This window comes from Phocaeicola oris (genome assembly GCF_021295095.1).
Lineage (GTDB): Bacteria > Bacteroidota > Bacteroidia > Bacteroidales > Bacteroidaceae > Phocaeicola > Phocaeicola oris.
Map to the genome: position 1 here is coordinate 57672 of NZ_JAJLQX010000009.1, position 53670 is coordinate 111341.

Annotated in this window: 43 protein-coding genes, 3 tRNA genes and 2 pseudogenes (1 of these 48 cut by a window edge); 19 read left to right on the forward strand and 29 right to left on the reverse strand. The window is 39.6% G+C overall.

Annotation, left to right across the window (positions count from 1 at the left end; all coding sequences use genetic code 11):
* Positions 1-85 carry the beginning of an NAD(P)/FAD-dependent oxidoreductase gene (locus LO761_RS06190; protein WP_272817419.1) on the reverse strand. Its footprint begins 1286 nt before the window's first position, so only the first 85 of its 1371 coding nucleotides appear in the window; it begins with the start codon at positions 83-85; its stop codon lies off the left edge, out of view.
* A gap of 227 nt (positions 86-312) precedes the next feature.
* On the opposite strand from LO761_RS06190, the gene LO761_RS06195 reads away from it, so the two are divergent.
* The 7 genes and pseudogenes from LO761_RS06195 to tatC all read left to right on the forward strand — a co-directional run.
* Positions 313-1098 (forward strand): ThuA domain-containing protein, encoded by a 786-nt coding sequence (locus tag LO761_RS06195; protein ID WP_272817420.1) that lies wholly within the window; start codon positions 313-315, stop codon positions 1096-1098.
* A 417-nt stretch (positions 1099-1515) separates the two neighbouring features.
* Positions 1516-2994 (forward strand): rhamnulokinase, encoded by a 1479-nt coding sequence (locus LO761_RS06200; RefSeq protein WP_272817421.1) that lies wholly within the window; start codon positions 1516-1518, stop codon positions 2992-2994.
* A 34-nt stretch (positions 2995-3028) separates the two neighbouring features.
* A complete protein-coding gene (locus LO761_RS06205) occupies positions 3029-4282 on the forward strand; it encodes an L-rhamnose isomerase (protein ID WP_272817422.1) in 1254 nt (417 codons plus the stop codon).
* Positions 4283-4293: 11 nt separating this feature from the next.
* On the forward strand, positions 4294-5304 hold the full coding sequence (gene rhaT, locus LO761_RS06210; protein ID WP_272817423.1) for an L-rhamnose/proton symporter RhaT: 1011 nt from the start codon (positions 4294-4296) through the stop codon (positions 5302-5304).
* Between the two features lie 24 nt (positions 5305-5328).
* A complete protein-coding gene (rhaD, locus tag LO761_RS06215; RefSeq protein WP_272817424.1) occupies positions 5329-6138 on the forward strand; it encodes a rhamnulose-1-phosphate aldolase in 810 nt (269 codons plus the stop codon).
* Between the two features lie 511 nt (positions 6139-6649).
* Positions 6650-6871 (forward strand): Sec-independent protein translocase subunit TatA/TatB, encoded by a 222-nt coding sequence (locus tag LO761_RS06220; protein ID WP_272817457.1) that lies wholly within the window; start codon positions 6650-6652, stop codon positions 6869-6871.
* Positions 6872-6886: 15 nt separating this feature from the next.
* A pseudogene (gene tatC / locus LO761_RS06225) lies at positions 6887-7705 on the forward strand (twin-arginine translocase subunit TatC); the annotation flags it as partial.
* 362 nt (positions 7706-8067) lie between these two features.
* On the opposite strand, the gene LO761_RS06230 reads toward tatC, so the two are convergent.
* From LO761_RS06230 to LO761_RS06245, 4 genes are all read right to left on the reverse strand, one after another.
* Positions 8068-8140, reverse strand: a tRNA-Lys gene (locus LO761_RS06230).
* A gap of 86 nt (positions 8141-8226) precedes the next feature.
* The gene (locus LO761_RS06235; protein WP_272817425.1) at positions 8227-8898 is read right to left on the reverse strand and encodes an epoxyqueuosine reductase QueH; all 672 of its coding nucleotides are present in this window, start codon (positions 8896-8898) and stop codon (positions 8227-8229) included.
* Between the two features lie 3 nt (positions 8899-8901).
* The gene (locus LO761_RS06240; RefSeq protein WP_272817426.1) at positions 8902-10797 is read right to left on the reverse strand and encodes an SLC13 family permease; all 1896 of its coding nucleotides are present in this window, start codon (positions 10795-10797) and stop codon (positions 8902-8904) included.
* A gap of 24 nt (positions 10798-10821) precedes the next feature.
* On the reverse strand, positions 10822-12690 hold the full coding sequence (locus LO761_RS06245; RefSeq protein WP_272817427.1) for an SLC13 family permease: 1869 nt from the start codon (positions 12688-12690) through the stop codon (positions 10822-10824).
* 109 nt (positions 12691-12799) lie between these two features.
* On the opposite strand from LO761_RS06245, the gene menD reads away from it, so the two are divergent.
* The 7 genes from menD (at position 12800) to LO761_RS06280 (ending at position 18212) form a co-directional block, all read left to right on the forward strand.
* Entirely contained in the window at positions 12800-14482 is a 1683-nt protein-coding gene (gene menD / locus LO761_RS06250; RefSeq protein WP_272817428.1) for a 2-succinyl-5-enolpyruvyl-6-hydroxy-3-cyclohexene-1-carboxylic-acid synthase, read from the forward strand.
* 1 nt (position 14483) lies between these two features.
* Positions 14484-14876, forward strand: a complete 393-nt coding sequence (locus tag LO761_RS06255; protein WP_272817429.1) for a hypothetical protein — start codon at positions 14484-14486, stop codon at positions 14874-14876.
* A complete protein-coding gene (locus tag LO761_RS06260; RefSeq protein WP_407951546.1) occupies positions 14873-15412 on the forward strand; it encodes a peroxiredoxin family protein in 540 nt (179 codons plus the stop codon). Before LO761_RS06255 ends, LO761_RS06260 begins: the two co-directional genes overlap by 4 nt.
* Positions 15413-15690: 278 nt before the next feature.
* Positions 15691-16590, forward strand: a complete 900-nt coding sequence (locus LO761_RS06265; protein ID WP_272817430.1) for a serine O-acetyltransferase — start codon at positions 15691-15693, stop codon at positions 16588-16590.
* A gap of 6 nt (positions 16591-16596) precedes the next feature.
* Positions 16597-17853: a mechanosensitive ion channel family protein gene (locus tag LO761_RS06270; protein ID WP_272817431.1), complete on the forward strand. Its 1257-nt coding sequence runs from the start codon at positions 16597-16599 to the stop codon at positions 17851-17853.
* Positions 17854-18034: 181 nt separating this feature from the next.
* Positions 18035-18121 (forward strand) — tRNA-Ser (locus LO761_RS06275).
* Between the two features lie 19 nt (positions 18122-18140).
* A tRNA-Glu gene (locus tag LO761_RS06280) sits at positions 18141-18212 on the forward strand.
* Between the two features lie 47 nt (positions 18213-18259).
* Here LO761_RS06280 and LO761_RS06285 read toward each other — a convergent pair.
* From LO761_RS06285 to LO761_RS06310, 6 genes are all read right to left on the reverse strand, one after another.
* Positions 18260-18847, reverse strand: coding sequence for a LutC/YkgG family protein (locus tag LO761_RS06285; protein WP_272817459.1), 588 nt, complete (start codon positions 18845-18847; stop codon positions 18260-18262).
* Positions 18847-20202 carry a lactate utilization protein B gene (locus tag LO761_RS06290; RefSeq protein ID WP_272817432.1) on the reverse strand — a complete coding sequence of 452 codons (1356 nt, stop codon included), beginning with the start codon at positions 20200-20202 and terminating at the stop codon, positions 18847-18849. The genes LO761_RS06285 and LO761_RS06290 overlap by 1 nt, the downstream gene beginning before the upstream one ends.
* Positions 20199-20939: a (Fe-S)-binding protein gene (locus LO761_RS06295; RefSeq protein WP_272817433.1), complete on the reverse strand. Its 741-nt coding sequence runs from the start codon at positions 20937-20939 to the stop codon at positions 20199-20201. The genes LO761_RS06290 and LO761_RS06295 overlap by 4 nt, the downstream gene beginning before the upstream one ends.
* Positions 20940-21194: 255 nt before the next feature.
* Entirely contained in the window at positions 21195-21794 is a 600-nt protein-coding gene (locus LO761_RS06300; RefSeq protein WP_272817434.1) for a response regulator transcription factor, read from the reverse strand.
* Entirely contained in the window at positions 21791-22486 is a 696-nt protein-coding gene (locus LO761_RS06305; protein WP_272817460.1) for a hemerythrin domain-containing protein, read from the reverse strand. The genes LO761_RS06300 and LO761_RS06305 overlap by 4 nt, the downstream gene beginning before the upstream one ends.
* A 383-nt stretch (positions 22487-22869) precedes the next feature.
* Positions 22870-24252: a C1 family peptidase gene (locus LO761_RS06310; protein ID WP_272817435.1), complete on the reverse strand. Its 1383-nt coding sequence runs from the start codon at positions 24250-24252 to the stop codon at positions 22870-22872.
* 82 nt (positions 24253-24334) lie between these two features.
* On the opposite strand from LO761_RS06310, the gene LO761_RS06315 reads away from it, so the two are divergent.
* The gene (locus LO761_RS06315) at positions 24335-25033 is read left to right on the forward strand and encodes a DUF554 domain-containing protein (RefSeq protein ID WP_272817436.1); all 699 of its coding nucleotides are present in this window, start codon (positions 24335-24337) and stop codon (positions 25031-25033) included.
* Positions 25034-25102: 69 nt separating this feature from the next.
* On the opposite strand, the gene LO761_RS06320 is transcribed toward LO761_RS06315, so the two are convergent.
* Positions 25103-26551, reverse strand: coding sequence for a tryptophanase (locus tag LO761_RS06320; protein WP_272817437.1), 1449 nt, complete (start codon positions 26549-26551; stop codon positions 25103-25105).
* A gap of 224 nt (positions 26552-26775) precedes the next feature.
* On the opposite strand from LO761_RS06320, the gene LO761_RS06325 reads away from it, so the two are divergent.
* A complete protein-coding gene (locus LO761_RS06325; RefSeq protein ID WP_272817438.1) occupies positions 26776-27660 on the forward strand; it encodes a helix-turn-helix domain-containing protein in 885 nt (294 codons plus the stop codon).
* 19 nt (positions 27661-27679) lie between these two features.
* On the opposite strand, the gene LO761_RS06330 is transcribed toward LO761_RS06325, so the two are convergent.
* The 4 genes from LO761_RS06330 to LO761_RS12585 all read right to left on the reverse strand — a co-directional run bounded on the left by LO761_RS06330 (position 27680) and on the right by LO761_RS12585 (position 33689).
* Positions 27680-28432, reverse strand: coding sequence for an MBL fold metallo-hydrolase (locus LO761_RS06330; protein WP_272817439.1), 753 nt, complete (start codon positions 28430-28432; stop codon positions 27680-27682).
* A 340-nt stretch (positions 28433-28772) separates the two neighbouring features.
* Positions 28773-29759: an adenosylcobinamide-phosphate synthase CbiB gene (gene cbiB / locus LO761_RS06335; RefSeq protein ID WP_272817440.1), complete on the reverse strand. Its 987-nt coding sequence runs from the start codon at positions 29757-29759 to the stop codon at positions 28773-28775.
* The gene (locus tag LO761_RS06340; RefSeq protein ID WP_272817441.1) at positions 29756-30745 is read right to left on the reverse strand and encodes an aminotransferase class I/II-fold pyridoxal phosphate-dependent enzyme; all 990 of its coding nucleotides are present in this window, start codon (positions 30743-30745) and stop codon (positions 29756-29758) included. Before LO761_RS06340 ends, cbiB begins: the two co-directional genes overlap by 4 nt.
* Entirely contained in the window at positions 30738-33689 is a 2952-nt protein-coding gene (locus tag LO761_RS12585) for a cobyric acid synthase (protein WP_407951547.1), read from the reverse strand. The genes LO761_RS06340 and LO761_RS12585 overlap by 8 nt, the downstream gene beginning before the upstream one ends.
* A 142-nt stretch (positions 33690-33831) precedes the next feature.
* On the opposite strand from LO761_RS12585, the gene LO761_RS06355 reads away from it, so the two are divergent.
* A complete protein-coding gene (locus LO761_RS06355; protein WP_272817442.1) occupies positions 33832-34389 on the forward strand; it encodes a hypothetical protein in 558 nt (185 codons plus the stop codon).
* 80 nt (positions 34390-34469) lie between these two features.
* Here the strand turns inward: LO761_RS06355 and dapA are convergent, their stop codons facing one another.
* Together dapA and ligA are read right to left on the reverse strand one after the other, a co-directional pair.
* Positions 34470-35363: a 4-hydroxy-tetrahydrodipicolinate synthase gene (dapA, locus tag LO761_RS06360; RefSeq protein WP_272817443.1), complete on the reverse strand. Its 894-nt coding sequence runs from the start codon at positions 35361-35363 to the stop codon at positions 34470-34472.
* A gap of 98 nt (positions 35364-35461) precedes the next feature.
* Positions 35462-37486, reverse strand: a complete 2025-nt coding sequence (gene ligA / locus LO761_RS06365) for an NAD-dependent DNA ligase LigA (protein WP_272817462.1) — start codon at positions 37484-37486, stop codon at positions 35462-35464.
* Positions 37487-37587: 101 nt separating this feature from the next.
* On the opposite strand from ligA, the gene trmD reads away from it, so the two are divergent.
* Entirely contained in the window at positions 37588-38262 is a 675-nt protein-coding gene (gene trmD / locus LO761_RS06370; protein WP_272817444.1) for a tRNA (guanosine(37)-N1)-methyltransferase TrmD, read from the forward strand.
* A 397-nt stretch (positions 38263-38659) separates the two neighbouring features.
* Here trmD and LO761_RS06375 read toward each other — a convergent pair whose 3' ends face one another.
* From LO761_RS06375 to LO761_RS06395, 5 genes are all read right to left on the reverse strand, one after another.
* Positions 38660-39571 carry a dihydroorotate dehydrogenase gene (locus LO761_RS06375; RefSeq protein ID WP_272817445.1) on the reverse strand — a complete coding sequence of 304 codons (912 nt, stop codon included), beginning with the start codon at positions 39569-39571 and terminating at the stop codon, positions 38660-38662.
* Positions 39559-40338, reverse strand: coding sequence for a dihydroorotate dehydrogenase electron transfer subunit (locus tag LO761_RS06380; protein ID WP_272817446.1), 780 nt, complete (start codon positions 40336-40338; stop codon positions 39559-39561). Before LO761_RS06380 ends, LO761_RS06375 begins: the two co-directional genes overlap by 13 nt.
* Positions 40339-40446: 108 nt before the next feature.
* Positions 40447-40896 (reverse strand): helix-turn-helix domain-containing protein, encoded by a 450-nt coding sequence (locus LO761_RS06385; protein WP_272817447.1) that lies wholly within the window; start codon positions 40894-40896, stop codon positions 40447-40449.
* Positions 40897-42319: 1423 nt separating this feature from the next.
* Positions 42320-43336, reverse strand: a complete 1017-nt coding sequence (gene holA, locus LO761_RS06390) for a DNA polymerase III subunit delta (RefSeq protein WP_272817448.1) — start codon at positions 43334-43336, stop codon at positions 42320-42322.
* 11 nt (positions 43337-43347) lie between these two features.
* Positions 43348-44124: an AMP nucleosidase gene (locus LO761_RS06395; protein ID WP_272817449.1), complete on the reverse strand. Its 777-nt coding sequence runs from the start codon at positions 44122-44124 to the stop codon at positions 43348-43350.
* A gap of 99 nt (positions 44125-44223) precedes the next feature.
* Here LO761_RS06395 and LO761_RS06400 point away from each other — a divergent pair, with 99 nt between their 5' ends.
* Positions 44224-44673, forward strand: coding sequence for a type I restriction enzyme HsdR N-terminal domain-containing protein (locus LO761_RS06400; RefSeq protein WP_272817450.1), 450 nt, complete (start codon positions 44224-44226; stop codon positions 44671-44673).
* A gap of 43 nt (positions 44674-44716) precedes the next feature.
* Here LO761_RS06400 and LO761_RS06405 read toward each other — a convergent pair.
* The 6 genes and pseudogenes from LO761_RS06405 to LO761_RS06430 all read right to left on the reverse strand — a co-directional run.
* A pseudogene (locus tag LO761_RS06405) lies at positions 44717-45070 on the reverse strand (transposase); the annotation flags it as partial.
* A gap of 174 nt (positions 45071-45244) precedes the next feature.
* Positions 45245-46132 carry a zinc ribbon domain-containing protein gene (locus tag LO761_RS06410; RefSeq protein ID WP_272817451.1) on the reverse strand — a complete coding sequence of 296 codons (888 nt, stop codon included), beginning with the start codon at positions 46130-46132 and terminating at the stop codon, positions 45245-45247.
* Positions 46133-46134: 2 nt separating this feature from the next.
* Entirely contained in the window at positions 46135-47226 is a 1092-nt protein-coding gene (locus tag LO761_RS06415; protein WP_272817452.1) for a Nif3-like dinuclear metal center hexameric protein, read from the reverse strand.
* Between the two features lie 624 nt (positions 47227-47850).
* Positions 47851-48321, reverse strand: coding sequence for a hypothetical protein (locus LO761_RS06420; RefSeq protein ID WP_272817453.1), 471 nt, complete (start codon positions 48319-48321; stop codon positions 47851-47853).
* Between the two features lie 12 nt (positions 48322-48333).
* Positions 48334-50070, reverse strand: coding sequence for a RagB/SusD family nutrient uptake outer membrane protein (locus LO761_RS06425; RefSeq protein WP_272817454.1), 1737 nt, complete (start codon positions 50068-50070; stop codon positions 48334-48336).
* 18 nt (positions 50071-50088) lie between these two features.
* The gene (locus LO761_RS06430) at positions 50089-53385 is read right to left on the reverse strand and encodes a SusC/RagA family TonB-linked outer membrane protein (RefSeq protein ID WP_272817455.1); all 3297 of its coding nucleotides are present in this window, start codon (positions 53383-53385) and stop codon (positions 50089-50091) included.
* Between the last annotated feature and the right edge of the window lie 285 nt (positions 53386-53670).

Below are 53670 nucleotides of genomic sequence, written 5' to 3' on the forward strand. Positions count from 1 at the left end.
CAGCAGAAAGTATCTTAAGGAACTGACGACGGTCAATATCCTTTGAATTTATTAAGCGGAGAATCTCCGCGATATCATTTCTCATGAGTTATTATAACTATAGTAATTTATTTTGTTTGACAGCTACATATTCAATCGTTTACATAAGAACTCTTTTATTATGAACCTACATAAAACATTATATGAGCATCTTTTTTATAGTTCGCAAAAATAATCAATACTTTTGAATCCTAAAAATAATATTAAATTATAGATTGTTCAATAAGAAAATTACCTAACTTTAGCCAAATAATCAAATTGTTATACCTCTATATGAAAAGAAACATTTTAATCAGTCTTTTGATCTGCCTGTTTTTGGGAATGAACGTCTTTGCCCAAAGCATAAATCCGAACAACGATAGTTTAAAAGGCAAAAAAGTTTTGTATATATACGGCGGTTGGGAGGGGCATGAACCTGTTCAATGTAAAAATCTGCTTATCCCTTGGCTAAAATCGGAAGGTGCTGAAGTGATCCTATCGGATAGCTTGGGAATTTATACCAATGAACAGATAATGAATAGTATAGACTTGATTATCCAATCATGGACTATGGGGAGTCTTCGTGCTGAGGAAGAAGCCGGACTGACCAAAGCCGTTAAAAACGGAGTCGGACTTGCAGGATGGCATGGCGGATTATGCGATTCATTCCGTGGAAGCACCGAATATCAGTTTATGACCGGCGGACAATGGGTTCAACATCCGGGCGGCGTAATCGATTACGATGTAAATATACGCGACCATCAAGATACCGTTACCAAAGGGCTTAAAGACTTTCATATACATTCGGAACAATATTATGTATTGGTTGATCCAAATGTAAAAGTATTAGCTACAACCACATGCCGTGGAGATAAAATCAGTTGGATAGAGGGTTGCGTGATGCCTGTCGTTTGGAAAAAGAGCTATGGAAAAGGACGTATATTTTATTCTTCTTTGGCTCACGTAGCAAAAGATTTTGAAACACCGGAAGTTCTTGAAATCATGAAACGCGGTATCCGATGGGCAGCACAAAGCAAATATGAGAAAACCGAATCGTTAATTCACCCGATGTATAAGTAATTACTAAGACAATTAATAAAATAATAAGACTTATTATTTGCTTTACAAAGAAAACAAAGTTTACCACCATTCGTGAGAGACACTTTCCACCACTCGTGAGAGATGTTTGCCACCTATGGTGGTAAAGGTTTGTCACCACTTGTGACAAGCTTAGTTTATCAATTAAAATTCATACTTGACGGATATCTCTATCGTAAATGTTTCGAATAAATGTGCCGGATGTCAGATATCATTTCATGAATCTTCTCTCTTTAACACGAGACTTCCTGTTCAAGTGTTCTAAAGTAATAGAATGAAAAAATGTTTTAGAAAATGATATTATCTTCTTTCAATTACACAAAAATTAATTCATTTTAATCTTCCCAAAAAGAATAAAACATTAAATTTGTACGGATAAACTGAAATAACATTGAAATCATGAAAGACGCATACTTCTTTGCTGTCGACTTAGGCGCAACCAGTGGCAGAACAATTATCGGCCATCTATTTAATAATCAACTTGAATTAAAGCAACTCACGCGTTTTCCAAATAAGATTATTGAGATTAAAGGTCATTTTTACTGGGACATTTATGCCCTATACAATGAAATAATTAACGGACTGAAAATCGCGGCCGAACAAAATATTCCAATCCAATCTATCGGTATTGATACATGGGGAGTTGACTTCGTTTTCTTTGGAAAAGATGGTGATATACTTCGTGCGCCTTATTCTTATAGAGATAATCATACCGTAGGTGCTCCGGAAGAATTCTTTAAAATAACGCCTCGCGAAAAAGTCTACGGAGTCACAGGTATTCAAATAATGAACTTTAATTCTTTATATCAACTATATACATTACGTAAGAATCACTGCTCTGCTCTGAACGCAGCTGATAAAATCTTATTTATGCCGGATGCTCTTGGCTATTTGTTAACCGGAAAGATGGTAACGGAATATACCATTGCGTCTACATCACAAATGCTTGATCCAAGAACAAAGCAATTGAATAAAGAATTGATGGAAGCCGCCGGAGTTAAACCTGAACAGTTCGCTCCTATTACTTTTCCCGGAGAACAACTTGGGACTATCTCCGAAGAGATTCAAGCAATGACCGGACTTGGTCCCGTTCCTGTTATTGTGATTGCCGGACATGACACAGGATCTGCCGTTGCCTCAGTTCCCGCAGAAAATGAACGCTTCGCGTATTTAAGCTCAGGAACATGGAGCTTAATGGGAATCGAAACAAAAAATGCTATTATCAATAATGAAAGTTTTGAAAAGAATTTCACAAACGAAGGCGGAATTGAAGGTACTACCCGTTTCTTAAAAAACATTTGTGGCCTTTGGATCATTGAACGCTGCAAGAAAGAATTAAAAACATTACCTGCTTACTCGTATGACGAATTGAATAAAATAGCTATTAAAGCTCCTGCATTCCGTACATTATTTAATCCGGATTCTCCTTGTTTCGCAAATCCAAGCTCTATGACCGAATCCATTAAAAATTATTGCAAAGTTACTAATCAACCTATTCCAGAAACAGATGGAGAATGGGTTCGCTGTATATTTGAAAGCTTAGCCTTACGATACAGACAAGTATTTGCTGATCTGCAAAAAATGGCTCCGTTCACAATTGAAGTATTACACATCATCGGTGGTGGTTCTAAAAATGAATTACTTGATCAGTTCACATGTAACTCTTTGGGTATTCCTGTTGTCGCCGGTCCTACTGAAGGTACAGCAATTGGAAACATTATGATGCAAGCGAAAGCTTCAGGTTTGGTAAATACTATTGAGGAAATGCGCAAACTAATCAGAGCGTCTATAGAAACTGTCGAATACTTTCCAAAAGATAATGACATTTGGGAAGAAGGTTACAAGAAGTATCTCTCTGTTTATCGTACTGACATATAAAGAATTAATTAACTTAATAAATTTAATAAATATCATGAAAGAAGAACTCATAAAGAAAGCGTATGAAATAGCAAAAGAACGCTATGCCACGATTGGTGTTGATACTGATAAAGCTATCGAAATATTAGAAAAAACTCCTATCTCTCTGCATTGCTGGCAAGCTGACGATGTTGTTGGCTTTGAGCGTAATGAAGCACTCTCAGGTGGTATCCAAACAACAGGTAATTATCCGGGAAGAGCCCGCAACATAGATGAAGTTCGTCAAGATATCAAAGAAGTTAAATCTTTGTTAGCCGGTACGTTCCGTTTGAACTTACATGAGACCTATGGCGAATTTGATGGAAAATTCGTCGACCGTGACGAAGTTGAAGTTAAACACTTTCAGGGATGGATGGATTGGGCAAAAGATAATGGATTGAAATTAGATTTCAACTCAACAAGTTTCTCACACCCGAAAAGTGGTTATCTGACATTGTCTAATCCGGATAAAAGCATTCGTGATTTCTGGATTGAGCATACAAAACGTTGCCGACATATTGCAGACGCAATGGGTAAAGCCCAAAAAGATCCATGCATCATGAATATCTGGATCCACGATGGTTTGAAAGATCTGACTGTCGAGCGCAAACGCTATCGTGACATCTTAAAAGAATCTCTCGACGATATACTCTCGGAAAAACTTCCACACATGAAACCTTGCTTGGAAGCTAAGTTATTCGGTATCGGCATGGAAAGCTACACGGTTGGCTCGCATGACTTCTACGCAGGTTACTGCGCTAAGAACAATGTAATGTACACGCTGGATACCGGTCACTATGAACAAACCGAAAATGTGAGTGATATGGTCGCTTCGTTATTAGTATTCGTCCCTGAATTAATGCTTCATGTCAGTCGTCCTGTTCGTTGGGATTCAGACCATGTAACAATTATGAACGATCAGACTCTTGACCTATTTAAAGAATTAGTTCGTGCCAATGCTTTGAATCGTGCCCATATAGGTTTGGATTATTTCGACGCGTCTATCAACCGTATCGGTGCTTATATCATTGGAACTCGCGCGACTCAAAAGTGTTTGCTTTCCGCTTTATTGGAACCGTTAAAGACTTTGCGTAAATATGAGGATAAAGGACAGTGGTTTGAGCGTTTAGCTTTACTTGAAGAAGCTAAAACTCTCCCATTCGGTGCCGTATACGACTACTTCAACTTGAAGAATGACGTTCCTGTTGGTGAAGAATTTATTCCATCCATTGAGGAATATGAAAAGAATGTTACTTCCAAACGTGGTTAATCAGTTGACCGATGGAAATTATAATAGGATTAATCATCATTGCAATAGGAGCGTTCTGTCAGTCGAGCAGTTACGTTCCAATCAACAAAATAAAAAATTGGAGTTGGGAAAGCTACTGGATTGTTCAGGGCATCTTTGCCTGGTTAGTATTCCCCTTTTTAGGAGCATTATTAGCTGTACCTTCAGAACATTCTTTATTCGAAATATATGCCGCTAATCCAACAGCCACTCTTTGGGCTGTCTTCTTTGGCATTCTTTGGGGAGTAGGCGGGCTGACATTTGGTCTGTCTATGAGATACTTAGGCGTAGCTCTCGGACAATCAATCGCGCTTGGAACTTGTGCCGGATTAGGAACTATCCTCACACCGGTCTTTACCGGTAAGACCGGCGATTTAACAACTCCGGTCATAGTTGGTGTGGTGGTTACTTTAATCGGTATTGGGATTATTGGTTATGCAGGAAGCCTGAAGTCGGCAAAACTAAGTGACGAAGAAAAGAAAAAAGCTGTAAAAGACTTCAACTTTCCTAAAGGCATATTGGTTGCTCTTCTTGCCGGCTTCATGAGTGCTTGTTTCAGTATCGGCCTTGGTTTTGGTGAGCCATTGCATTTCGCAGAAAGTAAAGATATATTCAAAACATTGCCCGCAACATTCATGGTTACATTAGGAGGTTTCATTACCAATGCCATATACTGCTTTTACCAAAACTCAAAGAACCATACTTGGGATGATTACGGCAAGACATCTTTATATGTCAATAACCTTCTGTTCTGTGCATTAGCCGGCATTCTCTGGTACAGTCAATTCTTCGGCCTAAGCTTAGGTAAAGGATTTTTAGCTTCATCCGCCGTATTGATGACCTTCTCATGGTGTATACTGATGGCACTGAACGTAACATTTAGCAATGTTTGGGGAATTATTTTGAAAGAATGGAAAGGCTGTGATAAGAAGACTATTATTTGGTTAATCATTGGATTAATAATACTGATTATCTCGTCGTTCCTTCCACAATTATTAAAATAAGATAAGATACGTAATTGATTAACAATGGAATCTATTTTAAAAAACAGACCGACGCTCACTATAGAAATAAATAAAGTTGCCGAAGTCGCCGGTTATCTCTGGCAAAACGGATGGGCAGAAAGAAACGGAGGAAATATCACCGTTAACATTACAAATATAATGGATGACGCTATCAAAGCATTGCCGGCTATTAGTGAAGTAAAACCTATTGGCATTACATTGCAACATTTGAAAAATACTTATTTCTATTGTAAAGGAACAGGAAAACGCATGCGTGACCTGGCCCGCCAACCTATGGAAAACGGTTCTGTTATCAAAATACTTGACGACTGTGCTCACTATGTAATCATAGCTGATAATCCTGTTAATCCCACAAGTGAGTTACCTTCGCATTTGGCTGTTCATAACCATTTAATAGAAATAGGCTCACCGTATAAAGCTACGGTCCATACCCATCCTATTGAATTGGTGGCCATGAGTCATAACAAAAAGTTCTTGCAAAAAGACGTTCTGACTAATATACTTTGGAGCATGATTCCGGAAACCAAAGCTTTTTGTCCACTTGGATTAGGGATAGTTCCTTACGAGTTGCCCGGCTCTTCAAAGTTGGCTGAAGAAACATTAAAACAGTTGGAAGAATACGATGTGGTGCTTTGGGAAAAACATGGCGTATTCGCCAAAGGTTTGGATGTAATGGACGCTTTCGATCAGATTGATGTACTCTCAAAGAGTGCTAAAATTTATTTGGATGCCAAATGTATGGGATTTGAACCTGATGGAATGACTGAAGAACAAATGAAAGAAATGAGCATCGCGTTCCATTTGCCCAAATAAACAAAAACTTTTTTATATTAGAGGATGTGCCATTTTTTAGACACATCCTCTTCTTCTTATACCATAATATGACGTATCGATAATGGTGCTTGATACCACAGAATAAACCAAAATGGGAGCTCATAATATACAGTTGTCAATCCAATACGTATGAACATAGAAAGTGATACGGATGAGTTGTCAGGTTCATGCGGATGAGTTGTCTGGTTCATACGGATGAGTTGTCCGGTTCATGCGGATGAGTTGTCTGGTTCATACGGATGAGTTGTCCGGTTCATGCGGATGAGTTCACCAATTCATACGCATCGCTTTTCCCTATCTTCTGATGAATAAGCTATTTTAAACTAAACAATAAAATAACTTGAATGCATCACCCCACGGATAGATCTTATATTTCATCGAACTCTCGTTAATATATTCTAAATGTCATCCTTATTTTTTTAGCAAATTCTTTGCTAAATTAAAGTTTTTACTTAATTTTGGAGCCGATAAAAACAAATAAAGAATTATGTTGAATCAATTATTATTTTTAGGAAATTTAGGAGTTCAGGAAATTGTCCTGATTGCTTTCGTTATATTGCTTCTTTTTGGTGGTAAAAAAATCCCTGAACTGATGAAAGGTATCGGTAAAGGCGTAAGAAGCTTCAAAGATGGAGTAAACGGCATTGAAAAAGAAATCAATGATGCTGCAGACGACCAGATAAAGAAAGATCAGCAAGAAGATAAGAAATAATAGCATACTCACAACATGGCTGCAGTACAGAATCCTGATACGATGTCATTTTGGGAGCATTTGGATGTGTTACGGGGCATTCTTTTTAAAATTGCCGTTGTAACACTTATATTTGCTTGTATTGCATTCGTATTTAAGGAACCACTTTTCGATATCATCTTAGCACCTAAGAATGATGATTTCTTTATATATCAATTTCTAACGTCTTTAAGTTCACTTATATCTCCCGGAAACGACGGACATTTTGAAGTTCAGCTAATCAATACCGGCTTAGCCAAGCAGTTCCTTATTCACATGAAAGCTGCTTTATATGCAGGTTTTCTGGTAGCTGCGCCATATACTTTATATCAATTGTTTCGTTTTGTCTCACCTGCTCTTTATACAAACGAAAAGAAATACGCAGTGAAAGTATTAGGTGGTGGTGGCATCATGTTCTTTTTAGGCGTATTGCTGAGTTATTTCGTTATATTCCCTCTGACATTCAGATTTTTGGGTACTTACCAAGTAGATGAAAGTGTTGTTAATATGATTTCTCTGGAATCATATATGGATACGCTGATGATGCTTTGTGTCATGATGGGTATTGTATTTGAAATCCCTATCCTCTGCTGGCTGTTTGCTAAGTTCGGCTTCATAAATGCCGATTTTATGAAGAAATATCGTAAGCATGCTGTAGTTATCTTATTAATTATATCCGCAGTTATAACTCCTACTGCCGACATATTTACTTTGACTGTAGTTGCTTTCCCTATGTGGTTATTATATGAGATAAGTATTCTCATCGTTCAACAAACGAAAGCAGCAAAGAAAGCACAGGAAGAGGCTGAAGCTGAAGCTGAGCGTAGAGAGGACGAAGCCTATTTCGAACGTAGAAAAGCAGAAAAAGCTAAAGAGGCCGAAAATAAATCGAAAGCAGAAGAAGCTAAATCTGATGACACAGAATTAACAGCATCAGATAAAGAAAAAGCTGAAGAGCCAAAGACAAATAAATATCAACCTGAAGATTACAACAAGACTTATAATTACTATGATACAGATAATAATATAGAAAATGAAGAAAAGCGTGCTACCAAACTGAAAGCAAAAGCTAAGCAACGTGAAAATCTTCAGAGACATAAAAAGAGTCACAAGAAAAAAAGATAAAGACCATATAACAAAAAGGAAAAAGGAGGTGTCAAAAACATCTCCTTTTTTCGTACACCCTCAGGGACTCGAACCCTGGACACCCTGATTAAGAGTCAGGTGCTCTACCAACTGAGCTAAGGATGCATCGTTTTCACTTTTGCGGGTGCAAATTTAATCATATTATTTGATAGGGCAAGCCTTTTCCTCGTTTTTTCTTGAAAAGTTTAAATTCAATAATTGAAATGCAACTGCATCAACTCTTTTATCTCTTCAATACTTACTGAAGTACCTCTCTCCTTTTCCATTTTATTTTTTCTAAAGGCTATAACTTGAGCTAAATTATACTCACATCCACAATATTGCTGATTATAAAAATTCATATCTTTAATTATCACATTTCTTCTGTCACTCAAGCCTCCTTTACGCCAATTCTGTGCCCAAAAAATAACATCCGGATAAAAAGAAACGGCATAATTACCTGCCTCTGCCACCTGTTCTAACGACTTCCATCTGCTGGAAGCCAATGTAGTTGTCAATACCTTAAAACCATTCTCATGGGCATATTGGGCAGCACTCAGCAAACGGAACTTAAAACATTTCAAACAACGAGAACCTCGTTCAGGCTCCTGCTCCAATCCTTTCATCTGATCCTTCCATTCCGCATGATTATAATCAGCATCCACCACCTTAAGTCCAAAAGAATTCGCATAACGAATACACTCATCTTTTCGAATAATATACTCCTCCTCAGGATAGATATTCGGATTACAGAAATAAATAGTAGGACGCACTCCGTTCTGTCTCATCCATTCTATAACGGCCGACGAACATGGAGCACAGCAAGTATGTAAAAGTACCTCTTTTTCCCCAAAAGGAACCTCTATCTTAAACTTCTGCTTCATATATTAATTAAACTGGAATAGTAAAGGTAGTACAAATATCATTACTATGCCCATAATAATCTGTAAAGGCAAACCTACTTTTACATAATCCATAAAAGTATACTGACCGGCAGACATTACCAATGCGTTAGGTGGTGTAGAAAACGGAGAAGCAAAGCACATGCTGGCACCTAACGTTACAGCAAACAAATATGGAACAGGACTCACTCCCAGTGACAAAGCGCTTTGCAACGCAATAGGAGCCATCAGCACAGCTGTAGCTGTATTGCTGATAAACATGGTCATCAGAGAGGTTGTAAAATAAATTCCGGCCATCAACGCATACGGACCATAACTGCCAATACTACTCACCAGTGAACCGGATATCCACTCTGACGCACCGGTCTTTTCAAGTGCAAGCGACATGGGCATCATAGCGCCAATCAAAACAATGCTCTCCCAGTTAATTGTCTTATAAGCAGCTTCCACATTACGGAAGCAACCCGTAAGAATCATCAGAAGAGATGCAATGAGCACGGCAGTAACAGGAGCTACCGGAATAAAGTCAAACACCATCATTGCAATCATCAAAATCATAATAGCTGCTGCCACAGGAGCCTTATAATCGAATGTAACCTTCGAAGCCTCCTTTAACGGCTGACCTAAGACAACAAAATTTTCAGATTCTTGACTGAGCTTTCCTATATTTTGCCATGTTCCCTGCATCAGTAATACATCAGCACTACGCAACTTCTCGTTCACTATATTATCCTTAATATAATTCTTCTGACGCTGTATTCCCAATACACTCACATGATATTTCTCTCGGAAATCAAGTTCTTTCATAGAATGATTCAATAATCGGGAGTTCGGCATCAAAACTATCTCAGCCACACCTAAATCATAAAAAGCCATCTTATTGGTCGAATTATTATTCTTCTCTCCGTCATCCAATCGCTCTAACTTAAAATCAGAAACAAACTGATTTACATTTTCCTCATCGCCCGTCAGGAATAACAGATCATCATTTTCAAGCATTGTTTCTCCATAGACAAACATCTGTTCCACATTCTTAAAAAAACCATTCTGAACCTTATCTCCACGCCTTACCTCCAACACATTCAAATTATATTTTTTACGAATATCCAAATCGACTATTGTCTTTCCCTGCACGGTAGAGTCCGCATTCACCTTTACACGGTACATATTATTCGATACACCATACTCCTTCATCAACTGAGAAAGCGATTTATGCTTCTTAACGTTCCTCTCATTCTTATCTTCTTTTCCGGAAAGGAAAATCTTACTTAAAGGAAGCAGCACCACCGTACCCACTATGACACAAATGATACCTACCGGCAAAAATGTAAAAAACTCCAAATCAGTCAAGCCATGATAGTTAGGTAGCGTTTTCTGGATCTCTTCCATAGAGCCACTCAACGTCTGCTCTATAATCATGTTAGGAGGAGTACCGATAAGCGTCATCATTCCACCCATACTGCTGGCAAACGCCAGAGGCATAAGCAGACGCCCCTGATTTGAATTAGAATTCATAGCCATGCTCACCACAATAGGTAACATGAGGGCGACAGTTCCCGTATTACTCACAAAAGCGCCAATACTTGCTGTAGCAAGCATTACTAAGAGAAACAGACGAGTCTCGCTATTTCCCGCCAACTTCATCAGTTTCGAACCGATCATTTTTGCCAGACCTGTTTGAAAGATAGCACCGCCAACAATAAACAGGCCGACCATCATAATCACTACCGAATTAGAAAATCCCGAAAGGGCTTCCTCAGGAGTAAGAATTTGAAAAACAAGTAAGGCTACCAGCGCACAGAGCGCGACAATATCGGAACGTATCTTTCCGTTCACGAAGAAGATAGCCGCCAAAATCAAAATAATGATGGTTATCCACATATTATATTTGTTTAAAAATTACTTTCACTTAAAAGGGAAAAACATCGGTAAAATAAATACCATTATCACACCAATAATCAACTGCATCGGACCACCCACCTTTACATAATCCATGAACGAATACTGACCTGGAGTCATCACCAACGCATTGGCCGGAGTAGAAAACGGCGAAACAAAACACATACTGGCTCCGTATGTTACAGCAAATAGAAACGGCACCGGATTCAATCCCAACGATGTAGCACTGCTCAGCGCAATAGGAGCCATCAGAACAGACGTTGCCGTATTACTGATAAATAAAGTGATAAACGATGTGGTGAAATAAATTCCGGCCATCAACGCATAAGGTCCCACATTTCCCAAACTTGAAACCAATGTATCGGAAATCAATGTAGATACACCCGTCTTTTCCAAAGCCAACGACATAGGCATCATGCCGCCAATAAGGAAAATGCTCTCCCAATTAATAGTTTTATATGCAGCTTCCACATTACGGAAACAACCCGTAAGAATCATCAGCATACTGGCAATGAGAACAGCAGTAACCGGCTCTATCGGAATAAAATCGAATACCATCATAACTACCATAAGTAACATAATCACACCTACCAATGGCGCTTTATAATCGTATGTCACCTTAGAAGCTTCCTCCAACGGTTGACCAAGTACTACCCAGTCACTATCATCCCGACTGAGTCGACCTATGTTCTGCCATGTCCCCTGCACCAGTAACACATCGTTACTATGGAATTTAATATCAGCTATATTCTCATTCAGGTATTCTTTTTTCCGCTGAATGCCTAACACATTCACATTATATTTATCTCGGAATCCGGCATCCTTCACCGACTGATTCACTAACTTTGAGGTAGGCATCAACACTATCTCGGCTATACCTATATCGTAGAATGCCATAGAGTCGGCTGCCGTATCGTTCAATTCTCGTTCCTCCTCATCATAAACCTCCAGCTGAAAATCTTTTGCAAACCGATGAACAAACTCTTTCCCTCCGGAAACATAAAGAATATCCTCTTTCCTAATAACAATATCCTTATCCACGAATTTCTGTTCTATATTCTTGAACAGATTATTCTGTCCGCCTTTATTTCCGCGACGAATCTCCAAAATGTTCAAGTTATATTTGTTACGAACATCTAAGTCAATGATAGTCTTTCCCTGAATAGAGGAAAAAGACTTTACTTTCAGGCGAGACAAATTATTTAATACTCCATATTCCCTGATCAGTTCATTAAGCGATTTACGTGTTTTATTTCCAATCTCTTTTTCATCGTCCGATTTGGAAAGGAATATCTTACTAAGAATAAGCAAAATAACTGTTCCGATAAGAACACATACAAAGCCGACAGGCAAGAAAGTAAGGAATTTCAAATTCTGACCGCCTGCATTACTTAATGTCTGCTGAATAATCAGATTTGGCGGAGTTCCGATCAACGTCATCATGCCTCCCAAACTACTGGCAAAAGCTAAAGGCATCAAAATCTTCCGTACACTCATATTGATACCCGAAGCCATACTCACTACAATAGGAAGCATTAACGCCACTGTTCCTACATTACTGACCAAACCACCCAAACAAGCTGTCACCAGCATCACCAGCAGATAGAGCTTCAATTCGCTCTTTCCTGCCAGCTTTAACATCTTTGCGCTAATCAATTTTGCCAGACCTGTCTGAAGAATAGCTCCACTCACTATAAACAAACCAACCATCATAACAATCACAGAGTTTGAAAAGCCTGAAAGTGCTTCTTCTACCGTTAAAACATGAGTTATAAGTAAAGCTATTAAAGCGCAAAGAGCGACAATATCAGAGCGAACCTTCCCGTTCACAAAGAAAATTGTCGCAATAACAAGAATTGCTATGGTAGTAATCATACTCTTCGTAATTATAATGTACAAAATTATAAATTATATGTGAAGAATTCGAAAGCATAAAGATTTTATTAAAGATTTAATATTATTTTTGTGAAAAATATAGGGAACGATGTATAGCGATAAACGAAATATATTGCAGTTGGTAGCGCTGCTTAAAGCACACGAAATAAAGAACATGGTGGTATGTCCGGGGGGATGGAATGCTCCTATCGTACATACTTTGGCACAGCTCCCCGACTTTACCTGTTATCCTATAACCGATGAACGAAGTGCCGGCTTCTTTGCATTGGGATTGTCTCAACATGGAGGTAATCCGACTGCTGTTTGTTGTACTTCCGGTTCGGCATTGCTGAACATTTACCCGGCAGTAGCTGAAGCATTCTACCAACAGATTCCTTTAATTATTATATCTGCCGATAAAGGGGCTGCTCTAATTAATCAAAATGAGGAACAGACTATTCCTCAAACGAATGTATTTGGAAATATGGTGAAGCGCGCTGTCACCTTACCTGAAATTCAAAATGATGAGGATGAATGGTACTGTAACCGACTCATTAACGAAGCTATTCTGGAAACAGTTCACCATGGGAAAGGACCGGTCCATATTAACGTTCCTATCTCCGAACCTATCTATCGGTTCGGAACGAAACTGTTACCTGAGGTTCGTGTTATTACACGATATCAAGGACTCAGCTTATACGAGAGGGATTATAATCTATTGATAGACAGACTGAATGCTTATCAGAAGAGAATGGTTATAGTCGGTCAGATGAACCTGATTTATTTGTTTGAAAAGAAATATGTCAAAGCTTTGTACAAGCATTTTGCATGGCTTTCAGAAGAGTTGAGCAATCAAACGACACCGGGCATACCTATCTATAACTTCGATTCCGCCATTTATGCGATGTCGCCGGAGCAACAAAATGCGATGACTCCGGAACTGGTAATTACGTACGGAGGACATATCGTATCTTCGCAATTAAAGAAATTCCTGCGTAAACATAAACCTAAAGAGCATTGGCATATCAGTCAGGACGGCAACATCATGGATACCTTTGGTTGCCTGACAACAGTGATAGAAATGAATCCGTTTGAGTTCCTTGAAAAGATTGCGTTCCTACTTGACAATCGGGTAAATAATTATCCTTTGATGTGGGAGAACTACTGCAAAACGATACCGGAACCTGTTTTTGAATACTCTGAAATGGGGGTGATAGGAAAGTTACTCAAGTCACTCCCCACTCCTTGCACATTACATTTGGCAAACAGTTCCACAGTTCGTTACGCTCAGATGTTCCGACTCGATACAAAAGTTGAAGTACTTTGTAATCGCGGAGTAAATGGTATGGAAGGCATACTTTCTACTGCCATAGGTTATGCCGTCTCTTCCGATAAACCGAACTTTGTAATTATTGGAGACATGAGCTTCTTCACTGATATGAACGCATTATGGAATCAACACATCAAATCGAATTTGCGTATACTGCTTATCAACAATGAAGGTAGCGAACAACTTCATAATCTACCGGGAATGGAAGACGCTGAATTGTCGCGTGCATTGGTCTGTGGAAAACATCACACATCGGCTAAAGCATGGGCTGAAGACCGAGGATTTGACTATATTAAGATAACAAATTATGATGATATGGAAGCTGCTCTTCCTGATTTTATTTCTGCGAACATACAGCATCCAATGATAATAGAAGCTTGGACAGACAAAGTTTCGGATACAACTATGCTCCGTAAATACTTTCATGCTCTAAAAGACTCAAAACAGAATAACAATCAATAAAATGTTTGAACGTGATTATATAATGCGGCTTATTCGGCAATTCTTCGCTGCCGTAAGCTTGTTCCTCTCCAAAAAGGGTAAACAGAACGATATGGAGGTCATTCATGACTTATACAATACCTACGTCGGACCATACGATTTCTATCACATCTCAACGTTGGACGATGTGATGCAATCATTTGAGAAATATCCTGAAAATGAACGACTCGACAGGATGGAAATGTTAGCTGAACTCTACTTTCAGGAAGCGGATTTAAAAAGTGAGCCAATAAGAGAAGATTTATTGAACAAGGCATACGATTTGTTCTCGTTCATTGACAATCAAAGCCGGACTTACTCACTTCAAAGGAAAAACAGAATACAAGATATCATTAAACAATTAGAAAAATTATGAATAGACTATTAGTTAAAACCTTTGCCTTTATCAGCTTATCACTGATGATTGTAATCTGCCACACTAATGCACAAGGCATGCAAGATGATGACGCGAAATATGCTACGGAACTGCTTAAAGCCGGAACTGCAGCACCCGATTTCCAATTAACTACGCCGAATGGTCAGACGGTATCACTGAGTAACTATAAAGGGAAATATGTTGTGCTCGATTTCTGGGCTTCTTGGTGCCCCGACTGTCGAAAGGATGCCCCAAACATTGTTGCGGCATACAATGAATTTAAAGAAAAGAATGTAGCTTTCATCGGAATATCATTCGATACGGATAAGGCTGCTTGGGAAAATGCCATTACGAAATACGAAATAAAATATCCGCAAGTAAGCGAACTGAAGAAATGGAAAGAGACAACCATCTCCGACAAATACCATATTAAATGGATTCCATCCATGTATCTGATTGATCCTGAAGGCAAAATCGTTCTTGGAACCGTTATCTCTGAAAAACTGATAAAGACGTTGGGCGAAGTAATCAAATGACATTAAAATAATGATCTAAGCAAGTGGTTTAACTCATGTAATTAAACCTTTTGTTTTATACGTATCATCCAAGAAAGTCATGCGGATCATTTGATCAACTCATGCGGATGAATCGAACAACTCATGCGCATCACTTTATAACATCAATAATTGGAGTTTAACCTTTCTTTTTATAAGAACTTACCATAGTAGAAAGTTCTTTTTTAAACATTATAGAAAATTATAAACTTCTCATTAGGAAAATTGTTAACTTTGCACTCGCAAAAGCAATTACACTAATGAACTCATTAAATTTTTCAACGGTAATAACAAAAGCTATCGACGATCTTTCCGAAAAGAAAAGCTACTCTAAGTTATTCCATCTGCATCAGGAAGGCAGTCCGTTGCCATCAGGTGACGCTCTGAAAAATATCGTTGACTTAGCTCGTTCGGTTCTTTTTCCCGGATATTTCGGAAACTCATCAACTAACAGCCAAACAGTAAAGTATTATATCGGCGTGAATGTCGAGCATCTGTTCGATTTACTCACCGGACAAATTCTTGCAGGTCTTTGTTTCGGAAGTGATGAGCATTGCGAGAGCTGCAACGATATGTTGAGGGATAAGGCAGCTACCATAGCAGCCAAATTCATCAGTTTATTACCCCAACTACGAGCTACTTTAGCTACGGATGTGGAAGCAGCCTTTAACGGTGATCCGGCAGCCCATTCGTATGGAGAGGTTATCAGTTGTTACCCTGCAATTCGGGCTATCAGTAACTACCGCATCGCCCATCAATTGCTCGTTTTAGGCGTTCCGCTGATTCCTCGTATCATTACAGAGCTGGCTCACAGTGAGACCGGCATCGACATTCACCCCGGAGCACAGATAGGTAACTATTTCACTATTGACCACGGAACAGGTGTAGTGATTGGCGAGACCACTGTCATCGGAAACAATGTAAAGTTGTATCAGGGTGTTACGCTCGGAGCCAAGAGCTTTCCACTCGATGAAAACGGCAAGCCTATCAAAGGGATTCCCCGTCACCCCATATTGGAGAATAATGTCATCGTCTATTCCAACGCTACTATATTAGGACGTATCACCATAGGACATGACGCCACCATTGGCGGCAACATTTGGGTTACGGAAAATGTTCCCGCAGGAACAAGAATAGTTCAAACAAAAGCAAAGAAATAATAGTTTATGTTTACAAATCAGTTAGCCGAAGAGCTACTCAACCTTATACATTCTTTATTGTTAGGAATCGGTTGCACAGAGAAGATAGCCGGTAAGTTGGATGGTATCCTATTTCTGATCATCATCGTCATCATAGCCTTTGCTCTCTCCCGACTTATCTACCATATCAGCATTCATTTCGTCAAGCGGATTCTGAAACACAAGCACATTCCATTACTTGAGACCATGATAAAAGACCATACGCTGAACAAAATAGCATACGTTCTACCTCCTATCATGATTTCTGCTCTTTTGCAAGTAGTATTCGATCAGAAGTCGAGTTGGTACACTGTTACCTCCAAGATAACATGGTTATACTTTTTCATTGCTCTGCTCTTAGCATTCAACGCGGTATTCAAAGCTATCAGTGAAACTACAATGGAGAAACAACAAGTTGGCAAGGGACGTCCTATGAGAGGACTCATTCAAGTGGTGCAGACTATCGTTTCTCTGATGATTATCATTTCCATCATCGCTCTGCTCATCAATCAATCACCTATGGCTATCTACGCTGGCTTAGGAGGAGCAGCTGCCGTACTGATGTTGATATTTAAAGATTCTATTTTGGGATTTGTGGCAGGTATCCAACTGAGTCAAAACGATATGGTGCGCATCGGTGATTGGATAGTAGTTCCAAGTGCTGACGCTGATGGTATCGTCATTGATGTCACACTGAATACGGTGAAGATTCAAAACTGGGATAACACCATTGTCACCTTGCCTCCTTATAATCTAATTGCCAACTCTTTTAAAAACTGGAAAGGCATGCAGAACTCCGATGGAAGACGAATTAATAAAGACATTTATTTAAAACTGGCAAGTGTCAAGCCCTGCACTCCGGAGTTCTTAGAAAAGATGAAAGGCTTCGACCCCGACTTGGCACATTTCATCACTGTAAAACAGCAACAGGCTTTGGAAGGTGAAACTGCAAATACAGAGAACCCTGCCGGCTTGGTAAACGGAACCATTGAAACAAATGCCGGTTTACTCCGTGCCTACATGGAACTTTACCTGCGTAAACATCCTTCTATAAATAAGGATATGACAATTATGGTACGTAGCCTTACTCCTACTGCCAGCGGTGTGCCTATGCAGCTTTATTGTTTCTCGAAAAATAAAAAATGGGAAAGTTACGAAAGTATCTGTGCCGAAATAGTGGAACATTTCGTCTCTGTTATGCCATACTTCGAGATTGAGCCGTTCCAGAAAATGATAAGTCTGTAATGTCAGATAATTAGCTTTTATCATTCTTCTTCTCTTCCTTTTATAATGCGCTAACATTAAGCCTTTTATACCTGACATTTAAAATACAGTTAAAAAAAAGCATAAAAGGTTTGCAGAATTAGAAAAGTGAACTTATCTTTGCACCGCATTTGTGAGAAGACACGGTGCTTAAACTACGGAAGGAAGTTTGGGTGAGTGGCTGAAACCAGCAGTTTGCTAAACTGCCGTACGGGTAACCGTACCGGGGGTTCGAATCCCCCAGCTTCCGCAAAGAGAATAAATCATTTGGCGCATTCGTCTAGTGGTCAGGACACGGCTCTCTCAAGGCTGAAACCCGGGTTCAACTCCCGGTTGCGCTACAAAAAACGCAGCTAAGTGAAATTAGTTGCGTTTTTTTATCAAAGAATTAATAAAGTATCACTGTTACCTCTCTCGGGCCGTGAGCACCAAAAACCATAGCTTGTTCTATGTCTGCTGTTTTCGACGGTCCAGACATAAACAGTCCGAATCCATAATCTCCGGTATCAATCAATTTATAGCCCTCGTGCATATTGTTCACCAGCTTTGTCTTATCCAACAGAATAATTAATCGTTCAGAGATGAAGTAAACAGCACGCTCTTTCATATCCTGCTTCAACCAGACGGCAGCAGTCTCAGCAACGCCAACAGTTCCCTTGACAACAGCAAGATCGGTTCCATCAAGCTCGGCCGGACCGGAAACATCATCCGGATTAAATGTTGCGCATGTGATTTCCGACAAATTAGAAGCTATCCGCCTCAAGTCGGGATACATATCCCTAATAACCTTATTCACATCCTCACCCTCTTTCAACACAACGGTGTTGCCACCTGTCGTCTTCATCACCTCAATGAATTTAGCTACCTTATCATCAAACTTCACAGCAATGCTCTCCACCTCATTCAAATCCGGCTTCTCGTACTGTACATGAATGGCACGACGGACATTCTGTAATATATCTTCTCTGCTGCTCATTATTTCACCTTTCCTTTCTTCCATAATGCGTTAAAACTATCCTTGGCAAAATCAGGGAAGGCTCTGCCCTTTCCCCACTCCATTCCAAAAGATTTCAGTACAGGCATTCCCATAGGAGCTAACGCCATCGCAGTATTAAACAGTGCAGGATTATTCATCAGGAAGCCCATTCCCTTACTCATTACCTTCTTTTCTGTATTCGCTACACCATATTTACCCAAGTCCTGACGCCACATATAGATTTGCTCGGCCAAGTCGATCTTTGCCGGACATACATTCGAACAAGAATAACAGAGTGAACAAGCCGATACATTATCGTAATAATGCAACGGAGCTTTCAGCATTCCTAAATTAATACCGATAGGTCCGGGAATAAAATACGTATATGAGTACCCACCGCTTCGTCGATAAACAGGGCAAGTATTCATACATGCTCCGCAACGTAAGCAGTTCAACGTTTTACGATGCTGCTCATTAGCTAAAATCTTACTCCGCCCGTTATCAACGATGATAATATGAAGCTCACCACCCTCACGCGGTTTTTGATAATGCGATGTATACGAAGTAATAGGCTGGCTGGTAGCTGAACGAGCTAACAGACGGGTAAAGACTCCCAACGATTCCCTATCGGGGACTATTTTCTCCATACCAAAAGCCGCAATCTGAATCTTAGGCTGTGAAGTTCCCATATCTGCATTGCCCTCGTTGGTACAGACAACCACCTCTCCTGTACTTGCCACGGCAAAATTACCACCTGTCATAGCAGCGTCGGCATGAATAAAGCGCTGGCGTAGATTCTTACGTGCCGCATAAGTCAGATAAGTAGGATCAGAGTTTCCGGGTTCCGTACCCATCTCTTTTTCGAAAAGTTTGCCAACCTCTTCACGTTTAAGATGGATAGCCGGCATCACAATATGCGACGGCTTCAGATTCATCAACTGAAGAATACGTTCACCCAAGTCGGTCTCTACTACCTCAATGCCTTTCGACTCAAGGTACGGATTCAGTTCACACTCCTCCGAGAGCATGGATTTACTCTTCACAAAACGTTTCACATGATGCTGTTCCAAAATGCCATATATAATTTCACGGTACTCATCGGCATCCTTAGCCCAATACACCTTAGCCCCATTTTCCATGGCATGCTTTTCAAACTCCTGCAATAACGTGTCAAGGTGGCTATTGCTGTACATCTTCAATGCTGACGCGGCATCGCGAAGTTGTTCCCACTCGGGAATAGCCTTGCTCAACTTATCTCGTTTGGCACGAACAAGCCATAAAGTCTCATCGTTCCAAGCTGCTTGTTTCTGATTCTTCAGGAACTGAGCAGCACTTTTTGAATGTTTCGTACTCATAATCCCGCAGCTAATATTTCAACTATATGAATCGTCTTAAGAGGGAGCTTCTCAGAAGCGATGATACCATTTTGACTCATCAGGCATGAACTGTCAGCTCCTGTAATGTATTCTGCTCCCGTAGCCAAATGGCGTTGCACCTTATCATGTGCCATCTGTACAGATACGGCTTTCTCCTCAATTGAGAACATTCCACCAAAACCACAACATTCGTCAGGGCGTTCAGGTTCTGCCACTTCACACCCTTCCACCATAGTCAGTAAATCGCGCATCTTATTAAAATAAGGTACATTTTGCTCACTACATGAAGAAAGATGAAGTAAACGAACCCCGTGACAACTATTCTGTAATGATACTTTATGCGGAAACTTCGCTTTCAGGTGAGTTGGCTTGACCACATCGTGAATAAATTCACAAATCTCATAAATCTTACCTTCTGAAACACACTGATGATTCGGCTGTATTCTGAGTCGTCCGTAATTGTCGCGGACGAAAACCACACAACTTGCTGACGGCCCAACAATATAATCGTAATCCTTGAATTTCTCATCAAATCGTTTCGCCAGGCTCACAGCCTCATTCTCGAAACCCGCATTACCCATAGGCTGTCCACAACAAGTCTGGTCTTCAGGATAATCCACATCCACACCTAAGCTCTTCAGCAATTTATAGGATGCAATACCCACTTGTGGAAACACTGCGTTTATGTAACACGGAATAAATAGTCCAACTCTCATAGATAGTATAATAATTTCGTAAACCTTCCACAAATATAAATAAAGATACGAAAAGATGAACATATTTTATAAAAAAAGTACTCCCCACGAATCACTTCGTAGGGAGTATTCTACTAATAACTAACTTTTGTGGTTTACGTAAATATCTATATGACTAACTTACACTTGCAAAGATAATGGCTTCCCGTTCCCTGCGCAATACCAACTTCTTGGTATTTTATCTACAAAAAAGGCATCCCCTTTTATAGGTATGCCTTACAATTTCACTTCACTCACATCAACCAATTTATTCACAATCGCATAGATTGTGAGACCGGCTGCCGAATGTATTTGTAATTTCCTCGCTATATTCCTTCGGTGAGTGATAACAGTATGTATAGAAAGGAACAACTTGTCTGCTATCTCCTTATTCGTCATTCCTCGAACAATGCAACAAATAACTTCTTTCTCTCGTTGAGTAAGTGTCTCTTGATCAGAATCTCCATTGTTCAAGCTCAACATTTTCTCCAGTGTTTCCTGAATATCATCCAAAGAATCAAAGAGTCCGATATTGGCATCATAGCCTTTCATCATCGACGTACTGGCCACCGTACACTGCAAGGAAACAATTTTCATGTCCATCTGCGGGTACTGTTCTCTGAACTGCTCTACATCAAATATTCTCTCAAACAAAGGATCAACAATAAGCACATCGGGCTGATGTCCTTCCATCAGGCTCTCCAATCCGTTCAATGAAGTAATTTCCACAGGAGCAATCTGCATCTTAGGCATTCGTTTCAACACAGCTATCACACCCGTTCTTACTATTGGAGAAAGCTCAGCCACAGCTACATTAATACTTCCCGACTTATTCATTTTTCCCCCTCCTCTAATCGACGGACTATAGGAACAAATAAATAATCTTCTATTTCACAATGCGAAATCAAATCATCCTCACAACAGAAGATGTCAAAAAGTACCGAATTCAACAAGTTATTGTTAACATTGGCAGGATAATACTTGATGATAATGTTCTTCAACTCTTTAAGTTTCTGTTCCACCTGATCGTGCCGACGTGCATATTGAGTAATATGAAATCCATCAGAACGCTCTCCAGCAAGCAGCTTTTCTACATATCTGAACACATGCTTATCTTCATAGTCCATGTGCTTACGAACTTCCTCGGTATACGAATCAAAATACTTCATTATCAGTACAGCTACTTTATCGCCTGCAGCCGGCTGAATAGCTTCATTCAACTTACATCTGATGCTGGGAAGCTGAAATTCCAAAAAATAATGATGAGCTTGCTTCAGATAATTCATTAATGACACGACTGAAAGTCCCTCAAAATCATCAGCAACTCTGCTATTCTCCTCTGAGATAAAGTTGACTACCGCAAGAAAAGTATTCCAGTCCACATGAAAGGAATCACACACTTCCTGAACCGTTTGGTCTCCAAAACCTAATGGCAATTCAAAACGACTGAGCACTTGTAATGAGTTGTAGTTGCCACAAATCAAATCACTCATTTTGTCGGTAGGTTTGTACTTGCCTCTATTGTATATCATTTTTTCTAACATAGTTTCTCCTTTACAAAATTATCTGTTGATAAAGAAATACGCAATCACCTTTTATAGGTATTTAGCATAAACTCTTTTTCTAAAGCATTGACCGGTAAATGCAATATTACAAATAATTCTTGAAAAACGCATGCTTTTATAGGAAGAAAGTATATTTTAAACAGTGATTTCATCTTTTTATCAGATGCCTTGAATCGATCATCGGGAGAATAAAAAAAGTGATACGTATGAACCAACCAACTCATACGGACGAGTCACTCAACTCATACGCATCATTCGATCAACTCATACGTATCATTTCACAAAAACTTCTGATGAAAAAGGAAACTCATGCGTATCACTTTGAGTATCCACACAGAGCACTTTATTTATTCATCCCCTAAGAACATAGGGTCCCACGCAGGAAGCATAATCGGTTGCTGTTTCAGTATATCCCGAATCTTCTGAGATACATATTTTTTCTCCGCCACCAAACGGAACATATACTCGTTGAACCATTCATCGGTCATAATAAGGTGTCCGTTATGGCCGTAATCAGCTCCCCAGCTGTTTTCAACCATCCATTTCTTAGGGGTTCCATTGGCATCCAAATCGACAGCCATTAAAGTCATGGCATGACTGCTCATGCTGGCATAAGTCTGAATACGCTCTTTCTTATTCATATTGAAAGTTGTCCCCATCAAATCGTCATAATCAAAGTTCTTCACATCCAGCAATCCTCTTTTGCGATCCAAATACTTACCTACATCGCAAGAGAAATACATCATAGTACTATCCTTGATTGAAGCAATAGCAACCTCTTTAATATCCTCGATAGGAAGGTTGACATATCTCCAGTTGTCACCATCGTAAACATGACGGTCGTATTCTATTTCATAACATTTATAATACTCACGGCTCGGGTCATTCATCAGCATGATATAATCGTTCTTCAAATCGTTACCCAAGTATTCCTTATAAAACGACTGTGGAGTATATTCCTTAGCAGGCCCTTTATTCAGACTCCAAGTAAACTTCTCTACCGGCTGTCCTAACATGATACAGAGCATACGATAAACAGTTCCTAACATCTCGGTTTTCTGTTTCTGAATATCCGCTTTATCGGTCGTCTTCTTTGCTATTGCTTCACGCAATCGCAACGCGTCTTCCTTCAGTTTCAGGCTGATAAGGCTACGCATCTTACCGGTATTATCGCTGTTATATGTTTCCGGCATGACGTCTTTGGGAACTATACCGTATTTTTCTATCAAATCGGAAACACCAGTAAACTGCCCTCCATCACTCAACGGATGCTGAAACAACCAGTCGACCGTCTTATCTGACATAGGTTTGTCGGCCGTATCAATAATACCCTGAAGGAAGAGATTTGCCTTCTCCAGCTGATCGTAGAAGAATACGTAGTTCTGCGAGAACTCCATCTTGTCCAAATGATACTCATTTATCATTTGTGCACGAAGCACATTTAATCCGGTAAACAACCAGCAACGTCCTGAACTTTGCTGATTGGTAATTCCCTTTGAAAGTACCTTATCCGAGAAATGAGTATCAAAATTAGCTTGATTGGCCTGATTTACCGCCAACTGATCAATACTGTTGTTTCCCAACGCATTACGAATCGCTCTCGTCTCAGGTGTCGACTGATAACTCTGCTTTATTTGGTTCATCATATTCACAGATATACCGCCATTGTTCTGTGCAACGGTTGTCATAGCAGCCAGCAGCATGCATACAAAGAAGATGTGTTTTTTCATATCTATCATTATTTTATTCTGAGACAAATGTACAACTTTTTTCTATAAAAGCATTACATTTGCGTTTAAAATACATACCGATATGATTGGAACGATAGTTAACACCTGTACTATCATTATAGGCAGCATAGCAGGAAGCGTACTTCACCGAGGCATAAAAGAGAGATATAAAGATGTACTTTATACCGGTTTGGGGTTAGCCAGTCTTGGCATCGGCTTCAATGCAGTCATTAGTAATTTCCCTAAGAGTCAATATCCCGTACTGTTCATTGTCTCTATCGCTTTAGGAGGCGTTATCGGTACGGCACTCGATATTGACGGGCGTTTCAACCGGCTCATAAGCAGTCACTCCAAGCGTGCGGACAGCAACGATTTAGCTTCGGGACTTTCCCTTGCCATCCTGCTCTACTGTATTGGACCGCTATCCATGCTGGGGCCGGTTATCAGTGCATTGAAAGGCGATAATACATTCCTCTTTACCAATGCCACACTCGATCTTGTCAGCTCCATGGTCTTTGCTTCCACCTACGGATTCGGAGTGATTCTTGCCGCTCCTGTCCTCTTCTGTTGGCAGGGACTATTCTATCTTGTTGCCAAGATATCGAGTAATGCCGTAAGTGACGAACTCATGGCAGAGCTTCTCATCGTAGGCGGATTGCTCATCGCCGGCTCCGGATTCGCCTTACTGAAACTGAAAGATTGCAAGACACTGAACATGCTTCCGGGGTTACTGATTCCTGTTCTCTGGTTCTTCGTAAAGTATCTGTACTCATTGATTTAAAAGTATATGAAATAAAAATCCGCCATTCTACTTGCATAGAACGACGGACCCTCTTTTTTTATCTAACAATCACAGACTCTCTTCAAAATCTTTTCTGAACTTGGTAACCAACTCTTCTTGCCAATGACCAATCTCTTTCAAACGCCCATAGAAGAAACGGAGCACAGGCGGTTCCATTACCCATTTCAGACCACCTATCAACTCTCTGTTATCCCACAACCATTTAACCCGGTCGGCACAATACTTAATCTGACTTAATGTAAATACTCGTCTCGGAACACCTAAGCGCAATAATTCCAATTCTGCATAACGTTCTGTTCCATCCGGTTCACGCTGCTCAGAAAGAGTTCCTCGCTCCATACCACGAATACCTCCGGCAATGTACATCGCTACAGCTACGGCAGCAGCAGGATACTGATTATGTGGCATATCAGGAACAAAAGCCTGTGCGTTCAGATGCGCTCCCAAACCTCCTGAAGGAGTAATGACAGGCACACCGTAATCAACCAGTTCCTTAACCAGATACTCTATAAACTCCGGTCCCTGACTGAGGTATTCCATATCGAGCGATTCGTAAAGCCCTTGAGCCATTGCCTCAATAGAACGAACATCCATACCGCCATAGGTAAGAAATCCTTCGTAAAGAGGTACATATTCCATCATTTTCTCATGTAATTGCTTATTATGTGTGATAATAGCTCCACCACGCGCAAAGCCCATTTTACGACCTGAGAAGTAAATAATATCCATCTTGTCGGCCAACAGATGATAGATTTCACGTGTCTCCATATACTTACATTGAGCCTCCCGCTTCTTCATAAAGTAAACATTGTCTTGAAGCAAAGACGCGTCGAGCACAGAAGGCACATGATACTGATGACATACATCGGCAACAGCCAACATATTCTCCAAGCTGACCGGCTGACCTCCAATCAGATTGGTTCCTGCCTCAATACGAACAAAGGCAACTTTATCGGCACCTTTCTCCTCAATAGTTGCTTTCAATTTCTCCAAATCAAAGTTGCCCTTAAACGGAATATTATTCTGTGGTTCAATACCTTCCGGCTTAACCAATTCAATAACCGATCCACCCAAACGAGTGATGTGAGCTTTGGTTGTTGTGAAATGGAAATTCATCAGCGCATACATCCCCGATTTTACAAAAGCCTCGCTCAAGATATTCTCACACGCACGTCCCTGATGAGCCGGAAGTACGTACTCACATCCGAATACATCCTTTACCGCCTTAGTGAAACGATAAAACGACTCGGAACCGGCATACGCGTCATCGGCACGCATCATAGCGGCAGTCTGCAAGTCGGACATGGCATTGACGCCCGAATCGGTCAGCATATCCATATATATATCCTTGTTATGAAGCAAGAAAGTATTGTTTCCTGCTGCCTGAGCACAACGCAAACGTTCTTCCACAGGAAGCAAACTGAGTTTCTGTATTACACGCACTTTGTGCATCTCCAGTGGTACCTGATTCTCGGGACGATAAAATTTAACAGCCATAATTCTTTATTTTATAATTCAACAGATTGTTTTTAACCTTAAATTTCATAAACAGCAACGAAATTAGATGTTTCCTTACTCTTTTCTCGTAACATATTTACGGATACTTAGACCAATTTCAATGAATTATAATATACAGACCGATTTTAAAGACCATTATTACCGAAATATTATACAAATTCAGCTATCTTTGAAATCAAAACAAGATTACCAAAACAAAATATATGAAGGTTGTTTCAACCATAGATCAATTTAATGCCTACTTTCATCAGGCTACCGCACACCAAATGGTGGCAGTAGGAGAATTGTCGCGTGCAGAATTGTCACTCTATGATTCGATTCGTTTTGATATGTATTGTGTCGTACTTATGGATGTTGACTTTGGAGAGTTGGTAAAAGCATGGACAGCTATTCGTTATAATGCCGGAACCATATTCTGGATCCGTCCGGGGCAGGTTATATCCATGAATCTAAATTACACCGTGAAACCGCAAGGTTGGATGTTAGCGTTTAAAAAGGAATTGTTAGAGCGTACGGGGCTGGGGCGTGACTTTTATATGTTTGACTTCTTCAATCATGATGTGAACGATGCTCTGGCTCTTTCACCATCAGAACGAGGTATCATTATCAACGGTTTTGTGAATATTCAGGCTGAACTACTCACTAATCGCGATTACCTATCCGACCACATGCTCCGACTGGGCATAGGCGTTCTCCTCTCATACTGCAAACGATTCTTTGAACGTCAGTTTGAAAAACAAAAAGAGCATACGAAAAACATTAAAGGACAACTTGATACGCTGATCGACAACTATCTTTCCAGCGGTTCATCCGCTCAATTGGGACAGCCTACCGTAGCTTGGTGTGCAGATCATTTCAATCTTTCACCCAACTACTTTGGTAATTTAGTCAAACACGAGCTTCATATCACTGCACAAGAGTATATCCAACAAAAAATTATTACGGCAGCATGTCATCTATTGGCTGACACCACCATGACTGTGGGAGAAATAGCAGAAGAGCTTGGATTTGCCTACTCCACACACTTCGCCCGTATGTTCCGCAACAAGACAGGACAATCACCACAGGAATTCAGGAAACACCATTAGCCGACTTGTATCTTAGATATTATTGCATTGCACGAATACGGACTTCAGTCCCACTGTTTTCCAATCGGGTTTGAATAGGATTCACGTCTGTTTGACCAAAATGATAAGGATATAGCACTTTCGGACTAAACATTTCAGCTGCATGAACAGCTTGATCGACAGTCATGGTATACGGTTGATTCATCGGTAGGAATGCCACATCAATATTCTTCAGATGGCTCATTTCCGGAATATCTTCTGTATCGCCTGCTATGTAAATACGTACTCCATCAATGGTCAGTACGTACCCATTACCTACCCCTTTCGGATGGAACTGCAAATGGTCGGGCGTAGTATTATAGGCAGGAACCACATCCAGCATAATAACGTCATTAATCTTCCGTCTATCCCCATTTTTCAACACTTCTCCCTCTTTCAACTCATCAAAACAACGCTGAGTAAGGTAAAGTACCGTCCCCTCCTTCATGAGTGTGTGAATGGTATTCGAATCAAAGTGGTCGCGATGCTCATGTGTAATAAGAATTACATCCGCCTTGGGAAATTTCGTATAGTCCGTTTTCTTTCCATAATCAGCCACAGGGTCCACATGAATCTCCATTCCATCATAGTTCAAAGCCAGTGTACCATGCTTTATTAAAGTAATATCCACCGTCTTACCACTGTTCGTTGTAAACGACTCCACATCATACTCCTGAGCCATACAGACCGAAGTAACTCCTACCAATGCCATAGTTAAAATAATTCCCTTGAACATAACTTTTCTGTTTTTCATTCTTCACAAAAATAAAAAAATATCTTCACTATTAAAATACATAATGAAGTTTTTTAAAGTGATTTTGATAAAATAACAGAGAGGTCACGCAGAAACGTACGAAGGTAGAAATACGTCCTTATAGGATGTTTAAATGGTGTTTTTCCCTTTTTGTTTAGTTCATTAACAGTGTCATAAAGAGATGAAGGAAATATCATACAGATGAATCGGGCAACTCATACGGATGAGTTGAGCAAATGATACGCATGAACCGAGCAACTCATGCGCGTCACTTTTGCAACTCATACGTATCATTTTATAAATACTTTTGATGAACACGGAAACTCATGCTATTCTCTTTTCACATTCCCATGTATCGAATCAGCACAATAATAACCATCAACACCTCTGAGATTCGGTTCACACGAACCGCTATACGCATATCGTCCGTTGTCAGCTCCCGTTCATGCTCTCCGATGTAAGGCTTTGAAAAGTACTCTCCGAAGTAATAATGAGGTCCGCCGAAACGACAATTCAAAATGCCTGCCAAAGCAGATTCGGGATAACCACTGTTAGGACTGGCATGCTTCCATCCGTACTTCATCACAAACTTAAGATGTTGAACGATATGAGCATTACTCGGATAGATAATACCGTTTCCCAATACCATAAGAAATGCCGTGATACGAGCAGGAATATAATTGACCACATCATCCATACGGGCGGCTACACAACCAAAATCAATATAACGTTCGGTATGATAACCTATCATGGAGTCAAGCGTATTCACCATTTTATATGCCATCATGCCCGGAACACCTAATAACAGATACCAAAACATTGGAGCAATGACTCCATCACTCAGATTTTCGGATAAGGTTTCCAGAGCTGCCGCACGCACTTCCTGCGCTGATAATTGAGAAGTATCACGACCAACAATACGAGCCACCTGAGTACGACCGGCATCCAACGAACGGTCGAGAGCAAAGAACACTTCACGCACTTCACGAATCAAAGTTGTTCCCGCCAGACAACTGAAAATAAAATAGATGGAAAAAAACAGATAAACGAAATAACTCACAGAGAGATAGCCATGATTTTCTATAGCTATGCCACAGAAATGAAAAAAGAGTCTTGTAGCCAGATAAACGAACAACACAAGCGCAACTGCCACCAGTGCTCCTTTCCGCTTTCGGTGAGAACCTTTATTAAATCTACACTCCCCATAAGAGATAAGTTTGCCAAAATACACTACCGGATGTGGCATACAGGCAGGATCGCCCAACAACAAGTCGAGCATCCAAGCAATGAAAAACGGAATAACAATATATAGTAAGGTAGGTATCATAGCTGGCTCATGTATGATTTGATTCCATCAACAAGTACGTCATTTTCCTCGGGTAACTGGGTTGCTACACGAATATAATGAGAATTCAGACCAACAAAGTTGGACGCATCGCGTATCAGTACGCCAAAATGGTTTACTAAATACTCTTTCAAGTCCTTTGAATGACCCTTTTTCAACTTTATCAGGAAGAAATTCGTTTCCGTATCGAGAGCCTCTGCCCCATCTATCTTATTGATTTCTGTACGCAGACGCCGTGTCTCAGAGAGATATTCATCCAAATCAGGGAAATTAGGGATGTCATGTTCCAGCAGATATTTTCCGGCTTCAATAGCCAAGGCATTCACCGACCAAGCCGGATGCATAGCACGAAAAGCATCAATCATCAGCTTATCGGCAACAATATATCCCAGACGCAGCCCCGGGATGCAATAACGCTTAGTCATAGAGTAAAGCAGAATACAGTTCTTCATCTTCACCATTTGCCTCGGATTAAGTACTCTCTGCTTAGTATAATGGCTATACGACTGATCAACGATAAAATAGGTATCTTCTCCGGAACGGATAAAGGTCGTCAATTCCTCAACCTCTCTCACCTCACCGGTTGGGTTATTCGGGTTACACATCCAATACACATTCCCTGCGTCGTGGGAAGAATAAGGTAATGTACGAACCGCTTCCTCGTACTCGCTGAATGTAGGATTTGCAAACGAATGATGATATCGAGCAAAGTAATGAGCTATAAGATAGATAGCCTCAGTAGCTCCATTAGTAATCAACACATTACCCTGATCTACACCTATATTTTCAGCAATCATCTGCTCTAAGGCGTATGATTCAGGTTCGGGATAGTTCGCTATCACATCCATTTGTTTACAGAGATACTGTTTCAGTCCGGAGAGATCAGCATGACTGAAGATATTCGAGCTGAAGTTATACTTCACTTTCCCTTGATACTTGTATAAATCATCACCATGTCCGTTAAACATGTCCTCGAAGTATTTTATAAATTAATTTCATATTTACATGACTCCTGACATGATCGGCCAGCTTATCATATTGTTCTTCCTTGAATGTATGATAATCGAATGGCTTTCCTGCCTCTTTCATTTTATCAGCAAACGGACTAAGTAGAAAGTCGATAAACTCCGGATTATCGAGAATACCGTGAATATAAGTTCCCATGCACTTATTATCAATGAACCAGCCATCGGTATGACCATCATCAAACTTATTCAGTGGAGAAAATCTGACATCACCAAAAGGAGTAGTACGCCCCATGTGAATCTCATAACCTTCTAAATTATACTCCTGTGTTTCAGAGCAGACAGAACGGAACTTCACCTGACGTGTCACCTTATCACCCTCCATACGAGTAGTAGTAGGAAGCAGTCCCAAACCGGGCAACCGTTCTATATCTCCTTCCACATGTTCCGGATCAAGCACCTCCTGCCCCATCAGTTGGAACCCGCCACAGATGCCCATCACCGAAGCGCCTTCGCGATGAGCACGAACAACAGCCTGAGCCACTCCGTTACGACGCAGCTCATACAAATCGGCAATGGTACTTTTACTGCCCGGAAGAATGATGATATCCGCTTTCAATATATCGTCAACATTATTGGTATAGAACAGATGTACACGTGGATCACGCTCTAATACATTAAAATCGGTAAAGTTGCTGAGATGTCGTAACAGAACGACAGCCACATTTACCTTACCACGTTCGGATTGCATGGATTTGGAAGCCAAGTCAACACTATCTTCTTCTTCGATATAAATATCATTATAATAAGGTATAACTCCCAGTACCGGAATATGACAAAGGTCTTCAAGCATTTTAGCCCCCGACTTAAACAGACGAAGGTCTCCCCGAAATTTATTGATGATAATACCCTTAATATGATTCCGCTCTGTCGGACTGAGTAATGCAATGGATCCATACACACTGCCAAATACCCCTCCACGATCGATATCACCAACCAGAATAACATCTGCTCCGGCATATAATGCCATAGGCAGATTCACCAAATCGGAATCACGAAGATTAATCTCAGAGATACTCCCTGCTCCTTCCATAACGATGGGATTATACTTTAAATTGAGTCGATCGAAAGCTGCATGAACTTCCTTCCTCAAAGCCTCACGTCCATTCTTACGGAAATAATCGTATGCACCACAGTTACCCAAAGGCCTACCATTCAGTACCACTTGCGAAGTATGATCGGAATTAGGTTTCAACAATACAGGGTTCATATCGGTACTGCAAGGGATTCCTGCGGCCTCGGCCTGAACAGCCTGAGCCCTCCCTATTTCCAATCCATCCGGTGTAGCAAACGAATTAAGCGCCATATTCTGAGCCTTGAACGGAGCGGGATAATAACCGTCCTGCTTAAAGATTCGACAAAAGGCAGCAGCTATGATACTCTTACCTACATCACTGCCCGTTCCGGCAAACATAACAGGATGGAGTTTATATTTCTGTCCTATTTTAGATCTTTTACAACTAACATCCTTAACAGTGATACCATCACTACCCCAATACAAATGTGTATAACCGGCTAAAATATTATTCTCCTTGAAGAAAGGAGTAGAGACCTTCTTCCCCATAGCGTTATATACTTGAATATTTGATGTCGGTACTTCTCCCAGAAACTGTGTATAATGAAACTCATGTCCACGGAAAGCGTGATTATTATAATGCAGCATGCGATAACCCAACGAAAGTTTCCTGTTCTCTTTACGAGCTGTGACAGTATAAGGCAATGCTCCCACCATATCGAATTTACCGTCATCGGAAACAATCGACTCACAGAGATACATCATTCCACCACATTCTGCAAGAATACGCCCACCATTCTCTGCATACCGGCGAATAGACTCACGAGTACGCTTCGCTTTCTGTAAAGCCTTTAAATGCTTCTCAGGATAACCACCGGGCAAATAGAGCAAATCAATGTCGAAAGGAATACTTTCATCATCTTCAGGATTGAAAAAATTTATATCACAACCCAGATGAAATAATATGGCCAAATGTTCTTCATAAATGAACGAAAAAGACTCGTCATTTCTGGCAATCAAGACGCGATGAATCTTGCCTCCATCACCAAAAGGCCATTTAAATATCTCACATGGTTTTTTATAATCTCCAATGGAACAAGGAACTTCTCGAGTTGTCATCCGCAACAGTTTCTTCCAGTCAACAAAGTGCTCCAATTGGTCAATCAACAAATCAACAGATTGGTCTGCCTTACTAAAATCCAATCCCAAATAGCGTGATGATTGTTCTAACTCTGCATTCTTCGGGAGATAACCAAAACAAGTCAACTGCAAATCTTCACAAACTTGCTTTAACATATCAAAGTGATGTGAAGATCCTACCTTATTAAATATAACTCCGACAATCCGGACATCCTTATTAAAATTCTTAAATCCCGAAAGCAAGGGAGCCAGAGAGTAAGCAACCGATTTTGCGTCGACCACCATCACTACCGGCAAATCCAACGTCATTGCCACTTCTGCGCTGGAACCCTTAGAGCGATTATAACCATCGAACAACCCCATCATTCCCTCTACCACACAAACATCGGCATCCATAGAATAATAATTATAAATATCATGAAGATGCTCGGACGAAGCCATAAATGAGTCGAGATTCAACGATGGACGAACACAAACCGCTTTATGAAACTTAGTATCAATGTAATCAGGACCACACTTAAAAGGCTGGACATTCATACCATGACGAACGAATAATCCCATCAACCCACGAGCAATAGTAGTCTTTCCTGAACCTGACGTAGGGGCGGCAATAAGAAATTGAGGAATACATTCCATAATAACTTCTATTTGTCGGCAAAGATAGTGCAAATCACAAAGAGAAGCAAATGACAGATGATGTATTAACATGTCTTCTAATAGCGAAAATATCATATAAAAACGATTTTTCCCAGATTTACCTCAAAACATTATCAGAAATAAAAATAAAATCATTACCTTTAGACCAAATTTTTGAGATATATTTTCAGAAATCGAAACAAAGACATTTAAATAAAAAAGGTATAAGATTGAAACCATGAAAAGATTTTTGACCATAATAACTTTCATTTATATTGCCTTTCCGATATTCGCACAGGGAAATGCTAACAGATATTACATGTCATTCTTCGCAAGATATAATGTCGTAGCACTTGAGAACTACAATAATAAAGGCTATTGCTTAAGAGTTGATATGGAATCGGACAATAAATATGTTGCTCCGAGCCTTTACATTAAATATTCGAATATAGAAAATTTTATCATTAATCTGGAAATCGTCAAGTCTCAATTTATAAAGTACACCAAACAGTCGATAAAAGATAGAATAAAGAATATAGAAATACCATTAGATTCGTACTTTAAACGTGCTTTCATAGTTTACAATACACGAACACGAATTTATGAGGATGATAACATAAAGCTAAAAGCCCTCTTTGAGGTCAAGGAGGACGGACAATGTCTTGCCGTCATTGAATCTCCTGAATTTCATGCGCAAAAAGGCGATGCTGTAGGTACAGCACATAGCTTTATGATTTTCCAGACTTCCGATGAATTCGATGATCTTATCAATACGACAAAAAAGCTGATAAAATAAGCCCTCTCTTTTTAAGAAATAAAAATTCCATAGCAACCGAGACTGCCATGGAAGAATATCGTAATCTAATAATTAAGTAATCAACACTTTATACTTAGTTGCTCAAGAATGGCACGCATCTTCTCGAACGTGGTAATTCGTGTCGGTACCAAAGGAAGACGCAACTTATTTTCTATCAAGCCCATGGCATTTAACATCGCCTTTACTCCGGCCGGATTGCCATCAACAAACAGTAACTTGAACAACTCTGCGAATTTGTGATGAATAGGGAGAGCATGCTCAAAATCGCCGGCTAACGCTAAACGCACCATCTTACTGAATTCCCTTGGAAAAGCATTGCCTATCACAGAAATAACACCTACAGCTCCCAATGTTAACAAAGGAAATGTAATGGCATCATCACCCGAAATAACATTAAATGTGTCCGGTTTATTCTTAATGATATCATCCATCTGTGTAATATTACCTGAAGCCTCCTTCACAGCCACAATATTTTTGAAATCGTTCGCCAAGCGAAGCGTTGTATCGGCAGTCATGTTCACACCTGTACGCCCGGGCACATTATAAAGCACTATAGGTAGATCTGTCGACTCGGAAATAGCTTTATAGTGCTGATAAATACCTTCTTGCGATGGCTTATTGTAGTAAGGCACTACAGATAAAACAGCATCAACACCGGTAAAATCATCGTGTTGTAACGTATCTATAACCGTCTGAGTACAATTACTACTCACACCTAAAAGAATAGGTAAACGTCCATTTATACGCTCTATGACCATGCGTGTAATCTTTGTCTTCTCATCTTTTGTTAAAGTCGGAGTCTCTGCAGTTGTACCGAGGACACAAAGGAAGTCCGTTCCGTTCTGAACTTGGTAGTCGACCAATCGCGTCAACGCTTGATAGTCGACACTCCCATCTTCCTTAAAAGGAGTGATCAACGCCACTCCCATTCCTCTTAATTTTGATTGTATCATAAATAACATCTCCTTTGTCTTTTGATTTGCAAAAATAAAATTAATAATCCATTTTACAGACAAATATGTTACTAATTTTCTTAAATGCTATAAAAAAGTCATTCTATCATCTTCAAAAATGTTTCCTCATTGATGATTGGGATATTCAACTGCTGTGCTTTCTGTTGTTTAGATGGTCCCATATTATCTCCCGCCAAGATAAAACTTGTTTTAGATGAGATACTTCCAACATTTTTTCCCCCGTTTTTCTCAATGAGTTCCTTATATTCATCACGCGAATGAAGCGCGAAAACACCACTGATAACAATGGATTTACCAGCCAACTTATCTGCTCGGTCAGACAGTTCTTCCGACTTGCTTTTCAACTGTACTCCGGCATCTCGCAACCGTTCTATTATTTCCAGATTCCGATCATCTTTAAAATACAAAATAATACTTTGAGCAATCTTCTCACCTATTTCATCCACACGAACCAAGTCATCCAAAGTTGCAGTCTTCAAAGCGTCAATGGAATCGAAAGTATTTGCCAACACTTTTGCGGTAGTCTCACCAACAAAACGAATTCCTATGGCAAAAAGTACCCGTGACCAAGGAACTTTCTTCGAAGCTTCAATACCTTTTAGTATATTGTCGACCGACTTCTCCTTAAAGCCGGGCAGCGCAAACAAATCAGATGATTTCAGTGTGTAAAGATCTGCCACATCACGAATGAGACCTTTCTGATAAAATAAATCAACCGTCTCAGGACCAAGATAATCAATATTCATGGCACGTCGACTGATAAAATGTTCAATTTTACCTTTTATTTGTGGCGGACAAGTCATATCGTTCGGACAATAATACGCTGCTTCACCATCGTAGCGGACCAATGACGCGCCACATTCCGGACAATTCGTTATAAACTTAATTTTCTCTGCGTCATTCGGACGAGAATCCACATCTACTCCGACAATCTTCGGAATAATCTCTCCGCCCTTCTCAACATAAACCATATCCCCTATATGAAGATCAAATTTATCGATGAAATCGGCATTATTCAGCGTAGCACGCTTTACTACCGTACCGGCAAGTAACACAGGATCAAGATTTGCCACCGGAGTAACGGCTCCAGTACGTCCCACTTGATAAGAAACCTTATTCAACCGTGTACATTCCCGTTCCGCCTGAAATTTATAAGCAATAGCCCAACGTGGAGACTTTGCTGTATAACCAAGTAGCTGTTGCTGCCGTATAGAGTTGACTTTCAAAACGATACCATCAGTAGCAACCGGTAAATTCTTCCGTTCAACATCCCAATAGGCAATATAATCGAGCACTTCCTGAAGTGTTTTGCACTTCTTTGTATTATCCGAAATCTTAAACCCCCAATTCTTTGCCTCTATCAAATTCTCATAATGACCATCGTGAGGCAATTGTTCTCCAAGCATATAATATAAGTAAGAATCCAGTTTACGTGCAGCTACTTCAGCTGAATTTTGCAATTTCAACGTACCTGACGCAGCATTTCTTGGGTTCGCAAAGAGTGATTCCTCATGTAGTTCGCGCTCTTTATTAAGTTCTTCGAACACCGTCCATGGCATCAGTACCTCGCCTCGCATTTCAAATTCATGTGGATACCCCTTACCCGATGGAAGAACAAGCGGAATAGAGCGAATAGTCTTTACATTGTCCGTTACATCATCACCACGAATCCCGTCGCCACGAGTAACAGCCTGTGTCATCTTACCATCAACATAAGTGATTGAAATAGAAGTACCATCAAACTTCAATTCCGTACAAATTTCAAAAGCCTCCCCTTCCAATCCTTTAGTTACACGGTCATAAAATTCGCTTACATCCGCTTCAGAGTAAGTATTAGCCAGTGAAAGCATTGGATATTTGTGCGTCACTTGTTTGAAATTCTTGTTCAAATCGCTTCCGACTCGCATAGTCGGAGAGTTAGAATCGCTATATTCGGGATGCTTTGCCTCCAAACCTTGCAGTTCGTACATCAGCTTATCAAACTCCTGATCACTGATTTCCGGAGCATTAAGCACATAATAATTATAATTATGGCGATGTAATTCTTTTCGCAACTCATCTATTCGAGCATAGTCGCTGTCATCGGCAAATAAATCTTTCATCATATCAATCGAATTTACGCGGTAAATATAACGATTTATGACGTAAAAGCACTGAAATGCGTCTGGATTTTGTTAATTTTGTCGCATAAAAGTTAGGAAACATGAGAATAGACATTATCACTTGCATTCCGGAGATGATTGAAGGCTTTTTCAGCTGCTCCATCATGAGCAGAGCACAGAAAAAAGGGCTTGCGGAAATTCATTTGCACAATCTACATGATTATGCCACAGACCACTATAAAAAGGTGGACGATTACCCTTTTGGTGGTTTTGCCGGCATGGTAATGAAGATTGAACCCGTAGACCGTTGCATTTCAAGTCTTAAGGCAGAGCGCGACTATGATGAGGTGATTTTTGTCACTCCCGACGGGAAGCAGTTTAATCAGCCCATGGCCAACGAGCTGTCGCTCAAACAAAATCTGATTATTCTTTGTGGACATTTCAAAGGAATAGATTACCGAATACGCGAACATTTCATTACAAAGGAAATTAGTGTGGGAGATTTTGTCTTAACCGGTGGAGAATTGGCCGCGGCCATTATTGCTGATGCAGTTGTCCGTATCATCCCGGGGGTTATCTCAGACGATCAATCAGCCCTTTCCGACTCTTTCCAAGATAATCTGTTGGCAGCACCGGTTTATACTCGTCCTGCCGACTATAAAGGGTGGAAAGTACCTGATATCCTTCTATCCGGACACGAGGCCAAAATAAAAGAGTGGGAAATGCAACAATCATTAGAACGCACACAACTTCTCCGTCCTGACCTTTTGAAATAAATCCACATCAACGTTAATTCGATGAAATATAAATATCTATCAATGAGATGATTAATTCAAGTTATTTTGCTGCTCATTTTAAAATAGCTTATTCATCAAAAGATCGAAAAAAGTCATCCGTATGAATTGCCCAACTCATACGCATGAACCGGCCAACTCATGCGGATGAACCGGCCAACTCATGCGGATGACTTAAGCAAATGATACGTATCACTTTTATAACTCATCAAAATGAACACGGAAACTCATGCATATTTCTTTCTACAGTCTTACATATCAAATCAGTGACTGTATCTGATGGGTATCCAAAAAGAGAGTTTGACCATCTGAATAGAAGTGATTCGCTTACCTTCAACTTCAGTTCTCATAAATAAAATAACAGAGAAACAATTTTCACTTACACCTCCAATGCACCAATAATTTCCGTAACCGAACGGAAGTTATGACGTTTCAAATAATTATCAATATAATCAATCACCTTCACTGTTATCGTGGGATCAATGAAATTAGCCGTACCTATTTCAACAGCCGTAGCACCTGCCAGCAGGAACTCAACGGCATCACGACCATTCATAATACCTCCCAAGCCAACTACAGGAATCTTAACAGCCTTAGCTACCTGCCATACCATGCGTAAAGCAACAGGTTTCACCGCCGCGCCACTTAAACCTCCCGTAACCGTGGACAGAATAGGACGACGTTTCTCGGAATCAATTGCCATTCCCATAATAGTATTAATCAGCGACACACTATCGGCCCCCGCATCTTCTGCAGCTCTGGCAATCTCAGCAATATCAGTTACATTCGGCGAAAGTTTTACTATAAGAGTCTTTTTATAAACCGCACGGACAGCATTAACCACTTCAGCGCATCCCTTTGCGCTAACACCGAATGCCATTCCTCCCTGCTTCACATTCGGACAAGAGATGTTCAGTTCAATTGCCGGTATTTTATCCAACTCATTAATAAGCTGAGCCGTTTCAACATAATCCTCCACACACGAACCCGCTACATTCACAATCATTGCCGACTGAATATCTTTTATTTGCGGATAAATGTGATCAACAAAGTAACGAATGCCTTTATTTTGCAAACCAACGGCATTAATCATTCCCATTGGGGTTTCAGCCATGCGTGGATACGGATTGCCTTGACGAGACTTTAAAGTAGTTCCTTTAACAATTATTCCGCCTAACCTGCTCAAATCAATAAAATCCTCGTATTCCTTTCCATAGCCAAAAGTCCCGGAAGCTGTCATTACCGGATTCTTTAGTTTCAAACCTCCGATATTTACACTCAAATCTGCCATAATAACTTTTTTATATTAAATACCGGGCCGTCTTTACATACACAAACATTGCCTTCGTTCGTATCTTCCACACAACAAAGACAAGCTCCCAACCCGCATGCCATCTTATTTTCCAAAGAAACCTCACATTCTATGCCATTTTCCTTCGCATATCTGGCAACGGCAACCATCATCGGACGAGGACCGCATGAATAAATCATAGAAAAACGCTTCTGTTTCAGTATAGTGTGCTGAGTAGCAAAGCCTTTTTCTCCATAAGATCCATCTTCCGTAGTAATATAAAGCTCACCAAGACTCATAAATTGCTCCATCTCAAACAAATCTTTTAATGTGCGAGCACCCAAAAGAAAAGTAGGCTTACCCCCCTGACAAACTATTTCCTGACCCAACATCAACAATGGAGCAATTCCCACGCCACCACCAACCAAAAGTGGTACCTCTTCTTTTACATTTGGCAGAATGGTAAAGCCATTACCCAAAGGAAGAATCACATTCAGACTATCTCCGGGTTTCAATGTAGCCAATTTCTTTGTGCCATCTCCAACCAATTGAATCAGAAACCAGATTTCATTCTTTTTTCGGTCCACATAATGAATAGAAATAGGCCGACGAAGAAAAGTAGTAGGGGAATTATCAACACGAAGTTCCGCAAATTGCCCCGGAAGCATCAGGGGCAACGGTTCTTTACAAGTAAGCTTAAGAAGAATACACCTGTCATGAAGGCGAGTGTTCTCGGTAACAACCAAATCTAATATATATTTTTTCATAAAGTCGACTATTTCGTCTTCTCCCGACAAAGGTATGTTTTTTACTTCATATAAGTATCAAAATAGCGTTTCAAGTTACTTAAAAGGTTGATTTAGCAGTCTTAAAAGCTATTCCGGCTTAAATGTTTCGTATATTCCGTTATCAAAAAAGATTCTTATTTCAGTAATCTTCGGAACAGGCTTTTCGAAAGACTTAACTTCCTGACGGACAATGTTTTTAATATCATTTTGAAACTGTTCAACTACGATTTCCTTGCGATTTTTAATTTCACTCGTCCCATTGGAAGAGAATATGGAATTCTCGTCAGTTTTAGATTTAAAAATGTCAGCATTTTTCGCTTCTACCGATGCTATCTCCATAGTACCGGAGCCATAGATCAACCAATCGGTACTTATCTTTGGAAAAGCCGAATGGATACGGGTTACAACATCTAAGCTTGGATTATTTCTACCGTTTAAAATATGGGAAAGAGAGGAAGCAGAGATACCTATTTTATCTGCAAATTGTGTTGCAGAAAGGCCTTCTTTCATCATTATTTCAGAGATTCGATCTTTCATTTCACAAAAGTAATTGATAAATTTTAGTCATTACAAAAGTAATGATTCAACTTTATTAATGCAAACTTTAAATACAAAAATAAAATATATATTTGTAAAATAGAAATAGTCATTTCTTTATCTAAAATCAATTATTTGATATGATACCATTCATAATCAATCTATAATTTAATATAATATTCACATATAAAATTTTGATTAATAAATTATTATATCAGTCATATACAAGACAATTCACATTATTAAAGCCTACTTTTGCTGTTTAGAAACACAATATCTGTATATTACTTTAATTATCTATTATAACTATCAGATTTATATATATATAATATTAAACAATCAGTATAAGATTGTTATACATTTACAAATATAAAATCACATCAATACAAATTGTAAAATGAAAGCAATTAGATTTTACGATTATAACAAAATACAATTATAAAATCAAAGAATTAGATTATAGTACTTTTTAGGAATGTAAATTCACAAAAGGAAATATTAATTTTCACCAAACATGAATTTTAAACTAAGTTATCTCGTTCTACTCTATTTCAACAAAAATCTTAATTTTGTAAAGGTCACATTTTCATGTAAAACTTTTTCCTAACAAATAAGCAAATTTAAATTTCTATTTTTCCATTCCAAATGAAAACTTTTATCAGTATAATATTCTTCATAACTAAAATATCATACTATATTAACGAAGGTATATAGTTTAACCTTCACTTCTAATTTTTATATATAACAGCAAAGAAAAAGAAAAAACATTTACTCCTCTTCTATTTTCTAAAAATTGAAAATCTGAAAAAATTTAAGAAAGAAACTACATCATAAAGAATTGGATGAAATTATTCTTTATAAACTCTTCTTTTCCAAATTTCGCTCCTTCGAAAATTTCCGACCAATTGGTCGGATGAATTCAAATATGCAATTCTCAGAGAGCGAAAAATCTTTCAACTTCCGTCTGGTAGATAGAAAGCCTTACATTTTTCTATTTGGACAGTCAATCATTCTACAAAATGAAAAGGATAAAATAAAAAGGAATAAAAGTGTATCATATAGCCATAAAGCCCGAAGGGAGACGGTTGGGTTGCTGCATTTTCAGAAGGATTTAACCGGTCATCCGTATGAGTTGTCAATTCAGACACATCACCTTTTCCATTTTTTTAATGGAAAAGATTATCGACTTAATAGAAGAATAAAAATATTGTTTAAACATGCTGTGATGTCATTTTTAACTAAAGATTAGATTCTGCACACACCTACAGGTGATAGGATAAAAACGCAAATATCATAGAAAAAAGATCATGACATAAACTATATATAAAATATATGATAAAATGACTTAGATTTAATCTACCAAAAGAATGAGAGGGTGTGTCAAAATAGGCACACCCTCATTCTTCATATTTTTATATATTTATTAGTGAAGTATCTTGTAAATCAGCTCACGAAGTAACTCCCCGTCACTTACAGACGAGTTTTCCACTCCTTTGGAACGTGCGTCACAATAACGAATCTCATCAATTATCTGAAGAACTTCCGTTCCTGTATATTTGCTTTTCGCCTTTAAATAGTCACGCGCCTGCCACGATAAACGTAAACCTAAATGCGCCGCAATCCCCTGCTCGGTTTGAACAGGAGAATAATATACAAGCATTAGATTCGAAAAAAAGCCAAATAAGGTAGATAGTGTCATTACCAAAGGATTCGACTTTGGATTCTCTGCAAAATATTTAACGATACGATTGGCTTTCACAACATTCTTATTAATTATAGCATCGAGAAGCTCAAAATTATTAAAATCCTTACTGATTCCGATATTTAATTCAATCTGAGTGGGAGTAATACGATTCTGTCCCTTCGGCAAAGTGATAATCAGCTTGTCCAACTCACTAACCATTCGATTTAGATCTGCACCGACATACTCTGCCATCATAGCAGAAGCCTTCGAATCAATATCAATGGACTTTTGCTTCAAATAATTTTCTATAAACTGAGGCAATTGATAGTCTCTCAACCTCTTAGAATCGAAAAGTACGCCTATCTTTTGAATCTCGGCAGCCAGCTTCTTACGCCTGTCAAGTACACCATGCTTATGACAAAAAACTAAAATAGTAGAAGTCAAAGGTTTCCGCAGATAATAAACCAGTTCGTCTATACTCTTCACCGATTGAGCTTCACGAACTATAACGACTTGATAATCCGACATCATAGGATATCGCTTGGCCGTATTCACAATATCTGAAATATCCGTATCAGTACCATAAACAACTGTCAGATTAAACCCTTTTTCCGCCTCGGTCAGCACATTATTTTCAATATAATTGGCAATGACATCAATAAAATAAGGTTCTTCTCCCATTAAATAATAAATAGGCTTAAACTGCTTTTTTTGTAAGTCCGCCAAGATATCCAAATAGTTCTGTTCTTTTGCCATAAATAGTAAAATTACCAGTCAAATTTCAAGTGTTTAACAGTCTTCTGGCCATCAATAATCATACGAAGTGAATCCACTCCTATCTGAACATGTTCCGCCGCATAATTCTTTGTCACCATATTATCGCTCTTTTCGGTTTTTACTCCTTCCGGAACCATCGGAGTATCAGAAACCAGCAACAGAGCGCCGATAGGAATATGATTGAAGAAACCTGTAGTAAACAGCGTTGCGGTCTCCATATCAACACACATCACACGGGTTTTCTTCAGATACTGCTTAAACTCATCATCGTGTTCCCAAATACGGCGGTTAGTGGTGTAAACTGTACCTGTCCAATAATCGCGGGCATGGTCACGAATAGCAGAAGAAACTGCTCGCTGCATCATAAATGCCGGTAAAGCGGGAACCTCAGGCGGATAATAATCATTTGAAGTTCCTTCTCCCCGGATAGCCGCAATAGGAAGAATCAAATCACCCAATTGATTTTTATGAGAGATACCGCCACATTTACCAAGAAACAGACAAGCCTTCGGCTGAATAGCTCCCAATAGGTCCATGATAGTCGCAGCATTCGGACTTCCCATGCCAAAATTTATGATAGTAATACCATTTGCATCAGCACTCGGCATATTCGCGTCATTACCTACAACGGGTACATGATATTTGTCTGCAAAGATTTCAACATAGTTCTGAAAGTTCGTCAACAGTATATAATCAGAGAAATCTTTCAACTTACGTTTAGTATACCTTGGAAGCCAATTTGCTACAATTTCTTCTTTCGTTTTCATAATGTTTCGTATATTTGTCCATGCAGAAAAGCATCTGGCCAGACGTTATTGATGCAAAAATAATGTATGACAAGGTGAATGCCAAATTTATTTTGAGAAATGACATCTTTAAATTTACCTCCAACGGAACTAAAGATAATTGAGAAGGACGGAAAACAAGTTGTTTTTGACGTACTTAGGAAGAAATACGTCACACTGACACCTGAAGAATGGGTTCGTCAGAACTTCATCCATTATCTTCTGGAGCATAAAAACTATCCGAAAGGATTATTGGCCAATGAGATTCAGCTCGAACTGAATGGAACGAACAAGCGATGCGACTCCGTACTTTTCAACAAAAATCTGAAGGCTATACTCATTATTGAATATAAAGCTCCAAATATAAAGATTACCCAAAAGGTATTCGACCAAATTACCCGTTATAACATGGTCTTAAAAGTTGATTATCTAATTGTCAGCAATGGTATCAACCATTACTGCTGTAAAATAAATTACGAAAAGAAAGAATACACTTTTCTTCCCGATATTCCATCATACGAAGAGCTATAACAAAGAAGGTATCTGAAAAGAAGCGTTTTTCACGTACTTTTTACTTATACCTGTTTAGTTTATGGTTAACTTCTATGATCCGGTTGGTCTTTGACTTATGACATGGAGATTTCAACGGACAACCCGCATAGTTCCGTGCCTGATAACGCCTCAATACAAATACATATCCCAAATCGGACTTACCTGTCCTTTGACCTGTATATTCCAGATGGTGTCCCATCGGGCATACGTAATAATCCTGTTCCCGATTGTAATAAAGGTTCTGTATGGCAAAAGCCTCTATACCAGCATTCTCCATAAACTCTTAATTTTGTTCGCTTCCGTAACCGGCATCGGCTACTACAATAGAGGATGCCCTATGATAAGTTTCTTGAAAATCTTTCAAAAAAGGAATCAGTTAAGGATTGTTGCCGAACTGTGCCTCGGAGGGTGTTGCGACGGCAAATGTCAGTGCGATGGCTACCGACGTTGCGATGATACAGTTCATTTTCATCTTATTTGATTTTTAGGGTTTATAGTCCTGTCCCTTTTTACTTCCGAATCATCTCCTTTCCTTATATAATAATGTATGTTAAGCTTCTACATCTTCCATGTCAACATCCGGAGTCTCAACCTTTGGGGCTGCTTTAGCCTTCGGTTCTTTCGAAGCAACTTTCTTGCTTGCTCTGCGTTTCTTTACAGGAGTAGCCGGTACTTCCTCAACAACACCTGCCAATTCCGGATCTATCATGATACGACCACAATATTCACAAACGATAATTTTCTTACGCATACGGATATCCAACTGCTTTTGAGGTGGAATTTTATTGAAGCAACCACCACAAGCATCACGCTGTACGGTAACAATACCTAAACCATTGCGACAGTTCTTACGAATTCGTTTGAAAGCCTGAAGCAAACGTGGTTCAATATTAGTTTCCAATGCCTTAGCTTTCTCTCTGAGCTTTTCTTCTTGTTGCTTGGTTTCCGCGACAATGCTGTCCAACTCTTCTTTTTTTGCCTCCAAATCCTTACTGCGCTCTTCCACTTCCACCTGATTCTCAGCAATCTCCTCTGTACGATTATTGATAACATCCATACCTTCTCGAATACGCTTCTGATCAAGTTCAATTTCCAAGTTTTTATACTCGATTTCCTTACTCAAAGTCTCATATTCACGATTATTACGAACATTATCCTGTTGTTCTGTATATTTAGCAATCAAGGCATTGGCAGCTTCAATATTATGCTTTCTATTAGCAATATCAGCCTTTAGCTCATCAACCTCGTTCTTGAAATTTTCAATACGAGTCTTCAAACCAACAACCTCATCTTCAAGATCTTGTACTTCTAAAGGAAGTTCACCACGCAAAGTCTTAATCTTATCAACCTCAGTAAGAATGGTCTGTAACTGATAAAGGGCTGCTAACTTCTCTTCTACTGTCAGTTCGTTAGGGTCTTTCTTAACTTCTTTAACCATATTTATAAGTATTTTATGGGATTTGTATTGATTCTTGAAATACGTATTTCCAAGGATGGAAACAAATCCCGTATGATTGTTTGAAATATTTCTCTTGTATACTGTTCACTCTCATAATGACCTATTTCAGTCACTAAGATATCATTTTCATAGAAGAAATAGTCGTGATAACGAACCTCACCGGTAAGAAAAGCATCAGCCTTTCCCACGGCTTTAGGTAACAAGAATGCTCCTGCGCCGCCACATAAAGCGATACGTTTTATCAATCGTCCTTTCAAACGTGAATGTTTCACGCATCCCACTTCAAATGTCTTTTTAATATTCATTAAAAAATCCGACTCATTCTCCGGTTCTATCAAATCGCCTATTACTCCTGCGCCTGCCTGAAACCACTCATTCTTCAAAGGATAGAAATCGTAAGCCGGTTCTTCATACGGATGAGACTCAATCAACGCTTGCTCTGCCTTTCCTTTTAAATAAGACGGTAAAATGGTTTCAATCCGAACCTCATTTTCATGATGAATCTCACCTATTCTCCCAACAAAAGGATGAGCTCCTTCACCGGCACGAAATGTTCCATCACCATTCAAGTTATAACTACAGGAATCATAATTCCCAATACATCCGCAACCTGCATGGAAAAGAGCATTACGAACGTCTTCGGCCTGAGTCTTTGGAACAAATGTAACAAGTTTCAGAAGCATATCTTCTTTTGGGTCAAGAACTTGAATATTTGTCATACCAATTTTCTCGGCAATCTTAAAGTTCACGCCATTCATCGCATTATCTAAATTCGTATGAGCCGCATAAATGGCAATGTCATTTTTAATAGCCTTCATGGCACAGCGTTCCACATAAGTTCTGCCGGTTATCGACTTCAGACTCTTGAACAAAAGAGGATGATGGGCAATAATAAGGTTGTAGCCGAGACCAACAGCCTCATCAACTACAGCCTCAGTAACGTCTAAACACAACAAAGCCCCTGTAACTTCCGCTTCTGTCAATCCTATTTGCAATCCAGCATTATCAAAATCGTCTTGCAACGGCAAAGGCGCGAACTTCTCAAGGGCATTTACAACATCCTTAATTTTCATCGTCTCGAAAATTTGTAGCAAAGATAATAATTATTATCAAGAAAGCCTTCTTTATTTCGAGAAAATATTTAAAATCAATAATAATTAATCTAAATGTCGTAGAGTCAACCAGCAAGTGCAAAATTACAATATGTGTTAAAAAACTCTCACTTTGGTGTAGAAAAGTTTGTTTCCTTGGCTCTGGCAGAACCACTAACAACGTTACCTACAGTGGTTATAATCTTTTGCATGCCAGTCTTACCATAGTCGGCTTCCAACTGCTCCATTACCTTATTCTCAAAAGCCGTCTTGAACGGGCCAAGAAGGGGCGCAACCTCCTAACTTCGTCAATGCGTCACCCAAAGTCACCCATGATATTAATGTAACTCATTGATTTTCATTCTGCGCTGTGTGGTGGCACAAAAAAGTGATAAAGTCAGGACCGTTCTTTTTACTATAAGAGCAAACGAGATGGCAGAGGCGTTCCTTCTCACTGGCAGAAAAGCCACGGAAGGGATGGGAAAATGCATTGAAGAACTCCACGATGATTTGATTGATAGTAGCTTCCTATATTTTAGAATACTATTCGGTAAAAGGTATAAAAAAGAGACCGCCTCGTTTCCGAAGCGGTCTCTCAAAACTCATTCAGTTTTTAATTGACTTATTCAATTCTGTGATAAAATCAAGAAAATCTTTATCGAATTTCTGATTCTCATCATATTGAATCTCAACATATTTTTTGGTGTTATTCTGCTCTAACATTAATTGAATGACTATGTCATAAGTTCGTTGGTCTTGATCGAAACCATAGTGTTCTTTCATTGCCGGAACATTTGCTTTGTCTAACATGTCCCTCAATTTTTCGAACTCGGCATCCGACAGTTTTCCTTCATATATTTTCGGTCGTTGTTTCTTCTCAAAGTTATCCATATTATAATTGCATACCTCTGATTTATAGTTTCCATCACTATCAAAAGAATAACTTATTTTATACTGATGAAAGGATTCCATACTATATTCAAAACTAAATTTATCCGAAAGGGTTGAATGATGTTTACAGCCGGCCAATCCAACTACCAATAGGCAGATTAATCCAAATAAATATGCTCTTCTCATTTTATTTATGTCTTATTTCCAAGCGTCATTTTGAATTAACCACTCCGATCCTTTCAACTGAATCTGATTTTCAGGAATAGGTAACATGGTCTTTGATGGAGATAAAACTGAAGCAGCAGCAAACTTAGTAATGTAATTCTTTTCGTAATCTACATAGCTCTTCAGCTCTTTAGACATATAATCGCCACCCCAACGAGCCAAATCGAACCAACGTTCACCTTCCATTGCCAACTCTAATTTACGTTCCATACGGATAGCTTTCATACAAGTCTCTTTATCCGAGAATGCCGGATGAGATGTCGGGTAAAGCCCAATCTTATAATTAGCTGCCGGTGTTCCGTCAGGAAGAGTGATGATGTTTACAGGTAAAGCCGCACGTTCGCGAATAATGTTAACCTGAGCCATAGCTTCGGCAGTCTTTCCATCATTAGCAAGACATTCTGCGTATAACAAGATTAAATCGCGTAAGCTCAAGTATTCGATGTTCATACAAGATCCGGGAGCCCATCCGTTCATGAATGCCTTCATGCCGGCAGCCTCTTCAGCCTTGCTATACACATGTTTCTTTGGTATAGAGATACCACCGTTTACAGGGTTACGTACCCAGTCATCAGCCGGAAGTCCCCAATCTTTATAAGGAATTCCATAACGACCTACTGCAAAGTCCAAACGAGGGTCAACTGCGATTGTTTTATCGTTTACGCCAATAGGATCACCTTTTCCACCTCTCTTCGATACAGAAGGAAGGTTTCTATATTCACCATTCAAATAAGGAAGTCCATCCTTATCAACCTGGAATGAATTAACTAACTCGTATGACGGCTGATAGAATCCGCAGCAACCACCGGGGCCTGAGTTATGAGGATAGTTCAAACAGAAAGCCGCGTTTCCGGTATCATTTGCGGCATTAGAGTATTGAAGGGCAAATACGGATTCCTTTCCATTCTCTGTCAGAGCATTGAAGTTGTTATTCAAATTGTCTTCCAAACCATATTTCAAGCCATTGCTTGTCTTTCCGTTATTTATAACATCTGCCAGAAGAGTCTCAGCCTCGCTGAATTTTCCCTGATAAACAAGCATCTTCGCTTTCAAGGCTTTTGCAGCCCATGCATTCACACGGCCAACCTCTGGTTGTGTCTCAGGCAATTGAGCAACCGCAGCCTCAATATCGGCCATTACGTCGCTATAAATATCCTTATCATTCTTAATATTCGGATCATTCTCCTCATTATCTGCCGGAACGTATGGAATATATGGTCCGAATACACGGATACCTTCAAAATAAGCTAATGCTTTAATAAAGCGTAATTCACCTTCACGAACCTTTTTCAATTGGTCATTCATGTCATCAGCTTTAGCTAAAGCCTGTAATGCCAAGTTTACACGATGGCTTTCCATATAAACCCATACCCATTTTTGCTCTACGTATCCATTCGTTGTAAGGGTATTATAAAGCTCAACTTCATTCAACACACTCTGATCTCCGGGGTCGGAACCTTTATTGGCATCCCCGCCATAAACACCACCGAATACCCAGTTCAACGGAGATTGCTGATAAGGACTATAACTGGTATTAGTCCATGTTGTCAAACCGGCATAAGCATCAATCGTAAGCAAGTCTACACCGGTTGCATTCTCCAACGCCTCCTTATTGAGTACACCTTGAGGATCTTTTGAAAGGAAGTCATCCCCACAAGAAGAGAACGTCAAAGCTCCAGCAATAGCTGCAAGTAAATATATCTTTTTCATAACTTCAATTTTAAACAATTAGAATTCAAAATTAACACCAAACAGGAAGCGCTTTGTTGTCGGCCAGCCTCCCATATCAAGACCTCTTCTCAAATCGGAACCATTACCACCACCAACTGACGCATTGGTAAATTCCGGATCCAAACCGCTATATCCTGTAAACGTCAAGAGATTCTCTGCTTGCAAGTATATACGCAAGTTTTGAATAGAAGCTTTTTGTAACCATTTCTTCGGGAAAGTATAACCCAATACCACATTTTTCAGCCGGAGGAAAGAAGCATCCTCTACATAGTATGAGTTGGAGTTTGTTCCTGAATAAGTATCACCGTAATCCAAAACAGGAAGCGTAGCTTTTGAATTATCCGCTCCTGCAGTCCAAGAATTATCACGAATACGCGTTGAACGGTTACCTTCAAACAACCAGAAATCGGTAAAATATTTGGTATTATTAAACAAATCATTACCTATAGTAGAATACCAGAACATAGTAAAGTCAAAATTCTTATATCCGATGGTGGTATTCAAACCGGCAATCAAATCGGGATGCGGAGAACCGATGAAAGTACGGTCAGCTGAAGTAAGACGTCCGTCACCATTTATATCGGCAAACTTATATTTACCTACCCATGCTTTTGCTTTGTCCACATTACCAATATCCCCCGATGTCTTTCCCAAAGGAAGCAATGCCAGTACTTCTTGAGGATTTTCATAGAATCCATTTACTTTATATCCATAGAACTCTGATATAGCATGACCCTTGGTTGTACGGGTAACATATCCAGAAATACGTGATCCGCTACCCCACATGGAAGCGTCATCCGACTCTGAAATTTTTACTACTTCATTCTTATAATGAGATAAATTCAACGCGATATCCCAACTCCAATCACCTTTCTTGTCACGGTAATCAATGTTGAAATCGAAACCGGTATTCTTCATATCACCAAAGTTGATATAAGGACGTACAGTCTCACCTGCCATTGCTGAGTATTGAGCAGAGATCAACATGTCACTGGTTTTCTTGGTATATAACTCTAAGTTAACGCCCAATTTCCCATTAAACATAGAAACATCCACACCGATGTTAAACATCTTTGTAGCCTCCCATTTCGTATCTTCATTACCGTATTTATCCAAATTATAGCCCACAGCAGTAGATGTATTGGCACCCGTTAAGTCATAGTCCGTACGACGTGGGTTAGTTCCATATTCAAAAGCATAATTAGTAATACGAGGAACCTCAGAGTTACCGGTCTCACCATAACCGAAGCGCAACTTCAAGTCATCCAACCATCCCTTTGTTCCATTCATAAAGCTCTCCTGAGAGATACGCCATCCTAAAGATACAGATGGGAATGTTCCGTAACGATGTGTTTTCGCAAAACGAGAAACACCATCACGACGAATAATTCCTGTGAATAAGTACTTATCGGCAAACGAATAGTCAACACGACTGAATAAACCAAACAAAGCGAATTCTCCGTTAAATGTAGACTCTGTTATACGCTGTCCGTTATTCTCACCCATATTGAGCACCCATGTATTCTTATTGTCTTCGTACAGATAATTATAACGTCTACCGGTCATGGAGCGTCCTAATCCGTCACGAATAGCTTCTGAACCCAACAATACGGTCAACTTATGAACATCGTTGAATGTTGCGTTATATTGTATAGTATTTGTCCATACCCAACGATAATTAAAACCGGATACCTCTTCGAAGTTGTTCTGTCCCATACTTTCCGAAAACTCCGGATCTTTCTTCGCCATTCTGTAAGAATAATTGTTCGTGTAGTCCAGACCGAAATTAGTACGGTAGGTAACGTTCTTTATCGGATCGATTTCTGCCCACATATTTCCGAATATACGATTATGCGTATAGTAATTATCCTTATTACGTTTTTGAATAGACACCGGATTACGGAAGTTTCCGGTACCTGAGAGAATAGAACCTCCGAATGCACCTGATTCTGTATAAACAGGAACGTATGGACAAGCACGGTATGTCCAAGAATATGGAGAGTCTTCCGCTCCATTGGGTGACAAACCGTTATCCTTTGTAAACGAATACTGAAGATTCTCTCCTACACGGAACCAATTCCGTATATTATAAGATGTATTCGCACGAATGGTATAACGGTTATAGTAGGAATCGATAACCGTTCCATCCTGATGGTAATAGTTGGCACTAAAGTTATATTGTCCCTTTTCATTTCCTCCGGCTACACTGATCTGATGATTCTGAATCAATGCCTTACGGTCTATTTCATCCCACCAGTTTGTATCAGAGAACTTTGCATCAAATGGTCCGGGAACGATATCCTGACGTCCGTCCGCGCCTTTTTCCGTCATATAATTAGGTATGGTAGGAGTAGGTCCTGTACCAAACTGAACATGCGAAGGATATTTACCTTCTACCCCATTCAGCTCTAAGTTATTAGCCTTAGCCTTCCATTCCAAATTCAGACGGTCCATAGAGTTCAACACATCATAGCGTTTACCTGTTGCCTGAAAACCAACATATCCGCTATAAGAGAACTTAGGTTGCCCCGACTTGGTTCCTTTCTTAGTGGTGATAAGAATAACACCATTCGCAGCCTGAGCTCCATAAATAGCAGCAGAAGAAGCATCCTTCAATACCTGCATACTCTCAATATCATTCGGGTTAAGGGAACTGAGATCTTGGTTACGAGTAGATACTCCATCAATAACATAAAGCGGACCGTTATCGTTAACGGTATTGATACCACGAATACGAACCATAGCCGGTGAACCGGGAGAACCGGACTGTCCGATATAAACACCGGAAGCCTTACCTTGCAGCTGCTGTGTGGCTGAAGAACCTGTGGTTTTCAAAAGCTCCTTCGTATCAACTACGGCTACAGAACCCGTAATATCTTTCTTCTGTTGTGTACCATATCCTACCACAACAACTTCACTCAAACTTTGTGAATCTTCTTTCAAGATGATGTTCAAACCATTTTTAGCTTCTACCTCCACGGTTACAAAACCTATGTAAGAAACTTGCAAAATGGAACCTCTCGCAACATCTAAAGTAAATTTTCCGTCAATGTCCGTAATGGTACCGTTTGTGGTACCACGTTCAAGGATGTTGACACCCGGCATTGGCTCGCCTTCTTGATCGACAACCTTTCCTGTTATCTGCAACTTTTGTTGCGCAACTTTCTGAACTGAGTCAACATTTCCTGTTACGGCAAATGTGTACACCGGACATGCAACCAACATCCCTGAAAACATCACTTTCAAGAACATGTTCAAAGGTAATCCCCTTGATGGTTTTTGTGCTTTCCTCATAATTACAAAAAAATTTAAGTATTAATATATAGTTTAACTAACACATAATTTCAAAATTTCCGCATATTTTATACGTAACTATATTGCTATATACGATAAGGTAACTAAAGGTTTTTTAATAGTTACAGTCTTTTCTCGCTTTACATCATACAAAGGTAGGCGTAATGGACATTTGGTAGGCTGAAAACCTCTCGTGTTTTAGTAATGGACATTTGGTAGGCTGGTAATTCCAGCCTACTTTTTTATATTCAGGAACCCATCTATGAACTTCTTTTTATTAACCTC

Excerpts from the sequence above, each read along its gene's own strand:
- LO761_RS06290 (WP_272817432.1), bottom strand. The coding sequence starts at position 20,202 with ATGAGTACGAAACATTCAAAAAGTGCTGCTCAGTTCCTGAAGAATCAG.
- LO761_RS06260 (WP_407951546.1), top strand. The coding sequence starts at position 14,873 with ATGAATAGACTATTAGTTAAAACCTTTGCCTTTATCAGCTTATCACTG.
- dapA (WP_272817443.1), bottom strand. The coding sequence starts at position 35,363 with ATGATACAATCAAAATTAAGAGGAATGGGAGTGGCGTTGATCACTCCT.
- holA (WP_272817448.1), bottom strand. The coding sequence starts at position 43,336 with ATGGCAAAAGAACAGAACTATTTGGATATCTTGGCGGACTTACAAAAA.
- cbiB (WP_272817440.1), bottom strand. The coding sequence starts at position 29,759 with ATGATACCTACCTTACTATATATTGTTATTCCGTTTTTCATTGCTTGG.
- LO761_RS06320 (WP_272817437.1), bottom strand. The coding sequence starts at position 26,551 with ATGGCTGTTAAATTTTATCGTCCCGAGAATCAGGTACCACTGGAGATG.
- LO761_RS06195 (WP_272817420.1), top strand. The coding sequence starts at position 313 with ATGAAAAGAAACATTTTAATCAGTCTTTTGATCTGCCTGTTTTTGGGA.
- LO761_RS06310 (WP_272817435.1), bottom strand. The coding sequence starts at position 24,252 with ATGAAAAAACACATCTTCTTTGTATGCATGCTGCTGGCTGCTATGACA.
- LO761_RS06340 (WP_272817441.1), bottom strand. The coding sequence starts at position 30,745 with ATGTTTAACGGACATGGTGATGATTTATACAAGTATCAAGGGAAAGTG.
- LO761_RS06355 (WP_272817442.1), top strand. The coding sequence starts at position 33,832 with ATGAAAAGATTTTTGACCATAATAACTTTCATTTATATTGCCTTTCCG.
- LO761_RS06415 (WP_272817452.1), bottom strand. The coding sequence starts at position 47,226 with ATGAAAATTAAGGATGTTGTAAATGCCCTTGAGAAGTTCGCGCCTTTG.
- LO761_RS06255 (WP_272817429.1), top strand. The coding sequence starts at position 14,484 with ATGTTTGAACGTGATTATATAATGCGGCTTATTCGGCAATTCTTCGCT.
- rhaD (WP_272817424.1), top strand. The coding sequence starts at position 5,329 with ATGGAATCTATTTTAAAAAACAGACCGACGCTCACTATAGAAATAAAT.
- LO761_RS06285 (WP_272817459.1), bottom strand. The coding sequence starts at position 18,847 with ATGAGCAGCAGAGAAGATATATTACAGAATGTCCGTCGTGCCATTCAT.
- LO761_RS06200 (WP_272817421.1), top strand. The coding sequence starts at position 1,516 with ATGAAAGACGCATACTTCTTTGCTGTCGACTTAGGCGCAACCAGTGGC.
- rhaT (WP_272817423.1), top strand. The coding sequence starts at position 4,294 with ATGGAAATTATAATAGGATTAATCATCATTGCAATAGGAGCGTTCTGT.
- LO761_RS06420 (WP_272817453.1), bottom strand. The coding sequence starts at position 48,321 with ATGAGAAGAGCATATTTATTTGGATTAATCTGCCTATTGGTAGTTGGA.
- LO761_RS06205 (WP_272817422.1), top strand. The coding sequence starts at position 3,029 with ATGAAAGAAGAACTCATAAAGAAAGCGTATGAAATAGCAAAAGAACGC.
- LO761_RS12585 (WP_407951547.1), bottom strand. The coding sequence starts at position 33,689 with ATGATATTTTCGCTATTAGAAGACATGTTAATACATCATCTGTCATTT.
- LO761_RS06380 (WP_272817446.1), bottom strand. The coding sequence starts at position 40,338 with ATGAAAAAATATATATTAGATTTGGTTGTTACCGAGAACACTCGCCTT.
- LO761_RS06425 (WP_272817454.1), bottom strand. The coding sequence starts at position 50,070 with ATGAAAAAGATATATTTACTTGCAGCTATTGCTGGAGCTTTGACGTTC.
- LO761_RS06410 (WP_272817451.1), bottom strand. The coding sequence starts at position 46,132 with ATGGTTAAAGAAGTTAAGAAAGACCCTAACGAACTGACAGTAGAAGAG.
- LO761_RS06315 (WP_272817436.1), top strand. The coding sequence starts at position 24,335 with ATGATTGGAACGATAGTTAACACCTGTACTATCATTATAGGCAGCATA.
- LO761_RS06430 (WP_272817455.1), bottom strand. The coding sequence starts at position 53,385 with ATGAGGAAAGCACAAAAACCATCAAGGGGATTACCTTTGAACATGTTC.
- LO761_RS06270 (WP_272817431.1), top strand. The coding sequence starts at position 16,597 with ATGTTTACAAATCAGTTAGCCGAAGAGCTACTCAACCTTATACATTCT.
- LO761_RS06240 (WP_272817426.1), bottom strand. The coding sequence starts at position 10,797 with ATGTGGATAACCATCATTATTTTGATTTTGGCGGCTATCTTCTTCGTG.
- trmD (WP_272817444.1), top strand. The coding sequence starts at position 37,588 with ATGAGAATAGACATTATCACTTGCATTCCGGAGATGATTGAAGGCTTT.
- ligA (WP_272817462.1), bottom strand. The coding sequence starts at position 37,486 with ATGAAAGATTTATTTGCCGATGACAGCGACTATGCTCGAATAGATGAG.
- menD (WP_272817428.1), top strand. The coding sequence starts at position 12,800 with ATGTATAGCGATAAACGAAATATATTGCAGTTGGTAGCGCTGCTTAAA.
- LO761_RS06385 (WP_272817447.1), bottom strand. The coding sequence starts at position 40,896 with ATGAAAGATCGAATCTCTGAAATAATGATGAAAGAAGGCCTTTCTGCA.
- LO761_RS06400 (WP_272817450.1), top strand. The coding sequence starts at position 44,224 with ATGACATCTTTAAATTTACCTCCAACGGAACTAAAGATAATTGAGAAG.
- LO761_RS06245 (WP_272817427.1), bottom strand. The coding sequence starts at position 12,690 with ATGATTACTACCATAGCAATTCTTGTTATTGCGACAATTTTCTTTGTG.
- LO761_RS06375 (WP_272817445.1), bottom strand. The coding sequence starts at position 39,571 with ATGGCAGATTTGAGTGTAAATATCGGAGGTTTGAAACTAAAGAATCCG.
- LO761_RS06395 (WP_272817449.1), bottom strand. The coding sequence starts at position 44,124 with ATGAAAACGAAAGAAGAAATTGTAGCAAATTGGCTTCCAAGGTATACT.
- LO761_RS06300 (WP_272817434.1), bottom strand. The coding sequence starts at position 21,794 with ATGAATAAGTCGGGAAGTATTAATGTAGCTGTGGCTGAGCTTTCTCCA.
- LO761_RS06325 (WP_272817438.1), top strand. The coding sequence starts at position 26,776 with ATGAAGGTTGTTTCAACCATAGATCAATTTAATGCCTACTTTCATCAG.
- LO761_RS06330 (WP_272817439.1), bottom strand. The coding sequence starts at position 28,432 with ATGAAAAACAGAAAAGTTATGTTCAAGGGAATTATTTTAACTATGGCA.
- LO761_RS06265 (WP_272817430.1), top strand. The coding sequence starts at position 15,691 with ATGAACTCATTAAATTTTTCAACGGTAATAACAAAAGCTATCGACGAT.
- LO761_RS06235 (WP_272817425.1), bottom strand. The coding sequence starts at position 8,898 with ATGAAGCAGAAGTTTAAGATAGAGGTTCCTTTTGGGGAAAAAGAGGTA.
- LO761_RS06295 (WP_272817433.1), bottom strand. The coding sequence starts at position 20,939 with ATGAGAGTTGGACTATTTATTCCGTGTTACATAAACGCAGTGTTTCCA.